This window comes from Ruminococcus sp. FMBCY1 (assembly GCF_023921805.1).
Taxonomy (GTDB): domain Bacteria; phylum Bacillota; class Clostridia; order Oscillospirales; family Acutalibacteraceae; genus Ruminococcoides; species Ruminococcoides intestinale_A.
In genome coordinates, this window is record NZ_CP074197.1 from 864,903 (window position 1) to 922,573 (window position 57,671).

Genomic DNA, 57,671 nt, shown 5'->3' on the forward strand with positions numbered 1-57,671 from the left:
TGGCAACAGAGTCGATAATTGTATCAATAACTGCTGTAACTGCCTTTTCCGCATCTTTCTTAGTAAGACCGCTCTGCTCAGCAACAGCTGAAATAAGTTCTGTTTTGTTCATATCAATGGACCTCCAAATTATTCTTTTATTTTTACTTCATCCCAAAGGGAATCAAGCTCTGACAAAGTTGCGCTTTTCATATCAATTCCACGCTCTTTTGCAAGCGCTTCAACTTTTGAAAAACGACCTATAAACTTGTCGCACGCATCGTAAAGAGCGTGTTCACTGTCAATCTTTAACAGTCTTGCAACATTTACCGCAGAGAAAAGAACATCTCCGAGCTCTTCATACTGATTATCGGTATCACCCTTTGAGACAGCCTCTTTAAGTTCATCGCATTCTTCATAAAGTTTAGCGAGTGCATCTTCCGCATTGCTCCAGTCAAAACCGACCTTTGCGGCTTTCTGCTGAACCTTTGAACTTCTCATAAGTGAAGGCAAAGCCTTAGAAACGCTTTCCATTGCCTGTGTTTGAGTTTTCTGCTCTTTGGTCTGCATCTTTATAGCGTCCCAATTTTTGAGCACCTGTTCGGTAGTATCGGCATTTACATTGCCAAACACATGCGGATGACGGATAATAAGTTTTTTGCAAACTCCGTCACATACATCGTCAATATTAAATGTACCTTTTTCGCTTTCAATTTCAGAATGAAGAGCGACCTGTAAGAGCACATCTCCGAGTTCTTCCTTTAACAGGTCATTATCCTCTGTATCAATAGCCTCAACAGCCTCATAGGTTTCTTCAATGAAGTTTGAACGGATAGATTTGTGAGTCTGTTCTCTGTCCCACGGACAACCGCCCGGAGCACGGAGAATTTTTACAATTTTAACTAAATCTTCAAATTTGTATTCCGACTTTTCTTTAAAATCCATTTCAATCTTCCTCTCAGGCAAAAGCTTTACTATGCAATATGTCGCAAGTAGTAAAAATTCGCAATCATACTTAATATTTTACCCAATAAGATGGAATTTTGCAAGTAGTTTTGCAATTTTTTCCCCTTTTGGCAAAAATTCTATTACTGTGGCAGTAAAAGTACGCAATATTAACAAAACAAAGATGTAAACGATGATTGCAGCAATAATTGCGCAGATTGTCGCAACTCTGTGCGGAGCAACCATAAGTACGCCTGCATTTACAAGATAAGCAGTCAATCCGCTTGCTACTGCGCCGATTAAAGGCTTGATTGTAGTAGTATAGAAGTTTATTCTTATTTTTGAATGTTTAATAAGCAGATAAATGCCTACAACACAAGACAAGAAATAACCGATAAGCGAGCCTGCCGTTGCGCCCTGAATATTGATGGAAGGAATACTTACAAACATCCATGTAATACCGATTTTTACAACCATACCGAACGCATACAACTTCATAGGAAGATCTGTTCTGCCTATGCCCTGCAGCATACTGCAAATAGGTGTTTCAATAGCCGCAAAAATAGTTGTAAGTCCCATAAGCATAAGTACATTACCGCCGATAGCGGCAATAGACTCACTTGTATAAATAAATGACATAATCGGATGTGCAAGAACACAAAGACCTATACCCATCGGAAGAGTAAATATCATTGTCATACCGAATACAGTTTCCATTGAAGTTTTAAGAACTTTCTTGTCGCCCTTTGTCCATGCACTTGTAACATTAGGCATGGCACTTGAACCGAATACCTGTGTAACCGCAGTTACAAGCTGCATAAGTTTAAGTGCTGCCGCATAACAACCCCAAAGTTTAGTGTGAATTGTAATAGGGTCGTTTACAATTGATTCGGTAAAACCGTATTTGCCGTACTGGTCAATAAGTGCCTGTGGATTAGTTACCGCAAGTTCTTTGAGTACACGCTGAATAATAATCTGGTCAATAAGCGAACCCATACTCATTATGAAAGCACCCATTGCTGTGGGCACGGCAGTTTTTACCATAAGTATAAAAGTTTCTCTCTTTGTGCGTGCATCAAGAGAATTTTTGTAATATTCTTCGGGTATTCCGTCACCGCCGATTTTAAAGCGGAGCAATAAGAATACAAAAGCCATAAAGCTGCCCGAAGAAATACCGCAGATAGCACCTGCTACGGAAAACGCAAGAATTGTATTCATTGCGTCATACTGCGATTCAAAAGTAAACCAAAGGAACGCTCCTGTAGCATTATATTGGTCCATACCGAATTTCATAACGAGGTATGCAAAAGTAAGACCAAGAATAAGTTTTACGCCTGACTCGATTATTTCAGAGATTGCAGTCGGGAACATATTTCTCTGTCCCTCAAAATAGCCTCTGTAAATAGAAACAAGACAGCCGAAAAGAATAGTCGGAGCAAGGCAAAGCATTGCATAAATCGAATACGGAGAATCAATTATTCTTACATAAATAAAACTGCCTGCAATCATTATCATAAATGACACAATGCCGACTATTGAAAAAAACGGAATTGATACCTTATGTATCAGCTTGACATCCTTGTATCTTTTTTGAGCTATACTCTCTGATACAAGTCTGGAAATTGCAATAGGAAGTCCTCCTGTAGCAACCGTAAATATAACAACAAAAATTTCGTATGCATTGCTGAAAAGACCCGAACCCATTGTAGCGTATTCTTCGCCAAACATAGAATAAATGTTTGTAAGAAGTACCTGGTCAAGAAGTCCGATGATTTTTACAACAACCATACTCAGCGTAAGTATTGCCGCACCTTTTAAAAAGGAATGAGAAATATTTTCCTCCGCATTACTTATCGCATTGTATTTTTTAGACAAATTAAATCACCCATTACCAAATTATCAAAATAAAATCAAATATTAAAGCTGTGCTTTATCTTCATCAAGCTTTGCGCCGCAGCTGTTGCAGAACTTTGAATTTTCAGGAACATCACTTCCGCATTCAGGGCAATAAGTAACACTTTTTGTTGCTGAAATGCTATCGTTGATAAGATCAAGATTTTCTTTAAGTTCTGTAATTTCAGCGGATTTTTCTTTGATTTTGTCTGACAAATCAGTACCGTGTACCACACTTTTGTAAGTGAGCGCACCAAGTTCTTTAAGTTTGGTGTTAATTTCCGCTCTGATTTCAGCCGCAACAATTTTTTGCTTTGAATTGTCATAAACATCAGACGCTTTTTTAGAAACAACAGACGCCGCTGCCTTTGCATTTACAATAACATCGTCTAAAATACCGTCGAATTTTCCCATATCAGTCATACCTTTCTATATAATATATCTGTGCTATTATAGCATTATTGCACGGGATTAGCAACAAATTTATTGTGTATAAAATGCCGAAATTGCATTTTTTCTTTTTATCATTTCCTCAAATCTGTCAATATATTCATACGGATACTTAAAGTTAAATATGCGTTCGAGATAGTCGGGATTATTTCTCTTGAGTTTGGTAACAGCACCCGAACCGCAGCCGAGAATTGTATGGGTTTCGTCCATAACATAAACATTGTAAAGACTTTCATAGCCTTTTTTAGACCAACCGACATTTTCAAGGTTGCCTGCCATTCTGCTCTGTCTGTACAGATAATACGGAATGTAATTCTTTTTCAAAAGTTCATTTTGATTATATTCGAGCATTTTTCTTGTGGTTTCTGCGCCCTCTCTGTCAATCGTAACACCTTTTTCGGTAAGTGTGGAACTGCGTTTCATACTAAGAGTGTGCACTGTAATACATTCGGCGTCAAGTGCAAGAATACCGTCAACCGAATTTTTAAAACTTTCGTATGTATCTGTCGGCAAACCTGCGATAAGGTCGGTATTTATATTTGTAAAACCGCATTTTCTAGCAAGAGCAAAAGCGTCAAAAAACTGCTGTACAGTATGTTTTCTGCCTATCTCACGCAGAACATCGTCATTTAATGTCTGTGGATTTATGCTTATTCTGTCAACATTATTTTCTTTTAAAGCCTTTAACTTTTCGGCAGTAATTGTATCGGGTCTGCCTGCCTCAACCGTAAATTCTCTGCAAGCTGACATATTGAAATTACCGTTTACAGTACCGATTACCTTTGAAAGCTGTTCTGCCGAAAGAGTAGTCGGTGTGCCACCGCCAAAATACACGGTTTCAAGTCTTAATCCGAGTTTATTGGCTATTTCGGCTGTAAGTTTAATCTCCTCACAAAGTAAATCGGCATACGGGTCTACAAGTTTTTTTGCTCTTTCTATAGATGACATTACAAACGAACAATAACTGCATCTTGACGGGCAAAAAGGAACACCCACATATAAACTGAAAGAATCGGGCTTGGAAAGCTCAATGATTTTTCTTTCGTTTTCCTCCGTCATTACGGCAAGGTTGAGTTTTTCGGGACTTACATAGTAGTCGTTTGCAAATATTTCTTTAGCTTTTTCAAAGCCCTGCTCATTTGAAACATTCCTAAAAAGTTTTATAGGACGAACACCCGTAAGCAAACCCCAAGGTTGATTTATGCCTGTAAATTCACACAAAAGTTTATAAAGCATCTGTGCAAGCGAAAGTTCCTTTTCATTATCTTCGCCTGTATTTTCAGTATTCAGAGATTTATTGAAATCTCCTGCCTTTACCTCAACTGTCAGTTTATCTGACATTTCGGTATATATATACGGCTCTTCCTTACGCTCGCATTCACGCACAACCGTTATTTTTTCATTAGGAAAAAACAATCTTGCCACATTTTCAAGTTCATAGTGAAAGCCATGATTAATTACATATAAATTCATATCAAACCCTGCTCATTAAAGGATTATATTTTTTCTCGTGATCGAGAGTAGATGTCGGGCCGTGACCCGGGATTACGATATAGTCACCCTCAAGCTGCTTTAGCTTTTTAATAGAGTTTACCATATCATTGTTATTGCCTGTCGGTAAATCGGTTCTGCCGTATGATTCGCAAAACAATGTATCACCGCAAATCAAAAGTTTATCTGTTATATAGCATCCGCAGCCCTTTGTATGCCCGGGTGTGCTGATATACTTCACCTTAGTTTCGCCAATCATAAAGGTATCGCCGTCCTCAAGATAAACGTCTGCTTTAAACGGCTCAAGGTTTATATTATGAAAAGCGGTAAGATTAAGTGTTGAATCGGAAAGAAACTCTGCATTTGCTTTACCCGTTATAATCATTGCACCAAACATATCCGCAAGCTGTTTTGCGAATGTTATGTGGTCATAATGACCGTGAGTAAGCAAAACGTAGGTGAGTTTTCCGCCGTCTGCGTTTATCTGTTCAATAAGTTTATCTGACTTTGCACCGGGGTCCACAACTGCGTTACAGCCTGTTTCCTTGTCAATAAGATATACGCAATTTGTAGCCAAATCGGTAACATTAAAAATTTTATAATCTATCATTTTCATTACCTGCTTGTATTGTTAATATTTTAAATCACGGGTGTCAATATCAATGGTAACAGGGCCGTCATTAAGCAAAGATACTTTCATATCGGCACCGAATATTCCCTTTTCTGCCTTACGAACACCGTTGTCGAGCATCTTTTTACAAAAATATTCATATAAAGGCTCTGCAATATCTGGCTTGGCGGCTTTCATAAAATTTGGTCGTCTGCCGTGCGAACAATCTGCATAAAGCGTAAAATTTGAAATAACAAGCACTTCACCGTCAATATCCGCAAGCGACAGATTCATTTTATCGTTTTCGTCGGTAAATACCCGCAAAGTTGCAATCTTTGACGAAAGTGCATCTGCCTCTTTTTCGGTATCACCCTCCGCAACACCGAGCAGAATTAAAAATCCGTTGTCAATCTTACCGACTGTATTGCCGTCAACCTTTACTTCCGCAAAAGTAACTCTTTGTAATATTGCTTTCATATTATAACCTCTTAATCTCAATAATTCCGCTGATGTCAGAAAGTTTTGAAATTACACCTTTAAGGTGATTTTTACCTGTAACATCAATAGTAGCGGTTACCATAGCTTTGCCGTCGCCGACTTCTCTTGAATTAAGAGAATGAATAAAGATGTGCATATTTGAAAGTTTGATTGTTACATCTGCAAGAAGTCCTGTTCTGTCGGTAGCAATAATCTGCAATGTACTGCGGAATGCCTCTCCTGCCTTGTCTTCCCAATAACAGCTTACCCATCTTTCAGGTTCTTCGCAGTCATTAAGATTCTTAGGAACATTTGTACATTCCCTCTTATGGATTGATACTCCGTAACCTCTCGTAATATAACCTATAATCTCATCGCCCGGCAAAGGATTACAACAATTTGAGAACTTAACCAGAACATCGTCTGTACCCTCAATTACAACACCCGAAGATGCCTTTGGCTTTTTACGGGGAGCTTGCGGAACTTCGATTTTTTCTATATCTGCGGCATAGGTTTTCTGGTATTCTTCCTTAATTCTCGGCATAACTTTCCAAAGCTGAATACCGCCGTAACCGATTGCGGCATAAACATCGTCGAGAGTTACATACTGCTTTTTCATAAGCATTTTTTCAATAAACTCAACAAACTCTTCATCGGAAAGATTAATGCCGTTGCGCTTAAATTCTTTTTCAAGCATCTGCTTACCTTCGGCAATGTTTTCGTCACGCTTTTCGTGCTTATACCACTGACGAATTTTTGACTTTGCAGAAGCAGTCTTACAAATATCTATCCACGCTTTATTAGGATGCTCTTCTTTTTGAGTAATAATCTCGCAGATTTCACCCGTTTTTAATTTATAGTCAATCGGCACGATTTTTCCGTTTACTTTAGCGCCGACCATTCGGTGTCCTACCTGTGTGTGAATAATATAGGCGAGGTCAATAGGGGTTGAACCGTTCGGTATAACCATTACATCGCCCTTTGGTGTAAATACATAAACATCGTTTTCTTCAAAGTCATTTCTGATATTCTTTGCAATATCCGTTACATCTTCGGCTTCAAGCTGATCGAGAATCATATTTTTGACTTTCTCGATGTTTTCGGCAAGGCGGGTACTTTCGCCTTTTCCGCCCGCACCCATACCGAGTTTATACTTCCAGTGCGCTGCGATACCGTATTCGGCGGTGTAGTGCATTTCCCATGTTCTTATCTGAACTTCAAAAGGAATGGCTCTCTTGTCAAGTACGGTTGTGTGCAATGACTGATACATATTCGGCTTAGGCATAGAAATATAATCTTTAAAACGGTTCGGAATAGGTTTAAAAATATCGTGAACTACGCCGAGTACATTATAACAATCCGATACGGTATCTACAATTACACGCACTGCAAAGACATCAAAAATTTGGTCAATCGTTTTGCCCTGCATAAATGTTTTGCGGTAAATACTGTAAACACTCTTTACTCTGCCGCTTATGTAAACATTTTTTATTATATTATTTGTTTTTTCAAGAATTTGATTTTTTATAGATTCAATAAACTTGTCACGGTCGTTTTCCGAAAGGCTGATAGCATCTTCAATCTCCTTGTAACCAATCGGGTCAAGGTACTGCAAAGACAAATCCTCAAGCTCGTCTTTTATGGTTTTGATACCGAGGCGGTGAGCAATAGGAGCATATACCTGCATATTTTCGTGAGCCTTATCTCTTCTGCTCTGCTCAGGCATACAGCTTATTGTACGCATATTATGCAAACGGTCGGCAAGTTTAATAATAATTACTCTGATGTCGTTAGCCATTGCAATAAGCATTTTTCTGATGTTTTCTGCCTGTCTTTGCTCTCTTGAAGAAAAAGCGATTTTTGAAATCTTGGTAACACCGTCAATCAGCCTTGCAACATCCGCACCGAAAAGTTTTTCAACTTCCTCAAGCGTTGTAGGAGTATCCTCAACAACATCGTGAAGAAGTGCGGCGCAGATTGCGTCTGTATCCATACCGAGTTCGGCAAGAATACAGGCAACGGAAGTCGGGTGCAGAATATAAGGAATGCCCGACACTCTTCTTTGGTCGCCATGAGCCTTTTCGGCAAACTTGTATGCTTTTGTAATTTTGTCAATATCATATGTACTGTTTGACTGGCCAAGCAACTTTACAAGCTCGTTGAAATCCTGATAATGTGCTATTCCTGAATATTTACTCATTACTGCATCCCCCTCAATTTTATAACCGTATCGGCTGAATTAAGATCAACCTTTTGCGACACTTCGGAAACTCTGATTTGTGCGCTGTTTATTCCTTCAATCACCTCAATAAGCGACAGTTCGCTCATTGCGTCAAGAATAATCCTGATTTTTCCGATAGACAATTTATAATCAAGTTTATGTACAAGCGTTTCGATAGGATAGGCATAGCCTCCCGATTTTCTTAAGAATACATATAGTATTGCAAAATCTTCACGAGTAGGCAAAAGATCGGTTATTTGCGCATTTGTAAGATTTAAACCGAGTTTAAAATCTTCGTAGTTCCTCTGACTTTGCAAGAAGTCTTTGGTATCAAGCACTGACGGTTTTATTTCCTTTAATATTATGGAAACATTGCGTTGACCGTTAAATTCGTTTATATCGAGCGTAACCGCAAGGTCAAGTACATCTCCTACTTTATAAGGAAATTCCTGTTGCGTGGTAAAGAAATTCATAACCGATACTGTCGAATTATTGCGTTTAAACTGCAGCCTTAAATGCTTATTTTGTGACAGCGGAGTAATCTGTGAAAGAGTCATTTTATACAACCCGACAAGCGGTGTAGGATTACCCGCACCGTAAGGAGCAAGATACGCAAGCGGTTCAACAAGCTGAACGCTTATTAAAGCAGGATTTAACCTGCAGTCAATATTACACGCATTAAACGGCATATTTTCCTGCTTAAGGGCATATTCGTTAATTCTTTGGCGGAACAATTCAATATTTTTGCTTTTTAGTGAAAGTCCTGCCGCCATAGGGTGACCGCCGCAATGTGTAAGTAAATCCGAGCAGGCAAAAACCGCATCACAAAGGGAAAATCCCTCAACACTTCTGCCCGAGCCCTTTGCCTCGTCTCCGTCACGGGAAATAATAACAGTAGGCTTACCGAAAAATTCTTTGACCTTTGCCGCCACGATTCCGATAACACCCTGATGCCAACCCTCGCCGTCGATAACAAGCACACGGTCATTTGTAATATGAGGATTTGCTTTGACCATTTCGTCAATCTTCATTAATATATTTTTTTCGATTTCCTTACGCTCGTTGTTATCTTCATTAAGCTGTTTTGCAATACTCATTGCCTCGTTTTCATCATCGGTCAGCAGCAGTGAAACCGATTTTCCCGAAAAGCCGAGCCTACCGACCGCATTTATTCTCGGAACAAGTGTAAATGATACATTGCCCGAAGTAATCTTTTTGCCGGCAATTCCTGCGGTTTCAATAAGAGCATTAATACCTGCTCTGTCGCTTTCCTGAATATTAACAAGTCCACGCTTGACAAACACTCTGTTTTCGCTTTTTAATTCCACAATATCTCCGACTGTTCCTATACAGAGCAGGTCAGAGTAATTGTCAAGCAGGGACGATACATCGCAGTTTTCGCCCTCAAGCGCCATAACCAATTTAAAGGCTACACCGACACCCGAAAGCATTTTGTACTTACTCGGACAGTCGGATTGATGCATATCGATTACCGCAACAGCATTGGGTATTTTTCCCGTCGGTTGGTGGTGATCAGTAATTACAGTGTCAATACCAAGAGAGTTTGCGTAATCAATTTCTTCCACAGCGGCTATTCCGTTATCGACGGTAACAATCAACTTTACTCCCTTTTCAGCGAGAATATCGATTGCGCCTTTATTCATTCCGTAACCTTCTGTTTCTCTTGACGGAATATAATACATAGCGTTTGCACCGACCGTTTCAAGATAAGAGTACAAAAGTGCCGTAGAAGTGACGCCGTCCGCATCGTAATCTCCGTAAACGCATATAAGCTCATCATTGTCAATTGCAGATAAAATTCTGTCAGCACCTTTTTTCATATCTTTAATTTCAAAAGGTGATGCAATAACGCTGTCGTTCTGCAAAAAATCCTCGATTTCCTCTCTTTTTGTAATGCCTCTGATCTGCAACAACATTGCAAGTATTGGAGGTAATCCGTATTCTGTTTGTATTCTTTTTGCTTCATCCTTGTTGATTTCGGATACTATCCAATTCTTCAAAATGCCATTCTCCTTAATTACCTTTTAACTGCCGCTTACAAAATTTCACTCTCTTTAAGCATTGATTCGGCATGTGCAAGCGCTGCGTCTGTAATATTTACGCCACCTATTATTCTTGCAAGCTCATGCTTTCTGCCGTCAAAGTCAAGCAGCTTTACCTGCGTAAATGTTCTGCCGTCCTCGACCTGTTTGCTTATAAGATAATGAGCGTCGGCAAGCGCCGCAAGCTGTGCCTGATGTGTTACGCAGAGCACCTGACTGCTTTTTGAAACTTCTTTGAGTTTTAATCCGACCTTTTGAGCGGCTGAACCCGAAATACCTGTATCGACCTCATCAAAAATCAAAGTATCTATATCTTCTGTGCTTGCAAGCACTGTTTTTATTGCAAGCATCATTCTTGAAAGCTCACCGCCCGAGGCAATCTTTGCAACCGGTCTTGGCGGTTCGCCGGGGTTTGCGGAAATAAGAAATTCTACCTTGTCTGTTCCTTTTTCGTAAAAGTCTGTATTTTCAAATTGAGTTACTATCTGAACATTCGGCATATTTAAAAAGCTCATTTCTTCACGCACTCGTTCAGAAAATACTTTTGCCGTCTTTTTTCGTATTGAACTTAATTTTTGTGCGGAAACCCTTGCATTGTATTCGGATTCTTTATAGTCAGCCTCAAGCTGATCTCTGTTCTTATCATAGCTTAAAAGCTCTTCAAGTCTTGTCTGCATTTTTTCGGCAAGTGCAGGTAATTCATTACATTCGCAGCCGTACTTTCTTGTAAGACGATTTAACAAATCTAGTCTTTCATCAATTTCTTCAAGCCTTTGCGGATCGCTTTCAACCGAATCGGCGGCATCGGAAATCGACTCTATACAATCTCTCAGATTATAATAAACATCCGTGATGCTCTCGGAAATACTTTCATAATCCGCATTGAGTGACGCCGCTCTCTGAATATAATTCATCGCACTTTCAACAGCCTCAATACCGCCTGCGGTTCTTTCATCTCCGTCAAGAAGTTCTCTCGAATCATTAAGCAGAGTAAAAATCTTTTCGGAATTCATCAGAATAATGCGTTCGTTTTCAAGCTGTTCTATCTCATCGGGCTGAACATCGGCATTGAAAAGCTCTGTTGTCTGATAGGTAAGCAAATCAATTTCGTGCAATCTTGCAGACTCATCTGAATTAGCCTCGTTAAGCTGCTTTTTCAACGCCTTATACTTTTTATATTTTTCTCGGTAATCTTCAAGCTCGTTTTTTAATTCGCCAAAGCTGTCGATATAATCTATATGTGTATCAGGCGAAAAAAGTTCGTAACTTTCGTGCTGACCGTGAATATTAATAAGATTTTTCGCAACCTCTTTTAATACAGTAACACTCGCAGGTCTTGCATTGATTTTACAACTGCTTTTTCCCGTTGCGGAAATCGTACGCTGCAATATTAAAGTATCGTCATCTTCATTGTTGTATCCAAGTTCCGCAAGCTTTGCTTTTACGGTATCGTTTACATCATCAAACTGTGCGGTTACAAGCGCTGTTTTTGCGCCGGTACGCACAAGTTCTTTTGAAGTACGCTGTCCCATAATAGCGTTGATTGAATCTATAATAATACTTTTACCTGCACCGGTTTCACCTGTAAGTACATTAAGTCCCTGCGAAAAGTCAATAGAAGTCTTTTCGATAACCGCTATATTTTCTATATATAAAGTTGTAAGCATATAACATCATCCCTGTTCAGAGCAGCTTTTTAAGCTCCTCGGTAAGATTTTCTGCGTCATTTACCGTACGGCAGGCAACAAAAATCGTATCGTCGCCTGCAATAGTTCCTACAATTTCCGAGTGGTCAAGTGAATCAAGCGAAGTACAAACCGCCTGTGCCATACCTACCATAGTTCTTATAACAACAATGTTTTGAGCCGCATCTATGGAATTTACGGCTGTGGAAAACATTGACTTAAGACTTGATTTTTTTTCATTTTGATTTTTTGCGGGTGACATATAACGGTATTTTCCGTCTGAATCAAGTGCCTTTACAAGGCGAAGGTCTTTTATGTCTCTTGAAATTGTCGCCTGCGTAGCCTTGTAACCGTCACGCTTAAGGCAATTAAGAAGATCGTCTTGAGTTTCTATAGACTGTTCTGAAATAAGCTCAAGTATTCTTGCGTGTCGTCCTGATTTCATTACATTTCCCTCTCTTTCAGCTTTTCGTTAAGCAGCTTAAAGAAATTACGCTTTCTCAACGAAATAAGCTCAAGACAAAGCTCTGATTTTTTGATTTTGACTGTGTCTTCCGAAAGAATATCAACATTTTTTTCGCCGTCAACAGTAAGTAAGCAGCAGCAATCGGCAGGAATTTGAACCGTAACCGCAAGACTTGCACTGCCGTCAAACAAAACCGAGCGTGAATGTAATGAATGAGGACAGACAGGAGTGGCGATAATGCAGTCCGTCTGCGGTGCAACTATAGGACCGCCTGCCGAAAGAGAATAAGCCGTTGAACCTGTAGGGGTAGCAAAAAGCAAACCGTCGGCTCTGTATTTTGCAATCCATTCATCATCCAGATACAAATTAATATCAATTATTTTTGAAAACTGACCTCTTGCAATTACAGCGTCATTTACCGCAAGATAATGCTTTGTTTCACCGTCTTTGTTTACCTCGACATCAAGAAGTATTCTTTTTTCTGTTGTATATTCTTTATTTACAAGTTTTTTTAATCTGCCGATATCATCGGGTTCAAGGTCTGCGGCAAAACCGAGCCTGCCTACATTTACGCCTATAAGCGGAACATTATTTACCGCAGCATATTTTGCGGCATGAATAATAGTACCGTCACCACCCGCCGTAACCGCCGCATCGCAACAGCCGAAAAGCTCGTCAATGGTATCGACATAACTTATATTTATTCCTTTATAAAAAGGTTTACATTCGCTGAGCATAACTACATCAGCGTTTTCTCCAAGAAAAAGTATTGCTATCTCTTTTGCACAGGAAATTGCTTTTTCCTTGCTGAGATTAACCACTACAGCTATTTTCATAACTGCCCTTCCTTTCTTGTACAGGCAATAATATCTTATTGCTTATTTATCAAGCTGACTATGAGAATTTTTGACAAGTTCTTCAGGAGTAATCTCTGTATATGACTTGGGGTCATCACTCTTTCTCAAGTGAATGAGATACTCTATATTGCCCTCCGGACCTTTGATCGGTGAATAATCAAGATTTAAAACATCAAAGCCGTTTTCAAGGCAGAAATTAAAAATATTCCGTACAACTTCAATATGCACGGCAGGATCACGCACAACGCCCTTTTTGCCTACCTTTTCTCTGCCTGCCTCAAACTGTGGCTTAATAAGGCAAACAGCCTGTGCGTTTTCAGCCATAAGTTGCCTTGCCACAGGTAAAATAAGTTTGAGAGAAATAAAAGAAACATCAACCGAGAAAAAGTCAATTTCATCAGGCACTTGCTCCCTTGTAACCTTTCTCATATTTGTGCGTTCAAGGTTTACAACCCTTTCATCGTTTCTGAGTTTCCAAGCAAGCTGACCGTAACCTACATCAATGGAATAAACTTTCTTTGCGCCGTTTTGCAGCATACAGTCGGTAAATCCGCCTGTCGAAGCACCTATATCCATAGTGATTTTTCCGTTTAAGTCAAAATCAAAATTATTTATAGCTTTTTCAAGTTTCAGTCCGCCACGGCTTACATATTTTTGAGTTGAGCCACGCACTTCAATTTTGCAGTTTTCGTCATAGCTCTGACCGCATTTGTCGGCTTTCTGGTTATCCACATATACCTGACCTGCCATAATTACAGCTTTTGCTTTTTCACGGCTGTCAGTAAATCCGTTTTCATATACGAGTATATCAAGTCTTTTTTTCATTATCTGTTTCCAATCCTGTCAAGGTCTTCCAAGACTACATCAGCCATACCCTCTGCATCGAGTTTGAGCATATGCAAAGCCTCGGATACCGACATCTGTTTTACAAATTTATCGCCAATGGTTTTTATATGATAACAGCCGTTAAACTGTCTTGCAAGCAAAGCATCACCGAAATTTCTGGCAACACTGCCTGTTTTTATTCCCTCTTCAAAAAACCACACCGTATTAAATTCGGTTGCAAAATCAAATGCCGACGGGTCAATCGGTTTGATTTTACAAAGTTTTAAAATACAAACTTCTATGCCTTTTTCCGCAAGCATTTCTTTTGCTTTGCAGGCATAAGAGAATAATTTGCCGTAAGTGATAATCAGCTTGCCGCAATCTTTGTTGCCGTAAACATCATAAGTAATGCTTTCTTCGCCAAAATCATCGGGCTTATAAAGTTCACCGCCACGAGGGTATCTTACGGCGGCAACATTGTTGCAAACATAAATTGCGGAATTAAGCGCACATTTCAGTCCGTCAAAATATGTCGGAGAAAAAATTGTGACATTCGGAATTGAATTAAGCATAGATACATCAAATACGCCCTGATGTGTTTCGCCGTCATCACCGACAATTCCCGCTCTGTCAATAGCAAGCACAATGTGCAGTCCGCTCATTGCCGCATCATGTATAATCTGGTCATATGACCTCTGTAAAAATGTCGAATAAACCGCAAATACAGGACGCATACCCTTTGAGGCAAGTCCGCACGCAAAAGTCACGGCGTGTTCTTCCGCAATTCCGACATCAAAAAATCTCTCTTTATGATAGATAGAAAATTTCTCAAGTCCTGTGCCCTTTGCCATTGCGGCGGTAATAGCACAGATTTTTTTATCTTTTTCCGCAAGTTCACAAAGTGTGTTACCAAATTCAGCAGAAAATCCTTTATGAGAAGATATAGGTTCGCCCGAATCAATATCGAATTTGCCGATTCCGTGGAAAGTGCCCGGATTTTCTTCTGCAGGTAAATATCCCTTGCCTTTCTTAGTAACAACATGCAAAAGTACGGGTGAATTGATTTTCTTTGCGGCTGAAAGTGCATTTTCAAGTTCCGGTATATCGTGACCGTCAATAGGACCGATATATGTAAAGCCAAAGCAATCAAACAAAGTATTTTTGTACACAAGATTTTTAATTTTTGACTTACTTCTTCTTAAAAATGCGCTTATCGGTCTGCCGAACAGAGGAATTTTAGAAAGCACCTTTTCCGTATTTTTCTTTACTCTTATATACCACGGTTGTATTCTTACCGTGGTAAGATATCTCGGAAAAGCACCGACATTTTTAGAAATTGACATTTTATTGTCATTAAGAATAACAATAAAATTCTTTTTGAATCGTCCGGCATTGTTCATTGCCTCAAAAGCAAGTCCGCCCGTAAATGAGCCGTCACCGATTACGGCAACCGTATGGCTCTGATCTCCGCTTAACATCTTTGCTCTTGCAATACCGTATGCCGCAGAAATAGATGTACTGCTGTGGCCTGTATTAAAATCATCATACTTGCTTTCACTGCGTTTAGGGAAACCCGAAATGCCGCCTTTTTGGCGCAATGTATAAAAATCGTCAAATCTTCCCGTAAGCAATTTATGAGTATAACTCTGATGTCCCACATCCCATACAATGCTGTCTTTGGGCAAATTAAAAGTTCTGTGGAGTGCCACGGTAAGTTCCACAACGCCTAAATTCGGAGAAAGGTGACCGCCGTTGAGCGATACGGTTTCAATCAATTTTTCTCGTATTTCACTGCATAATTTCGCCAAATCTTTTTCATCAAGCCTTTTTACATCGGCAGGCGATTTTATTTTTGACAGTAACTCATAGTCACCCATTTTCTCCCTCCTTATCCTTTTTCATATTCATAATAAATTATTTTTTACGGCTTGCAAGGTAATCCGCAAAATCGCACAAAGCCGTTGTATCACCGTCAAAAGCATTAAGAGCCGTTTTTGCCTTATCTGTAAGTTCAGCAACAAGTTCTCTGCACTTTTCTATACCGAGAAGCGACACATATGTTGACTTAGCGTTTTCGTTGTCACTGCCTACAGGTTTTCCGAGTTCTTCGTCAGTGGAAGTAACATCAAGAATATCGTCCTGGATCTGGAAAGCAATACCTATACACTCGCCGTATTTAGATGCTGATTTTATAAGTTTATCATCAGCATTCGCAGAAATACATCCAAGCTCACAAGCCGCCTTTATAAGACAAGCTGTTTTTTTATAATCCATTTCTCTCAACACTTCAATCGGTGCTGATTTATTTTCATTAATAAGGTCAATAACCTGACCGCCGACCATACCTCTTGCACCGCAATAAGCCGCAAGGGTATTTACAGCTTTACAACACGCAGCAGCCGAGCTTTGGCTGATTGCCTTGTCGCTTGTCATAATTTCAAAAGCGAGCGACTGCAATGCATCTCCCGCAAGCAAAGCAATATCTTCACCGTACACCTTATGATTTGACGGTTTGCCTCTGCGCATATCGTCATTATCCATACAAGGCAGATCATCGTGAATAAGCGAATATGTGTGTATCATCTCAACCGCACAAGCAAAAGGTACCGCAGCCTCGGTCTTGCCATTGCAAAGTTCGTTAAAACTGAATACAAGATTAGGTCTTACTCTTTTTCCGCCTGCCTCAAGGCTGTATTTCATAGACTCGATAAGTTCTTTTTCTCTGCAATTTAAGTCAGGCAAATAATCATAAAGAGCCTGTTCGGTTTGTTTTATATAATCAGTCATTATTCATCACCGTCTGTAGTACAAATATTATTTAACTTTGTATTAATATCTTCAATTTTGCCTTTGCTTTCCGAAAGTTCCTGCATACAAAAAGCAAGTAATTCGCAAGCCTCTGTGTAGCAATCAACACTTTCTTTGAGCGGAAGTTGTGAATTTTCAAGTTTAGCCACAACCTCGTCAAGTTTAGCGTCAGCTTGTTCAAAAGTTAATTTTTTATTCATTATTCAAGATCCTCTGCATATTCAAGTAATCTGTTCATTCTGTGGTTTGCGCCGCTGCGGCTTATCGGCACAGAAAGGTTTTGTCCCAAATCTCTCAGCGACATTTCGGGATTTTCAAGTCTTAACACGGCTATTTCTCTTAAATCGTCGGGCAAAGACTCTATTCCCTTTTTGTCTTTGATTTTTTGTATCGCCGCAAGCTGCTTTGCCGAAGCTGACGCAATTTTGGTTATATTGGCAACCTCACTGTTTATGCGCCTGTTAATGTTATTGCGCACCTGTTTTACAGCCTTTGTACCCATAATTTCCATAGCACAATTTGTTGCGCCTATGTATGTAAGCAAATCACAAATTTGCTCACTGCCTTTAAAATAGACAACATAACTGCCGTTGCGCACAACTGTTTTCGGCGTAAAATCACATTCGGGTATTTCTGAAAGAATTTTACACAAATCGACCGACAGATTTTTATGCGGCACACAAAACTCGGCGTGGTAACTTTTCATCGGGTCAGACACCGAACCGCAGCCCTCAAAAGCTCCTCGTAAAAAAGCCGCCACAAGTTCGTCACTGCTTATATTGGCTCTGTTTACTCTTAGCGATATATCATTGTCGTGATGACCGTAATCATCAAAAATTCTTAAACAGTCATCGGCATTTATAAGTGAAATTTTAGAAAGGTGATGCTCTGTGGTTCTGACACGCAAAGTGGTTTCTTTTTCGATAATCGGCATATAAAGTTCTTCAAGCAAATCCGTCACTTTTTTAGAAACATCACTGTTTTCGGTTGTAAGAACAATTTTATCTTTTTTAAATACCTTAGAGAAAATAAGTAGGCCGTAAAGCTCTGCCTTTTTTTGTTCGGTATCTACAGCATTAACAGAGCATAGCTCCTTTTTAACTTCGGAGGAAAACGACACTATTTACACCTCGTTATTTTTTTACATCTCTGTGCTGTACAATGCACTTGTAACCTTTTTCCATAAAATAGTTATCAAGCAATTCCGCAATTGTAACACTGCGGTGTTTGCCGCCTGTACAGCCTATGCCGACTACAAGCTCGCTTTTGCCTTCTTTAAGATACAAAGGCAATGAATAGTCAAGCCAGTCAATAAGTCTTTTTACAAATTCCTGTGTTTCTTCACTGTCAAGCACATAGTCCTGAATACATTTTTCAAGTCCCGTATGTTCCTTAAGTTCCGCAATATAAAACGGATTAGGCAAACAACGAACATCTATAATCAAATCAGATTCAAGCGGAATACCGTACTTAAACCCAAAAGACATAAAAGTAATCATAATACTGTTGGAGCTGTTCTCAAGAAACATCGAAATAATGCGTTCTCTAAGCTGTTTAATTGACATAAATGTCGTATCAATACTGTAATCGGCAAGTGTTTTTACGGGAACAAGCAATCTTTGCTCTTCCTTTACGGCGGCGGCAACAGAGCCGTCCTTAAGTCTTTCGGTAAGCGGATGTCTTCTTCTTGTTTCTTTATAGCGCACAATAAGGCTGTCGACTTTTGCGTCAATATAAAGAATACTTACGCCCTCGTTATTTTTCTTGAAGTTTTCAAGGTCGTCATACATAACCTCATAATCACCGTTGCCTCTGACATCAACCACAACCGCAACTCTTTTCATTGCTTTGTCCGAAGAATCTTTGCAAAGTTTGTATAATGTCTGCAAAAGTGAGGTGGGGATATTGTCAACGCAGTAGTATCCTATATCCTCCATAATGTGCAGCGCACTTGTTTTGCCTGCGCCCGACATACCAGAAATAATTACAAATTCCATAATATCAACTTCCTCTATTACGCCTTAATTATTGCATAAATAATTATTTTCAAAGCATTATCAATTCACATTCAAGATCATAACCTGTTTCTTTTTTAACAGTTGTCTGAATTTGAGAAATAAGCTCTTTTACATCTTTAGCAGTGGCATTGCTTTTATTAATAATAAAGCCTGCGTGTTTTTCCGATACTTCGGCACCGCCGACACCCTTACCTTTAAATCCGCACTGTTCTATCAAAGCACCTGCGTAATTTCCCTCGGGTCGCTTGAAAACACTGCCCGCACTTGGAAATTCAAGCGGCTGTTTATCAATTCGTCTGCTCATAAAATCGTCCATTCTGTGACGAATATCATCGGGATTATCACTCTTAAGTTTGAGTGTAATGCCTGTGATTATGCAGTTATTATTACGGTAAGCACTTGTGCGATAGCCGAATTCAAGATTTTCTTTATCAATTCTGCCGATAGCGCCGTCATCTGTAATATGATTTACCGACACGACAACATCTTTCATCTCTCCGCCGTAAGCGCCTGCATTCATAAATACTGCACCGCCGACTGTGCCGGGGATTCCCCAGGCAAACTCAAGGCCGGAAAGACTGTTGTTAAGCGCAAATTTACAAAGAGCAGCAAGTGTAGCGCCTGCGCCGCAATAAACGGTTTCGCTGTCTATCATTCTTATCTCTTTGAAATCGCCGTCAAGTTTAATAACAGCGCAATCCATGCCATTATCGTCTACAAGTATATTACTGCCGTTACCGAGCAAGAAATATTTTGTATCTGTAAGTTTACATTCTCTTACAAATTTGCAAAGCTTACTTAGACTGTCAACCTTTATGTAAACTGCCGCATTGCCGCCGATTTTAAAACTTGTGTGTTTTTTCATCGGCTCGTTAAGCTTTGTTTCACAAGCAAGACTGTCTGCAAATTTATATATATTTTCAATATTATTCATCGAATTACTCCAGTTAATAATAAATATTTTTCTCCTTAAAGTATGCTTTCAGGGTTTCTTCGTTCGCATTAACAATAAGCTCCTGCGGAAAATCTATATCTTCAAGCATTTTAAGAGTTTCGGTGCCTCTGCCAAGGGTATGGGTATAGTGCGAATCGGTATTCACGCAAATTCTTGCTTTGTATTTTTTACAAAGTTTTGCAATCTGCGTACAATTTGAGGCGCAACTCTTTTTATATCTGAATGCGGAATCGTTAATTTCAATAAGTTTGCCATCTTTTGCAAGCTGAGGGATAACTTTTTCGTAGTCATATTTAAAGTATTCACTGCCACTGTGACCAATGACATTTACATTAGGATTTTTTGCAAGACCGAGGTAAGCCTGTGTACATTTTTCAACAGTTGCCTCGCCCTCAATAGTTAAAGTGTGAAGTGAAGCTACCATCCATTCAAGATTATCCTGCAGCTGCGACTCAACGTCAAGATTACCGTTGTAATCGCATATATTAGCCTCTATTCCGTGCAGCACTCTTACGCCCTTTATGTATGCGGGTAAAATAGCAAGGGATTCAAAATAGAACGGACCCGGTGCTCCCGGCATAGTTCTTGCATGGTCAGTGATTGCAATGGCAAAAAGTCCGAGATCGTGAGCCTCCTGTGCCATTTCCGTTATAGTGGCATAAGCGTGTGTAGACGCTATTGAATGTGTATGCATATCGGCAACTAATTTCATTTGCTCATCCCGTTATTACTCCCATTTGTCAACGATGACTTTCTCTGTCTGCGACATATCAAAATCCATACCGAGTGCGCTCAAAAGCTCCTGTGCGGCATTATAACCGAGCTTTTTCTGACGGTTGTTCATGGCCGCAACCTCAATAATAACGGCAAGGTTTCTGCCCGGCTTTACAGGTATGGTCAAGGTCGGCACTTCAACGCCCAAAATATCCATATACTGATTATCAAGTCCCATTCTGTCGTAAACCTTGGTGTTGTCCCAAATTTCAAGATTGATAACAATATCTATTTTTTCCGTAAGTTTTACCGAACCCATACCGAAAAGCTGTCTTGCATTAATAATACCGATACCTCTAAGTTCAATAAAATGTCGGATATTTTCAGGTGACTGTCCCATAAGCGTGTGAGTGGAGGTTTTTCGGATTTCCACTGCGTCATCGGCAACAAGACGGTGTCCACGCTTAATAAGTTCAATAGCGGTTTCACTCTTACCTACACCGCTGTCACCGAGCAGCAGACAACCCTCACCGTAAACTTCCACAAGAACACCGTGTCTTGTAATTCGAGGCGCAAGTTCTTTGTTAAGATATTGGAAAAGTGCCGCTGTAACCTGTGATGTTGTTTCTGCCGAGCGCAAAATTGACACCTTATGTGTTTTTGCACTTTCCATCATAGCTATAGGTGGTTCAATATTTCTTGAAATGATAATCGCAGGCGGGCCAAAGCTCAATATTGAGTCAATAACCATTTTTTGAGCCTCCGAGCCGAAACGAGAAAGATACGAAAACTCTGTTGTACCAAAAAGGAGCAGTCGGCTGCTGTCGAAAAAGTCAAAATATCCTGTAAGCTCAAGTCCCGGACGATTTACTTCAAATGTTGAAACTTTGATTTCTTCAAAATTTTCAGCAATATAAACCTTTTGCAAATCTAAATCTTCAGTCATTTTTGATAATGCAACCGAAAAATCACTAGCCATAAATCCACCGCCGTTCAATAATTAAAATATATGCTCGTGAAAGGCTTTGTATCAGTAATAATGATATTGAACCGAGATTTTAAAAAATCCGCTTTAAAAATAATTTTTTGACTATGCTGTCCGCAACTTATGTTTACTCATTGCACAGGCTTATGTTTACAAAGTTATATTAAAGCATTTTATTCTCAATTTAATTACATTATCGCAAATTACTTTGGTAAATATATTCAAAAGTTTTGCCCAAAGTATATAGCCTTTCCATTCTATACATCAATTATTATACAACAAAACGCTTATAGTATAAAGTCTTTTTATGAATTATTTTTCATTTTTTTATCATAATTTCAACTTTTTCGCCTGTAACCCCGTTATTTTTACTAATATGAGGTAAATATAGCAATGATTTCTTAGATTTATTAAGGTTGTTGTTCATTTTTAATAGAGTTGATGAAATGTCGGTATCTTTTTTCTCTAAAATCATTATTTGTTCAGTACATTTTTCAAGCGTTTTCGGTTCATCAAGCAATTTTAAAATGTCGTTACTGCATACCGCTGTATATACCGACGGCGATACCGCATAATTATTCTTTATATACTGTAATGCAGAGTAATATTTTTCGCTGTCAACATTTTCCGCAAATGCTATAAGTTCAAGCTTAGAAAGTACAATTTCGGGTTTATGCTCGGTTTTTAAAGTTTTGAGCGCTTTTTCAAGGCTTTCTTCTTCGATTTTGACAGTTTCACTTTTTTCTTCATCAGAAATATAAATAAATTTGTAATCGCTTTTATCAACTATAATGCACTCAATAATAACAGCTTTATCTATCCTTTTACTGTTGTCGCAACCGCACAAAAATACACTGCTTAAAACAAGCATTAATGCCAAAACTTTTTTAATCACCCTGTTTGCCTCCTTTCAAGCTGAACAAAGCGTAAATCGGTAATACAACTGCGTATATGGCACACATAACTGCAAAAATAATATCATTCTGCACAAGCTCCTTTGCTTTAGGAAAAACCTCGGTACATATATACATTACAAAAATCAACGATGTAAATATAAAGGTATTTTTTCCTCTTTTCTTTACACCTGTACTCTCATTTATACAGCATAAAAGCAGTGAAACAATTATAAAAGAGCAAAAAGAAATACAAATCATATAAAGAAAATCAAAACTCGTCATTTGTCCGAAGGAGGCATTTTGGGCAAGTATAAAATACGGAAACTCCCTGCCGTCTGCATAATCAGCAAGAACTGTATTCATAAAAAACACAAGCACAGCACTGCTTACAAAGGCAATTACAAGAAACCATATAAAAGCGGATTTACTTTGACTGAAACTTCCCGATATTACAGAAAAAATTACAGGCAACACACAAACAGGCAGCAAAGAAAAAAGTGCGGCAAAAAAATCATCTGTACTGTTACTGCGATAAAGATTGCTTAATTCTACATCAGAAATATTGCCAAGCAGAAATATTATTATAAAAATTGCCGTAACAACCGAACCGATAAGAGCACATCTTGATGCGGTAAACACACCTTTGTACGCACTGTATGCGCATACAAAAAGTATTCCGACAGCAAGTACAAACCTATTTGCATTCGAGTTCAGCGCAGTAATAAGAATATCAACATACAGTGAAAGAAATCGCACGCTTGCAAATACAAACAATATGCAATAAAGAGAAGAAAATGTAATTTTTGTCAATGAGCTTTTATTTAAAAACACATTAAACACATCACAGCCTGTTGACTTATGGAGAATGTAAGACGGCAGCATAAACACTGCGAGTACAACCGCCATAAATAAAATTTCAAGAACAACCGCCCACAAAGGAAGTGTGCCGAGATAATTATATTTTACTCCCAAAAATATAAAAACAAAAACGGCAAACAGCCCTGCATATACCTGGGTTATCTTACCCTTCATCAGAGTCACTCTCCTTTGTTTGTGCAAACTTTTGAACTCTTATTGTATGTCGGGATAATCTTTTCCAATCCGCACGCACAAAAACATCTCTCATTCTTCTTACAGAAAAAGGAGCAAGCGAAGACATATACGGAACACCGACAGAAGTTTTTGCACATATATTTGCAAGCACAAAGCAACTCATAAGAACAATCCCCCACATTCCGAAAATCCCTCCGACTGCCACAAAAGCAAATCTAAGCACTGTAATAGGTGCATAAAGCGACGAAGTAACATAACTGCTGATTGCCGCAACTGCAACTATCATAAGGGTAGATGAGGCAATAAACCCTGCATTTACCGCACTTTCACCAATTACAAGCGCACCCACAATGCTGACGGCGTGACCGAGCGGTTTTGGAATCCGCAATCCCGCCTCTCTCATAATTTCATAAACAAACATAATTATCAGCACTTCAAGCGCAACAGGCAAAGGAGTATCCGCAAGTGCCGTTGACGCTTTTAAAAGCAAGCCTTTCGGAAAATACTCGGGATGAAATTGAGCAAACGCAGTATAAATACCGGGTACAAATATTGCCGTGAAAAACGAAATATACTTTAATATTCTGATAAAGGTTGCATAATACGGGCGGTTTGAATAATCGTCCACACTCTGAAATTCCTCCACAAAAATATGCGGAATAATAATTGCGGTCGGAGTACCGTCAACCAAAATCGCTACTCTTCCCTCCATAAGTTTTCCGCATACAGTATCGGGGCGCTCGGAAATTCCCACTCCCGAAAATATAGACTTTGTGCCCTTATCCTCAAGATATTCAGATAAATAACCCGATGCAAGCACCATTTCAAGGTCACTTGACTGCAGTCTTTTTCTTATTTTATCAAGGATAATTTTAGACACCGAATTTTGCAGATAGCAAATACAGAGTTGAGTTTTTGAAGTTGTACCGACTGTTGCGGTTTCAAATACAAGGTCAGGACTTTTTATTCTTCGTCTGATAAGCGTCATATTAATTCTCAAAGGTTCGGTAAAGCCTTCCTTTGAACCACGCTGTACCACTTCGCTCTCGGGTTCGGTAACTCCTCTGAAAGAAAAGCCCTGCACACCGATTGCAAGCATTTTACTGCATCCGTCAACAGCAATTACAGCAAAACCTGAAGTTAAAAACATTATTGCCTCATCAAAGCTCTCAAATTCCACAATTTCACTTGCAGAGAGAACCGAAAGTCGAATTTCATCAAGAATTTGTGTGCCGTCTGAATTTTTAAAATCAAAATCAAAAATCGGATTAATTATAGAAAGTGCGATTACTTCTTTGCTGCACATTCCCTCTATTGTAATTACTGCGGATGTGGTTTTATTATCTGAATTTAATATCATATCTCTCACCGTAAAATCGGCGGAATTTGCGAAAGCCGATTTAAGGGAAGATAAATTTTCTTTTAATGAATTATACATTCTATCACCAATATTAGGCTTTACAAAGTTATCTCAATTATTCCGAAATTTGTATATAATTACATTTATTGCAAACATTAGTAATGGTGATAAAATGATTATTTCAATTATAAGAACTCTGCTTTTGTATGCATTTGTTATTCTTGCAATTAGGCTTATGGGCAAAAGGCAAATAAGCGATATGCAGCCGAGCGAACTTGTAGTAACTCTGATTGTATCCGATATTGCGGCAATTCCTATGTCAAATACTTCACAACCGTTGCTTTCGGGCATAATTCCCGTACTCGTTCTTATTGCCTGTGAAATAATAGCAAGTATAATAATGCTGAAAAACAGAAAATTCCGAGGTCTTATCTGCGGTTCGCCCATAACCGTAATAGAGGACGGAAAACTGATGCAAAACGAAATGAAACGGCTTAGAATGTCAACCGAAGATTTATGTATTCAGCTAAGGCAACAGGATATTTTTTCACTCGACGAGGTACAATATTGTATCGTAGAAACCAACGGAAAAATAAGCGTTTTGCAAAAGCCCGAAAAGCGCACGGTAACACTTGAAAACCTCGATATTAAAATTCCCGACACAAAACTTGAAACCGTGGTAATCAGCGACGGACAGCTTTTACAAAATTCACTCAGACTTTGCAAAAACAGCAAAGAAACCGTAGATAAAATTCTTTACAAAGAAAATGTCGCCATAGACGATATATTTATTATGACGCTTGACGGAGCAGGAAATTATAAAATAATTACAAAGGAAATTTAATATGAAAAGAATATATATATCATTGGCTTTTTTTATTTTATCAATAGCAACAGGCATTTTTGAAATGTTCTATGTAACAAATAGAATTGACGAACTTAACGAAGAAATTGTATCTGCCGACAACCTTGTTAAAAGTGAGAATTATGACGGTGCAAAAGATGTGCTTGCAGCTGCAGAATCAAAATGGCAAAAGAATCTAAGCATTTTTGATATTCTTCTTATTCACGATTATGTTGATGAAATCAGTGTAAACCTATCTGCAATGCGGTCATATGTCGCTACACAGAGCAACGACAATTACCTTGCCGAAAGTGCGGGCATAAAAAAACAGCTCACCTCCGTAAAGGACAGTGAGCTTGTTAAAATTGAAAATATTTTATAATTAATTGTGTTTTCTTACTCTTGTATTAATAACTTCAATAAGCCAGAAAATTACAAATACAAAGGCATTTACAATTACTACACTTGCTCCCGTCGGAGTATCCATTGTGTAAGATGCATACATTCCAACGAAGAAACAAATAAGCGAAAGTACACCCGAACAAATAATTACCGCTTTAAATTTTTTGCACACTCTCATTGAAGAAAGTGCAGGGAAAATGATAAGAGCCGAAATTAAAAGTGTACCCATAATTCTCATACCGATTACGATTGTAAGTGCTGTGAGCAAGGCAATTACAGTATTATAAACACCTGTTTTAAGTCCTGTAGCCTTTGAAAATGTTTCATCGAATGTAACCGCAAAAATCTTATTGTAAAACAAAACAAAAATCACAATTACTATCAAAGCAAGAACGGCACACATTACAGCATCAGCGTTGGTTGTGGCAAGAATACTGCCGAACAAATAAGAATTAAGGTCGGTATTTACTCCCGAAATACTTACACAGACAACACCGATTGCAAGCGCTGTACTTGAAATAATGGCGATAGCCGCATCTCCACGGATTTTACTTTTTTCCGAAAGTCTTAAAAGTAAAAATGCGGCAATGATTATAACCGGAACCGCAACCTGTAACGGTGCAAGATTTAACGATGCGGCAATTGCGAGCGCACCAAAGCCTACATGGGAAAGGCCGTCACCGATCATAGAATATCGTTTCAGCACAAGAGTTACTCCAAGCAAAGCGGCGCAAAGAGAAACAAGAGTACCGACAATAAAAGCTCTTACAATAAAACCGTACGAAAACATTTCAGCAATAGTTTCAAACATCTTACCGCCTCCTTTACGCTAAATTATGAATATGGTGATGCCTGCAATCATCGCAAGGGCAATCGGTAATCAAAAACTTCTTGCCTACATCGGAATGAAGATACTGATGCGTACTGCCGAAAAAGTAATTATCTTTAGAAAGATGAAGAATTTTTGTTGCGTTGTTTACTGCGGCGGTAATATCGTGTGATACCATAATTACCGTTATTCCCTCTTTATACAGATTCTTTACAAGGTTATACATATCCGCACTTGCAACAGGGTCAAGTCCCGTAACAGGTTCATCAAGAATCAAAAGTTTTGTTGTTGCACACAATGCTCTTGCAAGCAATGCCCTTTGTTGCTGACCACCCGAAAGTTCACGAAAACAGTTTTTACGAATATCGGTAATTCCTGTAAGTTCCATATTTTTTTCAGCGGTTTTTTTCTGTTCTTTTGAATAAAACAAGGTATGTTTTTTATTCAGACAGCCGGATAACACAACTTCTTCAACCGAAGCAGGAAAATCCTTTTGCAAAACAGTCTTTTGCGGAAGATAACCGATTTCATTTTGAGTTAATCCGTCACCGAATGTAATCTTACCCGATAAAGGCGGAATAAGTCCAAGTAAGCATTTCATAAGTGTTGTCTTACCTGAACCGTTTTCGCCAACTATGCAAACATATTCATTCGGCTTTATCTGAAAAGTAAGATCCGAAATTACACTTTTGCCGTCATAACCAATAGTTACCTTATTAAAATCAATTAATGACATTAAGATAAAGCCTCCTTTAATGCACTGCAATTTTGTTTCATAACAGAAATATAATCTTCTCCGTTATTAAATTCATCTTTTGTAATATTATGGCACGACGAAAACTGCAAAATTTCAGCTCCGGTATCATCACCGATCAGCTGTGCAATTTTTCCATTTGACATTTCAAGGTGAAACACAACAGGTATATTATTATCTCTTACATAATCAATAAGTCTTGTCACTACTTCAAGACTCGGTTCGGTTTCACTACTGCAGCCCGGAAACGCACATTCGTAGTTAAGTCCGTAATCGGTCATAAAATACAAAAACGGAAATCTGTCGCCGAATACAACAGTGTCACGCTTTTTATTATTAACAACATCGGTAAATTCTTTGTCAAGTTCATCAAGACTTAAAAGATACTGATTTGTATTGTTTTCATATTCAGATTTATTTTTATTATCCTTTTCCGTAACAACATCCGATATTTTCTTTGCAAGCTGCTCGGCATTTCTGACAGAAGTCCATATATGTTCATCTGCCTCATCACCGTCAGTATGGTCAGGATTTTTTTCATTAAGAAGTGACACATAATCGGTCATCTTCAGAACAGTAATATTTTTATTTTCAAGCGAGTCAAGCACATTTTCAACCCACTCGTCACTTTCACCGCCGTTATAGATAAATATATCACATTCTTCTATGGCAACAATGTCGGACGGTGACGGTTCGTAATGATGCGGTTCGTTACCGGGTGAAAGCAATAACTTTACATCTGCTTTATCGCCGACAATATTTCTTGCAAAATCGTAATACGGAAAAATAGAAGTTACTATACTTAATTTTTCGGATTGTCTGCTGTTTTGCTCATTGCTTGAACAACCGTAAAGTAATAAAGAACATATTGATATGATTACCAATAAAAACGAAAAGATTTTTTTCATATAACACCCCTGATTACAGTAAAGATTACCCCATAATAGTTTTACCATAAAATATACAATAATATGCTTTCACATATAAATTCAGGGCTGCGAAATTTATTAATATCGCAGCCCATAATTATTAAATAAAATTTAAAGCAAACGCATTATTTCTTTTTGCTGTTCTTTTTCTTTCTCTGCCAAAGTACCCAAAGAGGACCTGCAATACAGATAGAAGAATAACAACCTGAAATGATACCGATAATCATCGGAAGTGCGAAAGCCTGTACCGAAGAGATATTATATACTAAGGCAACAATATATACAATCAAGATTGCTGAAAGAGTTGTTACAGAAGTAATAATTGTTCTCTTAAGCGACTTTGTAGCACTGAGATTAAATACCATACCTGCATCTGTTTTTCTGCCAAGTGCTTTTCGTTCTTCACGAACACGGTCGTAAATAACGATTGTATCGTTAAGTGAGTAACCGAGAATCATAAGAACTACGGCAATGAAGTTGGAATCAATCGGCATACGGAAGATTACATACATAAAGTAAATCATAATAACATCGTGGAAAAGTGCTATAAGAGCTGTAACACCGGCTGAAAGACCGCCGATTTTCTTAAATCTGAGTGTTACATAAATAACCATAAGTATACTTGCGATTGCAACAGCTGTAAGACACTTTAAGAGGAAGTTAAAGCCCATTGAAGCGTCAATAGAACCCGACTCAAGAATTTTAAAGCCTGCATCAGGATACTGTTTATTGAGATCTTCAAGAAGTGTCGACTGAATGTTAGTATCAATAGCCTTGTTTCCGGAGAACTGAACAGCAACATTATGACCGGAATTACCAACCATATCTGTTGAATAAGAAGTAGTAATTCTTGCCTCTGTATGTGACTGAATAAAATCAGTAAGTTCGGATTCGGAAATATCTGTGGAATAACTGTATTTTACTGACGCACCGCCCGAAAACTGTATGTCAAGTGTAGTACCGAAAATGAAGTTACAAATGATACCGATTACAATAATTGCGATGGAAATGCCAAAGAAAATTTTGCTGTGACCTGTAAAGTCAATAATCTTTCTGCCGCCGTTGAATTTTTCACTTACTTCTTCAACAGAAAGCTGACCATTAACCTTAGCGGATTTTGTGCTTTCATTAGCCATTCTTAACACCTCCGTACAAGCCTTTTTTGCGGAATACCTTAAAGCCTGAAATACTTCTGAGCATTACACGGGTAAGGAATACGCCCATAATAAAGTTAGCAATTACACCAACAAGGAGTGTGTAACCGAATGAGTAGATTGTACCGGTTGTTGATTCACCAAAGATGATTGAGAGAATATTTGAAGGACCGAATACAAGCATAAGAATAACAGATACAATAATAACTGTCATATTACCGTCGATAATAGCAGAAAGTGAATTCTTTGTACCACGCTCGAGAGCACCGTCAAGAGTTCTGCCCTGCTTTAATTCTTCCTTAATACGCTCTGCTGTAATTACGTTACAGTCAACGCCCATACCGATTGAAAGAATAAGACCTGCAATACCAGGAAGTGTCATTGTGAATGACGAAATAGTTGTAAAGTAACCTGATACAGCCGCAATTGCAAGACCCATCTGACCTGCAAGAGAAATAACTGCGATAACACCTGTAAGTCTGTACATTGCAATCATAATAACAGCAATAACCACAAATGCAATAACACCTGCATAAGCCATAGCTGTAAGTGAATTCTCACCGAGTGTCGGGCTGATGTTGCTTGAACTTACAGTTTCAAGTTTAAACGGAAGAGCACCTGCGTTAATCTTGTTTGCAAGAGCAGTTGCAGATTCAGCGTCAAAGTCACCTGTAATCTGCGCTTTGCCGTCTGTGATTGCCGCATTTACAGTAGGTGCGGAAATCATAACATCATCCATCCAAATTGAGATTGTCTTATTAAGATACTTAGTTGTAATATCGCCAAAAAGCTGTTTACCTTCATCGTTAAACTCAATGCTTACAGCGTATGAGTTATCTTCCTGATTTACAACTGCCTGCGCCGACTTTATGTAAGAGCCGTTCATAAGAATTTCAGTTGTATCGTCTTTAGGAGTTTTGTAAACAGGGTTGCCGTCCGAACCTACTTCGGTAGTTTCATAGCTTTTACCCGGTCTGAAAGTAAGCTCTGCTGTTGATGATATTTCTTCAATAGCAGTTGCAGGGTCGAAATCTTTTTCGTCAGATTTCCACGGGAAACGAACAATAATTCTGTCGTTTGAAGAGTCAGCGTAAAGTTCATAGTCGGTAATACCGTCAGATACCATACGAAGCTCAATGATTGCTTTAGCAGATTCTAACTGCTCATCAGTAGCGTCAACATCGCCGGCAGGCTTAAATGTTGCTTCAACACCGCCCCTGATGTCTATTCCCCATCGTATATCGCTAATGCCTTTAACGACAGTGTTTTTGTTGTCACCTGTATAGTAGGATACTCCGAAAACTGCTGTAAATGTAAAAGCAAGCACCAGCAAGGCTACAATGAAGAATACAGGCTTTGGTATTCTTTTCATGCCTTAGGAACCTCCATTTTTTAATTGACTGTAGTTGCTTTCATAAAAATAACTCTGTTACGAAAGACACACATACAGACATAACAGAGTTATTATATAATTTTTTTGATAAAAAGTCAACGGATAAGGGAATTTTTGATAAAAAAATTCTTTTTAGTTGGAAATTTTACATTGCATTTAGATAAATAAGCAAATTAATGTTTAATATATTGCTTATTTGTTAAGAATTTTTGCACAAGCTGCAAGTTTAGCGCAAATGCAGAATACATCCATTGCTTCCTTAAGTTCATCGTTTGGCGGGAACGAAGGGGCAATTCTGATGTTGCTGTCCTTAGGGTCGTTGCCGTAAGGATAAGTAGCACCTGCACCTGTAAGTACAACGCCTGCTTCTTTACAAAGACGAACAACCTCTTTTGCTGTACCCTCAAGTACATCTACACTTACAAAATAACCGCCGTTTGGATTTGTCCAATCAGCTGTACCTGTTTCCTTAAGCTGTGACTCAAGAGCATTTAAAACAATTTCAAATTTTGGCTTAAGAACAGCTTTATGCAGTTTCATATGCTCTTTAACACCGTTAAGGTCACCAAAGAAACGAGCGTGACGGAGCATATTCATCTTATCATAACTGATAACCTGATACTGGTATCTGTTCTTAATTACTTTCATATTGTTATCGGAAGCAGCCATTGCAGCTACACCTGAACCCGGGAAAGTAATCTTTGATGTTGATGTAAACATGATAGGAAGATCAACATTACCTGTTTTTCTGCATTCAGCCATAAGACTCAAAAGTTCATCGGGAGTATCTGTTACATCGTGAACACAGTAAGCGTTATCCCACATAATTCTGAAATCCTTTGCGGCAGGCTTTAAAGCGGCAAAACGCTTAACTGTTTCATCGCTGAAAGTAATGCCGAGCGGATTTGAATACTTAGGAACACACCAAATACCCTTGATTGAATCGTCATTCTCAACAAGTTTTTCAACAACATCCATATCAGGGCCATTCTCTGTCATCGGAACAGGAATCAGATCAAAATCAAAATATTCGGTAATAGCAAAGTGACGGTCATAACCCGGTGACGGGCAAAGGAATTTTCTGTTCTTTACCTCATACCAAGGCTTGCAGCCCTCAACAACAGGCTTTGTCATAAAGCCTGCAATTGTATCAAACATCATATTAAGGCTTGAGTTACCGCCAACCATTACATCTGACGGATCTACATCAAAAATCTCCGCAAAAAAGTTTTTGCACTCGTCAATGCCTGCAAGCTCACCGTAGTTACGACAATCTGCACCGTGTGCTGTAATACAGTCAGTACTGCTGTTGATTACATCAAGCAACGGTCTTGAAAGGTTAAGCTGATCTTCACCCGGCTTACCTCTTGCCATATTAAGTTTTAAACCCTTACCTTTTACCTCTTCATATTCAGCAACAAGTGCCGCATATTCTTTTTCGAGGTCTTTTTTGTTACAATTCACATAATTCATTTTGCTTTCTCCTTAAATTCAAATTGCAAAAAATACAAAATATTACTGTTATATTGTAATCCAAAAGGAAGAAAAATGCAAGTGTTTTTTAAAAATCTTGCATTTTATTTTAAAAATCTAAATTTTATACCATAAAACAGCAGCTTACGAAAAACAATTGATATGTTTTCGTAAGCTGTAAAATAATTAATAATAATTGTAATAGTATTTGTAGTAATACTTGCCTTTTCTTCTCTCGTTCTGCGAACAGCCTACCTTGACTATACCAAGGACTCTTGAATCGGCAAGCTTAATGCTTTCCGTAAGATTTCGTAAATCGCCATGAGTTGTGGCTCTTTCTCTTACTACAACAATAAAGCCTGCAATTAATTCTTTTAGAAGAAGTGCATCGGCAACCACTCCGATAGGCGGAGTATCGAATATGATATAATCATACTCTTCCTTTAACTGCTCAACCAAAGAAATAAATGTTGAGGAACACATAAGTTCCGACGGGTTTGGCGGAATAGTACCCGAAACGAGAATATCAAGTCCGGGAAGAACATTTTTCTGAACCGCCTGATCAAAATTAATCATCTTACCGATTACATCCGCAAGACCTTTGGTATTATCAATTTTAAAAATATTATGAACATTAGGTCGGCGAAGGTCACAGTCAACAAGCAATACTTTACTTTCCATTTTTGAAAAAGAAATTGCAAGGTTAGACGCAACTGTACTTTTACCCTCACCCTTTGAATAACTTGTTACCGCAAAGGCTTTCTTTTCAGACGCAGAAAGAGAAAACATAATATTGGTTCTTGCAATTTTGTAAGACTCAACAATTGCAAATTTATTTTTATTGTTGACAGTTACTTGTGACTTGCTTTTTTTACTTAAATCCTTTTTAAAAGGTAATCTTAACTTCATACGCTATCCCTCCTTAATTACCAAAATCAGGTATTTCCGCAAATATAGGAATATCGTACATTTCCTGTAAATCGTCATCAGGCTTAACAGTAAGGTCAATAAGTTCAAGTAAAATTGAAATAAGCACAGATGCAACAAGACCGATTACCAAACCAATCAATGCGTTTTTAAGATTGTTTGGTTCATACGGTGCACTGGGAAGTTTCGCAGATCTTACAATACCAATCTGTCCGTATGCAAAGCGATCGGCAAAAACATCGCCTGCAGTCTCGCAAATCTGATTTGCTACATTCGCACATGTTTGCGGGTCTGAACCCGAAACCGTAACCGTAATAAAGAAAGAATCGTTTGTTATTGAAACATCGCAGTCGTTAAAAAGCGAAGTAATGCTGTCCGAATTATTAAGAAAAACTATGTATGCCTCGGCAAGAGAAGCAGAACCTGAAATATCGGAGCTAAAGATTTTTCCGTTTTCCTGATTGCTCTGGCTTTTAGCATTATAGTTCTGCACATAAAGCATAGCAGATGTACTGTACATAGGAGTTATAAAAAACTTAGAATAAAGAAAAAACGAAAGCATACATACAAGTGTCAAAAGAATAATAAATTTTATTCTCTGTAAGACAATGACTAAAATTCTCTGAATTGTTATATTAGTTGGCATTACTCGACCTCCCAAAATCAGCATAAAAATACAATAAAAAATACAATAATATATATTATAATTCATTAAATGCACTAATTAATTCTAATAATGAATTATTAACAATAAAATTAAAGGAAGTCATAACGACTTCCTTTATTGAAATTATATATATTTGTTTTTAGCCAACAACATTGAGCAATACACCTGCTGCAACTGCTGAACCGATAACACCGGCAACATTAGGACCCATAGCGTGCATAAGGAGGAAGTTACCTGGATTCTCCTGCTGACCAACCTTCTGTGATACACGAGCAGCCATTGGAACGGCAGATACACCTGCTGAACCGATAAGTGGGTTTACCTTGCCGCCTGTTGCAACATACATAATCTTACCAAAGAGTACACCGAATGCAGTACCCATACAGAATGCGATAAGACCAAGAACAATAATCTTGATTGTATCAAATGTAAGGAATGTTTGTCCCGATGCAGTTGCACCGACAGTAGTACCAAGGAAGATTGTAATAATGTTCATAAGTTCATTCTGAGCTGTCTTGTTAATTCTTTCAACAACGCCTGATTCCTTAAAGAGGTTACCAAGCATAAGCATACCAACAAGCGGAGCAGCGTCAGGAAGGAAGATTGCAATGATAATTACAACAATTACAGGGAACATAATCTTCTCAAGTTTAGATACAGGACGAAGCTGTTCCATAACTACAGAACGCTCTTTCTTTGTTGTAAGAGCTTTCATAATAGGCGGCTGAATAATAGGAACGAGCGCCATATATGAATATGCGGCAATCGCAATTGAACCTAAAAGGTGAGGTGCGAGCTTTGTTGTAACGAAAATAGCGGTAGGACCGTCTGCACCACCGATAATACCGATAGCGCCAGCCTCTTTAGCTGTAAAGCCGAGGAAGATAGCACCTGTAAATGTTACGAAAATACCAATCTGAGCGGCAGCACCGAGGATAAGGCTCTTTGGGTTTGAAATAAGCGGACCAAAGTCTGTCATACAACCAATACCAAGGAAGATAAGCGGTGGGTAAATACCAAGCTTAACGCCCTGATATAAATAATAAAGCAATCCGCCGTATGTTGGGTTTTCATAATAAGTTACGCCGTCAATAACCTGTGTGGCGTGACCCGATGTTGCAATATCTCGTGCCGCACACTGTGCCTCGGTAAGAAGTTCAGTTGACTGAGGAGCCATAATGCTCGGATAAAGGTTTACAAGAAGCATACCAAAAGCGATAGGAAGAAGCAAGAGCGGCTCATATTGCTTTTTGATAGCAAGATAAAGCAAAACGATTGAAACACCAATCATAACATAGTTCTGCCAGTTAAGAGTTGTAAGGCCTGAACTGTTAAAGATACCTACAACGGCATCTACAAAGCCTTGTAAAATTTCCATTAGATAACATCCTTTCCCTTAAAATATGCCTTAAAATGGGCGGGTATTATCAAGTACACCGGCTTTTGCCCAAGCTGAACGACCACCGTCAGATGACTTTTTAATACTTTTGATTCGTGCTTTTTCAGATGAACCGTACATTGTTGCCACGGCAGCTGAAATAACAGCTACAACTTCGTCTGAAATTCCGTCTGTTGCTGCGCTTGCGGTAACAACAGAAGCAGGTGCCGCAGCCGGCTTTTCAGCAGGTTTTTCATCTTTATTTTTCTTGCCTTTTTTGCTGTTGCTGCCGGCACTTTGAGCCTTCTGAACAATAGCGCTGAAGATTTTAATAATAAAAATCAACAGAATAAGCATGACAAATACAACAACAAAGCCTGTGAGAACAACCTTTGCGGATGTTATGCCTTTTTCAGCAAGCGTAAGACTTTCTTTCTGGGCTGTCTGAGCTGCTAAAGCTACATCGGAAAGATTCATAAAATAACCCCCATATTTATTATTTTCATACAGGATTATTATACTTTATTCCTGTAAAATTTTCAATAATAAATATGGGGGGGAATAATTTTTGGCGGTTTACCTAATCATATTAAATATTTTAAAATATAATTTGTTTAATTTTAAAGCATTATATTTCAATTACAGAATTATACATATAAGACCGTTGCAGCCGTCATTTATAATTTTTTCAATGGTTTCACCTATTTTTGCTCTTGCGTCGGACGGCATTCTGTACAATTTATTGTGCAGTCCCTCGTTGACAAGTTCATGCACGGATTTGCCGAAGATATTGCTTTCCCAAATTTTTTCCGGATTTTCCTCAAATTCTTTCAAAAGATAAGATACAAGCTCCTCGGACTGCTGTTCCGAGCCTACAATCGGAGTTACCTCTGTCTTTGTATAAATCTTCATCATATGAATACTCGGTGCGCTTGCTTTGAGCCTTATGCCGTACTTTCCGCTCTGTTTAATAATTTCAGGTTCTTCAAGCGATAACTCTTCAATAGTCGGCATAACAATTCCGTAACCGTTTTCCTGCACCTGTTCATAAGCCTGCGCAAGTTTATCAAAGTCTTTCTGCTTTTTGGAAAGTTCTTTTACACAACTGAACAGCGCACATTCGTCGGTAATGTCAATACCAGATTCTTCGGAAAGTACCTTATAAAACAATTTACTGTCAATATTAATTCCGATAGTCGCAAAGCCTCTGCCCAGATCAAGACTTTTTATTTCGGTAGAATTAATATATTCGCAGTTGTCAAGTTCCTGCATTATATCCTGAACCTGACGGATTTTTTCGATTTTTCCCGCACTCTTTTTGATTGCGTCAAAGATATTGGTTTTGAGCCAGTGATCTTTATCAAGCATTACGAGCCATTTAGGAATATCTACTTTGATTTCTTTTATGTGAAACTCAAACAAAAGCTGGGCAAGAATACGCTTAATTTCAAATTCGTCAAGTTCCATACAGCTTACGGGAATTACAGGCACATTGTAAATTGACGCCATTTGAGCAGCGAGATTTTTTGCTCTTTCGCTTTCGGGTTCGGTTGAGTTGAGCAAAACAATAAAAGGTTTGTTAATCTCTTTCAGTTCGTTAATAACCCGCTGTTCGCTCTCAATGTAGTCTTCCCTGTCAATATCACTGATTGTACCGTCAGTTGTTATTACCAAGCCGATTGTCGAATGATCTGTAATAACCTTTTTGGTGCCGATTTCGGCAGCGTCATCAAAAGGAATTTCCTTATCGAACCAAGGCGTTTTAACCATTCTCGGCTGTTCGTCTTCACTGTAGCCGATTGCACTGTCAACTATATAACCTACGCAATCAATCATTCTTACCCTGAAAGAAGTGTTGTTTCCCAGATCAACTTCAACTGATTCTTCCGGTATGAATTTAGGTTCGGTTGTCATTATGGTTCTTCCCGATGCCGACTGCGGAAGTTCATCGAGAGTTCTGCGATATACCGCCTCATCCGTTATATTCGGCAATACCAGAGAGTCCATAAATTTTTTTATAAAAGTTGACTTACCTGTTCGCACAGGACCTACAACACCGATATACACATCTCCGTCTGTTCGGCGTGAAATGTCACGATACACATTTCTTTCTTCCATTTTTGTACCTCCTAAACTCTCGGAATAAGCAGCATTCGAGGAATATCCTCATTTTGTGCCGCTGCCGAATTTTCTTCAATCAGTTTATCAAGTGCCGTATTATGCGATTTGGCAATACTCCACAGACTCTCCCCCGCTTGCGCAAAGTACAAAGTCAGAGCACACTCTTCGGGCTTTACGGGTTTATCTTCAAATATCTCTACATCGGAAACCGCCCTTATATTTTCTTTTGCGGCAGCCGAAACGGCAAATTTAATTTCACACCTGATTTCAACTGTGCTGTCATCGGCAAGTCGATAGCTTATACTTGCTACACGAGGTTCAACATACAATGCACAGTTATACTCACTGCTTGATGTCATAAGATGAGAATAGTCTATATTGCGTTCAATAAACACAGGTATTTTATCTTCGTTTTCGGCAAGAATACAAATATTTACCTTACCCGAAACAGTTATACCCTTATCGTCGCAAGAATAATCAGCAGTAATTTGGTTTGATGATATGTTTATTACTTTGCTGATTTTTCCGTTATCGACAGCAACCGAAGATTTTTCAATATGAGAATCATTAAGTTTTGCAAGATCACTTACTATATTCAATTGCGTAAAAGCGGGTTGAGTTGCACATTTAACAGAATATGCGTCTGTAACTACATTTTCGTCAGCTATTACATAGCCTTCTTCTGTAAGACAAAGTTTTAAATCAAGCAGTAAAAGAGGTTTATCTGACATAACATCATTCTTAAGTCTGATGTCATAAGACATAATATCGCAGGAAACACAGTTAATTGTATTTTCGTCGATACCCTCGCAATCTATAATTTGATTAAAGGGCAATAAGTAATCAAGTTTTCCTGTTTCGCCGCTCTCAACATCAGTTATATATAATAGTTTTAAGTTGATTTCGCCGTTCGCCATAAGTTTACCTGTAACAGCTTTGGTATCGGTAATATTCACACTTATATCGGTACTCAAGATTGATTCAATTACAGGCTTATCTCCCACAGAAACTTCTTCTACCACGCTGAACTGTTCTTGGCAAAGAGAAGTCAGGCTTGCACATTTTATATTCATCAGCTGTGCTTCAAGACAATTTTCGGCAGGCGGTGAGTAGATACTTGTTTTTGCCGAGGAAAGCACCTTTGCATATAACGAAAATGCACCGTGCATTACAAGTCTGCGAGGGCTTAATGCCCTACAGTTTATGTACTCGGGCTTTGTTCTTGTTAATATAACAGGATTATCAGGCGCTTCTTTAACAGAAAAGCTTTGAGAAAAATTAACCGACTGCTCACAGCAACGAATACTTTTTTTGATACTGTCAACATACAGCACATTAACAACACAGTTACCGTCAATTTGCAGTTGTCCGCCCGATAAGGTTCTTGTCTGAATTTTAGGGATAAGAGTACATTTCAAAATTTTTTCGATATCCGGACAATAATCGGGTAAAGTTAAATCGACATCAGCAAGCTGTTCGGCAACCGTGTCAAGCACCGCAACAGTTGTGCAAAACGATCGGTTATCCTGATTAAACTCCATATTTTATCTCTCCTTTTATATTTATACTCAAAATATATTAGAAAGGTAATGAAAATATTACAATAAAAAGCATCGGACTGAAATTAATCAATCCGATGCTGTAAAAGCTGTTAAATTATATCAGGTATCAACCGAGGTTTGGAATATTACCCGCAACATAAAGCTGAATTTCTGTACAATCGAGAATGTCAATAATGCCATCTCTGTTTACATCAGCTTTGAGTTGAGCGTTAGCGTCAAGTGACTTGTCACCGGCAACGTAAAGCTGGAGTAATGTTACGTCGTCTACAGTAACATTACCGTCATTGTTTACATCACCGTATAAAATATCGCTCACATAAAGGTCAGTTGTAAACTTTGGCTTTGCGTTTGAAAAACCTGTCTGTGAAGTAACATCCCGGTAAATGCCGTTCTTAACAACATTAGCGTACTTTGTAACACCGTTTTGGCTGTAACCTACAGAAAGTTCCTGAAGTTCAAGATTAACATTAACTGTCTTGTCAAACTTCTTCTTAACATCAAATGTTACCGATACCATTGCCTTTTTGCTTGTAAAGTTATACAAATTGTTAACATTTGAGAAAGCACCGTAAACTGCACCTTCTTCAGCATTAATCATAGCGCCGCTTGAAATGTACGGCATAAGACCGTCAACATTTCTAATGCTTAAGTAATTTGAATCATATGTAAGTTTCCACTGACCGTTTACAATCTTCATTGCAGACTCAAGGTCAAAATCAACGGTAAATGTATTGCTTTCGTTATATGTCTGTGTACCTGTAAAGAGATTTGATGTAACTTCAACCTTACCCTCACTTACAGGATATGTAGCTGCGGTTGGCTGTGTTGTAGGACTTACAGTTGTTGGCTGAGCTGTAGTTGGCTGTGTTGTAGGACTTACAGTTGTTGGCTTAGCTGTAGTCGGCTGTGTAGGATTTACTCCGCTCTTACCGATACGGGCAAATTCAGAAGTAATTACATCAATATCGTCTTTTTCAGCCGATGTACTTGCGTCACTTGAATATTCACCTGTAGTATTATCAAGCATTGTATCGTCATACGGAATACAGTCAATACCCGACTCGCCTCTTGTTGCAACAAGCATTGCACCGATACCGTTTGTTTCAAGATAATTCTTGTCAATACCGAGAGCAGAGAAAGGAATCTTCATCTCATAGAATGAATCGTATTTTGTATCGTGAGTTCCCTGTGAACCCTTAAATGTCTTATAATCTACCCAATCTGCATCATTGAAGAAAGAAGGATGCTTACGCTTTTCTTGATTAGTTTCATGTGTTAATTCAAAACCTCCATAATAAAATTTCAGTCCTATTGTAATATTTTTTCCAAAAGAACTCAATAATAAATTAAGATGTGCATATCTTTTTGTCGATATGCACATCTTTTGTTTAATTATGTTATTAATGATTACCAATAAAATTTCATTTTATTTTACATATAAGAAAGTTTTATTGCGGATTTATTACCTTTTTAATTCCGTAAATCTTCCGTAAAATTGCCGATAAGAATTTTGGTCGTTCAATAAGTACAACTTTCATTGCAAATCTCCTCTCATATTATCTTCGTATGCAAGTCAGACTGACCACGATAAGTGCTGCAGCTGCAACCACAAGCACACATTCTGAAGGCAGTAAACTTGCAGTCAGAAGTCCAAGCCCGAAAAATACAGCCGACCTTAGCCTGTGTGAGTAGCAATTCACTTTATCACCCTGTATCAGTTTACACAGCTTTTTAAAAAGTGTGAAAAATCGGTTGAAAAAAATTTTATAATAATATAAAATTAAATTGATTAAGGTTAAGGAGAAAGCAATGAGAACTATTGATATAAAGAAAAACGATGCAAACCAAAGACTTGACAAGTTCCTTTCAAAAAGATTCAAAACTATGCCAAAGTCGCTTATGTATAAATATATCCGTACAAAGTACATTAAACTAAACGGCAAAAAGTGCGATATAAAAGATATGCTCAAAGAGGGCGATGTGCTTACTCTGTACATAAAAGATGAATTTTTTGAGGAAAGCGAGCAGGAAAACTACGAATTTTTAAAAGCGCCCGACAAACTTGATATAGTATATGAGGACGGGAACATAATTCTGATTGACAAAAAGCCCGGTATTATCGTACATCAGGACAAGAGTTACCATTTTGATTCGCTTGTGGCAAGAGTTCAGCACTATCTTTACAATAAGGGCGAATACAACCCAAAAGAAGAAAAAGCATTCGCTCCCGCTCTTGCAAACAGAATTGACAGAAACACGGGCGGTATAGTAATTGCGGCAAAAAATGCCGAAAGTTTGCGGGTTCTCAATGCCAAAATCAAAACAAGAGAACTTGAAAAATACTATCTTTGCCTGCTGCACGGCAAACCTAAAAAAGATTGCGATATTCTTCACGATTATCTTATTAAAAACGAAGCGCAAAATAAAGTTAAAGTTTTCAGTAAACAGGTTGACGGCTCAAAAGAAATTATAACAAAATATGAAATTCTTGATTTCAACGGCAAATACAGTCTTGCGGAAGTTGAACTTCTGACAGGCAGAACGCATCAGATAAGAGCGCATATGGCATATATCGGTCATCCGCTTGTAGGCGATACTAAATACGGAAAAAACAGAAAAGCACCTGATAACATTAAGTATCAGGCACTTTACAGCTATAAACTTAAATTTTCATTTGACACCGACGCAGGTATTCTTAATTATCTTAACGGCAAAGAATTTTCTGTAAAAGAAGTATGGTTTGCAAAGAATAAGCATATTTCGATTTAAGAATTATTTTATACACATAAACGCACACATTGTGCCTCTATGCCCTTTGGTTGCCCTGTGACTCCACAACAAATCGCTGTTACAGTTTGTACATACATCAGAAACCGTGATATTCTCCGACTTTACACCTGCTGCCGTAAGAATTTGTCTGTTGGTTTCAAGCAAGTCAACCATATACTTGCCGTTTTCTTTAGGATGAACAAAATCTGACGGATTTACATTTTTAAGTGCAAGAAAATGGTCGGCACAAGGTTTGTCAACCTCATAACAGCACACGGAAATAGCAGGGCCAATCGCACATTTTAAATCAGACGGGTTTGTTCCGTAAAGCTCGGTCATTTTTTGCACAACCTTTTCGCCTATTCTGCCGACAGTACCTCTCCAGCCTGCGTGAGCAAGTCCTATTGCTTTTTTGTTTGTGTCAACAAAGAAAAGCGGTGTACAATCGGCATAATAAGTGACCAAAGTTACACCTTTCTGATTTGTTATCAAAGCGTCAACGCTTTCAATATCTCTCGGCTTATAAATACCTGTTCCAATATTTTCTGTTGTAACCGCACGAACATAAGTATTATGGTCTTGAGCAGAAGCCGTAAGCGTATTATAATCAAATCCCGCACTTTTGCAAAAGCGTTTATAGTTTTCAGTAACACTGTCGGGATTATCTCCCCTGTTAAACGCAAAGTTCATTGATGTAAACTCACCCGTCGACGCACCGCCGAGTTTTGTGGAAAAAGCATGATTTATAAAATCAATTTCCGATAAAGAATTATATGTTAAATACGGCACACTGTCCGCATTATGGATAGTCATAGTTTTTGAATTAAATTTCATTATACTTCTCCTTATGCGTAGTTTCGCTTGAAAATGACAACTGTTAATGTTATAATGATTAAAGAATGAGGTGATATTATGTTGAAGAAAAAGCTTTTCGGCAAAAACATAAAACCAAGCTGTACATACTGCTTAAATTCGGTTTATGAAAACGATACCTGTCATTGCATAAAAAACAAAACAATTATTGATGACAAATGCAAAAGCTTTAAATATGACCCGCTTATGCGTGTTCCGCAGTCAGCGCCGACTCTTCACGAGTACACCTTAGATGACTTCAAACTATAATTATTTTAATATTTTTATAAAAAAATATCAAGGCTTTCTTAAAAACTCAAGAAAGCCTTTTGTTATGCATTAATATTTTTAGATATTCGGATCGTCTAAATCAAGCTTGTCAGCCTCGGTAATTTTTCTGATAGGTTTGCAAGGATTGCCGACCGCTACAACGCCTGACGGAATGTCTTTTACAACAACCGAGCCTGCACCGATTACAACATTATTTCCGATAGTAACACCGGGAAGTACGGTTACGCCGCCGCCAAACCAAACATCACTGCCGACTTTTATCGGTTTTGCAAGTTCAATTCCTGTATTTCTCTGATGAGCATCAATAGGATGAATTGCAGTATAAAATCCGCAGTTAGGGCCGACAAAAACATTGTCGCCAAAAGTAACCTCTGCACAATCAAGTATAACAAGGTTATGGTTTGAATAGAAATTCTTACCCACTTTTACATTAAATCCGTAGTCACACCAAAACGGAGGAGTAAAAACACAATATCCATCGTTATGCTCTTCTTGTAAAAGTTCATCAATAATAGCCTTACGAGCGGCAACATTTGAAAAATCAAGATTATTGTATTGACGGCAAAGCGACTTAGATTTATTCAAAGCAGCAACAAGCTCGCTGTCTTGAGAATTATATACCTTGCCGGCAATCATTTTTTCTTTTTCTGTCACTTAATACCTCTGTTTATGCCATCTGGAAATCTTTAATATAGCTGTCGATTGACTTTTTAATAATATCCTTAGCCATCTCAACACCGTTGGTTTCAGTTACAGATGTAACCTTACCGCTTTCAAGGCTCTTGTAAACCTGGAAAAAGTGCTGAATTTCGTCAAAATAGTGACGAGGAAGGTCAGCAATGTCATTGTAACCGCAATAGTTAGGGTCATTAACAGGCACAGCAATGATTTTTTCGTCACAGCTGTCATTATCAATCATATTGAGTACACCGATAGGCTTGCACTCAACAAGGGTCATTGGCTGTATTGTTTCGGAACAAAGAACAAGCACATCAAGCGGATCTCCGTCATCTGCATAAGTTCTCGGAATAAAACCGTAGTTTGCGGGATAATGAGTTGAAGTAAAAAGCACACGGTCAAGTTTTAACATACCTGTTTCTTTATCAAGCTCATATTTATTTTTACCGCCCTTTGAAATCTCAATAACAGCGTAAAATTTTTCTGATGTAATCCTTTTTGGTGATATATCGTGCCAAATATTCATAATAAAGCCACCTCACAAATTTATTTAACTTAATTATAAATAAACCGCAGTTAGTTGTCAAGAATTTTAATAATATTTTAACAACAATACTGCGGCTTATAAAATTTATTTTATTAAAAGAGATATATCTTTGCTTGAGTTTGGCTGATTTTGCTCTTATTTACTCTTTTTAATGTTTTCAGCAATTACCTTAGCAATCTGAATAATTACAGTCGGAATAAAAGCAAGCAGAGCAATAAATCCGATTTGTGCGCCTGTAAGTTCCGCAATCTTAAACAGCGGATGCATAAACGGTACAAAAATTACAAAAGCAAGAAGTCCTACACCTGCCGCAAAAGCAAGCAGGCTATATACATTTGAGGCAAGACCGATTTTAAAAATCGAATGCTTACTGCGACAGTTAAAGCCGTGGAACAAACGAGCAAGGGTAAGTGTTGCAAAAGCCATTGTACTTGCAGTTGCGGCATTAACCTGCAAACCTATATAGAAAGCAGTCATTACAACAACGGCAATCAGTGCACCCTGCAAAAGCATTAGTGCGGAAAATTCTTTAGTCAAAATACCCTGTTTAGGATCTCTCGGTTTTTGCGAGAGTAAATCTTTTTCGGGCTTCTCCATACCGATAGCAATAGCCGGAAGCGAGTCGGTTAAAAGATTTATAAAGAGAAGATGAACTGCCTCAAAAGGCACAGGCAAAGCAAGAAGCGATGCGTAAACTACCGCAAATATAGCTGCCATATTGCCCGAAAGCAGGAACAGAATTGCATTTTTAATATTCCTGTAAACATTTCTGCCGTTTGCAACAGCTTTAATAATTGTTGCAAAGTTGTCATCCTGGAGTACCATAGACGCTGCATCCTTAGATACCTCTGTACCTGTAATGCCCATTGCAACACCGATGTCGGCTTTTTTGAGTGCAGGTGCGTCATTTACGCCGTCACCTGTCATAGAAACGATGTTGCCCTTTCTCTGCCAAGCCTCAACAATTCTGATTTTATTTTCGGGCGAAACACGAGCATAGACAGATATTTTTTCAATCTTTTGGTCAAGTTCACTGTCGCTCATTGCGTCAAGCTCCATACCTGTTACGGCAATATCTCCCTCTCTGAAAATACCAATCTGTCTTGCAATGGCAGTGGCGGTAATCTTATGGTCACCTGTTATCATAACAGGCTTAATACCTGCTCTGACAGCATCTGCAACCGCTGCTTTTGACTCCTCACGAGGCGGGTCAATCATAGAAACAAGTCCTAAGAAAGTATATCCGTACTCCGTATTTACATTGAGTTCTTCATCAGACTCCTTGTAAGCAAAAGTAAGCACACGCAAGCCGTTTTCGGAATACTCTGTATTCTGCTTGAGTATATCTGCCTTGTCGGCTTGAGTAATCGGGCGAACACCGTCCTTTGTCGCAATACTGTCACATCTGTCAAGAATAGCGTCAATAGCACCTTTAGTCAATATATGATTCACACCGTGAAGTTTATACTTTGTGCTCATCATCTTACGGTCGGAATCAAACGGCACTTCCTCAAGTCTTTTAAGTCCCGAACGCAAATCATCTTCGTTGTATCCGAGTTTTCTCAGAGTTTCAAGCAACGCATACTCTGTAGGGTCGCCTATTCCCTTTCCGTCAACAATGCTTGAATCGTTATTAAGCACCATATCGTAAAGTAAATAGCGGTGGCTTTGATTATTAAGGTCAAGTTCTTCTTCAAAAATACTTTCACCGTTGATATATATTTTCTGAACAGTCATTTTATTTTGAGTAAGCGTACCTGTTTTGTCGGAACAAATTACAGATACACAACCGAGGCTTTCAACCGCTTTCAAATCTTTGATAACTGCATTTTCCTTAGCCATTTTTTGAGTACCAATTGCCTGTACAATAGTAACAATTGAACCCAAAGCCTCAGGAATAGCGGCAACGGCAAGGGCAACAGCAAACATAAGCGCATCAAGAATTGCCATATGATTTAAAAGGCTTAAACCGAATACGAGCGCAGAAATAATAAGAATAATAATCGCTAGTTTGCTTGAGAATTTATCAAGACTCTCCTGCAAAGGAGTTTTCTTTTCTTTTGCCGCATTCATAAGGCTTGCAATCTTGCCTATTTCGGTATTCATACCTGTGCCTGTAACAGCTACAATAGCTCTGCCGTAGGTTACCAAACTGCCCGAATATACCATATTTGTTCTGTCTGCGAGCGGGACTTCCGCAGTAATGTTATCATCGTTTTTATCAACATTAGTTGATTCGCCCGTAAGTGAGCTTTCATTTACCTGTAAAGAATAATTATTCATAATTCTGCCGTCAGCTACTACAAGGTCACCCGCCTCAAGCACAACCATATCACCCTCAACCACTTCTTTTGACGGAATTTCAATTTTCTGTCCGTCACGAATTACTTTTGCATTCGGAGATGAAAGTGACTTTAAACTGTCAAGTGATTTTTCCGCATTGATATGCTGGACTGTACCGAGAATGGCATTAAGAATAATTACCGCAAAAATTACTATAGTGCTTTCAATATTACCCGAAAACATTGAAATAATTGCAGCAATAATAAGAATAATTACAAGCAAATCCGCAAACTGACTGAGAAACACTTGCAAAGCGGTTTTTCGCTTTCCCTCCTGCAAAACATTTTCGCCGTTTTTTTGCAATAATTCTTCGGCTTTTTTTGAGCTAAGTCCGTCCTTTGTAACACCGAGCTTTTCAAGCACTTGTTCTTTGGTCAACTGATACCAGTTCATCATAATTCCTCCATATTTTTTCTTAATAAAAGAAAGTAAGCAAACAAAAAAGACTTTTATTGTAAAATATTGCAAACGCAATTATCATACAATAAAAGTCTCGTTTTTTAAGATACAACCGATACCATAAGGTATGAGATTGACGAATTGTACCACAGATTATCTGCAAACTACTCCCCTTTACAGTGGTTTTATTCTATCAGATTATTCGGTTTTTGTCAACTGTTTTTCTTTATTTTCATCTTTTAACTTTACTTTCTTTGGTTTGCTTAACATTCCGAGAATTATTCCTACGGTTGCAAGCAAAACTCCGCTTGCGGAAGTGATTGCCGACCATTTTTCACTGTCAAAAGCATAGGCAATAATAATTGATGCTAATATAAGCAATACGCATATTATAAGTAAAATAAACGCAATTTTAAAAAGAACATTCATTTTTTGCTTTTTCATTACATCATCTCCTGCAAATTGTTTGTAATATTCGCAAAGTCATCAAGAGTCAGCTTTTCCGCTCTTGCGTTTGTTTCTACTCCCGAATTAATCAAAAGCTCATTTATCTTGCCTTTTTCAACAGAAAGTCCCGAACTAAGCGAATTTGCAAGAGTTTTTCTTCTCTGTGAAAAAGCCGCTTTTATTACATTGAATAACAGTTTTTCACTCTCAACCTTTACAGGCGGCTCTTTTCTTACATTAAGTCTTATTACTGCCGAATCGACTTTCGGGGCAGGCATAAAAGAACCTGCGCTTACGCCAAACAGCATTTCAGGCTCGGCATAATAATTTACAGACACAGTGACCGCACCGCTCTGTCTTGTACCGACTTCCGCACAAATCCTCTGTGCCGCCTCTTTCTGAACCATTACGGTTATTGCCTCTATCGGCAGTCTGTCCTCAAGCAGTTTCATAATAACGGGAGATGTTATGTAATAGGGCAAATTTGCGCAAACAACAACCTTCATTCCTGCAAACTCCTCGTCAATCAGCTTGTGCAAATCAAGTTTAAGCACATCTTCGTTTACTACCTTTAAGTTATCGTATTCGCCAAGCGTTTCATCAAGAACAGGCAGAAGTCTTTTATCAAGTTCTACTGCCACTACCTTATCGGCAAGCTGACAAAGCTCATTTGTAAGTACACCGATACCCGGACCGACTTCAATTACACCTACACCCTCGCCTGCACCGCTGTACTCTGCCATTCTCGGGCATACAGACGGATTAATCAGAAAATTCTGACCAAGTGATTTTGAAAATGTAAAGCCGTGTTTTGAAAGTATCTCTTTAATTTTTCCTATATCAGATAAGTTATTCATTATAAAAGTCTAAGTCCTTTCGGATATTTATTTTTTAGTCTGCCGTTTGAGCATTTGCCAAATCCCACAGTAATTCCGTTTACGCAGACAGCAGTGTATCCTTTAATATTATTGTCAACGGCAACTTCTTCGCCGTGAAGAAACGCTTTAATTTCCGCAGAATTTACATCAAAATCCACTTTTGAAACACACTCGTCTGCTTTTGCCGCCATAAATGCCGAATGATGCGGTTCGATTCTGTTTTTAACTATTTGTCCCAAAATTATTCCGCTGCGTAAAACGGGCAGCTTTTCACACGGTACATATTCCTGCGGCAAAACAATAATTTTATCGCCTATTACTTCAATATTTTCACCAAACGGTCTGCCTATAAAGAGGCTGTCGTAAAAATCAAAAATTTTACTGTCAATTTTCTTTTTACTGTTTTCCGTAAAAGAATTTTTATATAATTCACCCGATTTTTTCAATCTTGCGGCAAAATGTCCCTCGCCGCCGTCCATCGGAAAAATTCTTCGTGCATATTCAAGCGTCGGTCTGCCAAAATTTACATTTGCGTCTTCAAGTTTAAAATCAGGATTTTCCTCTAAGAACCTGCCGATAACGCCCTCATTTTCTTCAACTGAAAAGGTACAGGTGGAATACACCATAACTCCGCCGTCTTTAAGCGCATTCTTAGCACTGTTCAAAATTTTTAACTGTCTCTCCGCACAGCTTTTTACATGCTCGTCACTCCACTCGCTTTCGGCAGTTGAGTCTTTTCTGAACATTCCCTCACCGCTGCAAGGAGCGTCAACAAGCACTTTGTCAAAACAGCCGGCAAGCCTGTCACAAAGCACCTCGGGATACGCATTTGAAACCGTGGCATTTCTTATACCCATTCTTTCAATATTCGAGAGCAGAATATTAGCTCTGTTTTTGACAATTTCATTGCTCCATAAAAAGCCTTTTGAATTGAGCTTAGCGGCAATTTGCGTACTCTTGCCGCCCGGTGCTGCGCAAAGGTCAAGTACATAGTCGCCCTCCTGCACATCAAGCATTGTTACTGCCGAAGAAGCAGACGGCTCTTGTATATAAAAAGCGCCTGCATGATGCAAAGGGTTATTACCGAGCGAAGTAATTTCATTCGGAATATAAAAACTTTCACTGCAAAAAGGAGCGGATTTTAAATCAAAATCAAGTAATTTTTCAAGTTTTTCCACAGAACATTTCAGAGTATTTACTCTTAAGCCTCTGTAATGTTCTCCGCTTGAATTATAAAATTTTAAAAAATCGTCAAACTCGTCACCGAGCAGAGCTTTCATTTTATCTAAAAAAATATTCATTGTATAAATTCCTTAGAAACGATAATAATAAGCATATCGGAGGGAGGTGCTAATATGAACTTCAACCAGAATCAGAATAACAATCAGAACCAGAACAATAACCAGAATCAGAACAAAAATCAGAATAACAACCAGAATAAAAACCAGAAGAACAGCCAGAACAAGAATCAGAATAACAACTTTCACTAATCGGGTTCATAACTGTGCGGCAAGCCATATTTTTAGAAACAAAGGTATGGCTTGCCTTAAACAGTACATATTTTTTAAAATCAATAATTCACAAAAACAATTAGTGGAATAATTCTATTGTTATTTAATTAAATTTTAATATATCAATATCCGTATTTTTCACCTATAATTATTACCTTAATTCTGTCCTTATGTCTTTGTTGAGCGCAAACTACATAGTTACAGCAAATTCTTCTGTCACTTTTGCAGCCCGAACAAAGTTCTGCGCCCTCTTTGTCTGCTGTAATACATTTACCTGTTTTGCCGCATGGAGTTTCAATATTCAATCTTATTGTATTGCTCGGTGTGGCAATTCTCTTTACTCTGTCAATTGCCTCATCAATGTTTTTTACAATTTTATTATAACCGCAAACAAGTATAACACTCTTAGGACCATATAAAATTGCCGCAACACGGTTAGAATTGCCGTCAACATTATACAGTTCTCCGTTTTCTGTAATCGCATTACTGCTCGCAAAGTAAACATCGGAAGAAAAAGTCTTATGATAAACTTCTTCCACCTCTTCGGGAGTAATTCCCTCTGCCGCTCTGTCAAGATACTTATAATCGGAAGAAGTAATAATATCATACACTCCTGTTTCTTTAAGAGTAACAGAACCGCCGCTTGATATTACATCGCCCTTTTTAATCAGAGTTTTTACAAGATTGCAGGCGTCTTCTTTGTTATCACAATAATAAGCATCCATCTTGTTTGCTTTCAAATTTTTTATTGTTTTTTCAATTTTAAGTTTAGTTTCGTTGCTCAAAGCGTTCATACTTACACTTCCGTTAGCTTTTTGTTAAATTATACACTATATAGCCGTCTATTTCAAGCCTCTACAAACGGTACTCCAAAATACTCCGCAATCGACTGTGCAAGATTTCTTCCGATTGCTCCGACATTTTCTCTTATCCACTGTGCCTCTTCGGGATTATCGTGGTACGCTACTTCTATCAATGCCGACGGTGCTTTTGTTCTGCGGACTTCCGCAAGGCTTGTGGTCGGAATAATATCTACATCATCAGGATACGGATAGATGTTTTCATAATTTCGTTGTAAGATTTCAGCGAACCTTTTTCCGTTAAGGCTTGACGGATAATAATATATGTCAGCACCGGTATATCTGCCTGCCGAGCCCTCCGGTGCAGCATTACTGTGTACTGCAAGATGCAAATCATTTGCCGAATTATTAGAGTCCTTTATCGCCTGTGACAAAGTCATTTCGGGACTGTTTCTGTCAAATTCTATTCCGCTTGCAAACAAATACGGCTCAATAGCGTCGGCAACAAGATTCATATAATATTCTTCATTTCCGCCGTCAACATAAGGATTATACTCCTGAAGTGACGGACTTAAATATACCTTTGGCATAATAATTCTCCTTTTATTAAAATAATGCTCACGCACCATACAATATATTATTCCGCAATTTATTTTTTGCTTATTTTTTCCATAAGTTGTGCGGTTGATTCCGCATTATCTCGGCGAAATCTTCCGAGTTCATAAAGACTTTCGGGATTTTTAGTTACATAATTAAGTTTTTCGGTACAATTTAAAGTAGACAAAAAGCCTGCCTCTTTAAGAATTTCAAGACTTGAGCCGCTTTCTTCACCGAAGGGATAAATAAATGCGGTAGGTGCGTTGCCCGTAATAGATTTTATATATTCCTGAGCCTTATTTATATCATTTGTAATTGCAGTTTTATATTCATCATCACTTTCCTTATATTTTTTACCTATTCCCTTTCTTGGCGTCAAAGTGTGCATATTGTATGAATGATTCTGAAATTCCACAAGCCCGGAATCATACATTTCTTTAATATTCTTTTTCAAAAGATGACCGTAGTTTGCATTTTCTTCACCTGTTGCCGTAAAGTTCTCACTGAACTTTGCAACGGGTGAAATTACAGCTTTTGCGTTGTATTTTTTTAACAACGGAAAAACATATTTATAGTTATTGTAGTATCCGTCATCAAATGTCAGCATCACACATTTGTCAGGTAAGGCTTTATCGGAATAAACATAGTCAATTAAATCATTTACCGTTACGGTTGTATAACCGTTTTCCTGAAAATATTTTAAATCGCTTTCAAATAAATCAGGTGAAATCACATAATCATTTTGGCTTGATTTATCCTTTAATACCGAATGATACATTATAATCGGCATTTTTATAGCATTTTCCGAAATTTCGCTTGCACCGCTAAGAGATGCAAGTATAAAAATTGACAGAATTACTGTGGTAAGACACATTAAAAGCAGTTTTAATCTGTTTTTGTATATTTTACCCATAAATACCTCCAAAATTTTTTATAAAAATAATTCTTATTATTCTTTTATGTAAATATAATAATTTAAAGTTATGATAATATATTTGCAATCAGTAATCATTATCAATTTTTGGAGAAAATGTTGCAATGAAAAGAAATTTCAGCTCAAAAAGAAACGCTATATACAACACAATTCTCAGTACAACGACGCACCCAAGTGCCCGTTGGATATACGAACAGCTTAAGCCCGATTATCCGGACCTCAGCCTTGGCACAGTTTACCGTAACATTTCATTATTTAAAAATGAAGGCAAGGTAAGCGTTGTGTGTAATGTAAACGGTGAAGAACGCATTGACGGTAACACTTCCCCACATACACATTTTGTGTGCAATTGTTGCGGCAGGGTAATTGATGTAGCAGATGACGGCAGCAAATCGTCGGAAAGCCTTGCACTTTTAAATAAAGGCTTTACTATTGAGAGCAAACTTGTTATCTACTACGGCAAATGTTCAGATTGCTGTAATAACTAATACCGAACAGCGGTATTTAATTAACAATATATATTTATTATAAAGGAGAAAAAATTATGAAATGGTATTGTACAGTATGCGGATATGTTTATGAAGGACCTACAGCTCCGGAGTTTTGCCCACAGTGTAAAGCTCCTGCAAGCAAATTCAAAGAGGTTGTAGAGGGCGCGTCTTTTGCAACAGTTCACGAGGTTGGCGTAGCCCAGGGCGTTAGCGAAGATATTTTAAAGGATCTCAGAGCTAACTTTGAGGGTGAATGTTCAGAAGTAGGTATGTACCTTGCAATGGCAAGAGTTGCTGACAGAGAAGGTTATCCTGAAATTTCAGCCGCTTTTACTAAGTATGCTTTTGAAGAGGCAGAGCACGCTGCAAAGTTTGCAGAACTCCTCGGTGAAGTAATTACAGACAGCACAAAGAAGAACCTCCAAATGCGTGCAGAGGCAGAAGCAGGCGCTTGCGAAGGCAAATTTGATCTTGCTAAGAGAGCAAAGGCTCAAAATCTTGACGCTATCCACGATACAGTTCATGAGATGGCTAAAGACGAGGCAAGACACGGTGCAGGCTTTGCAGGTCTTTTAAAGAGATATTTTGCTGACTGATTTTAAATCTTAAAACTCAAAGGACATCGGCTGTTCATATACCGATGTCCTTTTTATTATTTTTCTATAAAAAATCAGCTGTAATTTGATTGTTTTATAATATTTTATTTACTTTTATTTATCATTATGATAACATTGTATTGAGGTGTTAAAAATGGATAATGAAAATATTAATTACAGTGATTATAAATACGATTTTGAATCAAAAATTGTAATGAACGAACAAGATTATTTAGACTTTAACAATGTAAGCTATAAAAGATTGGCAATAATATTTATAATTGAATTTATCATAACGGGTTTTATAACAACACGAATATTAATACTAAAATCTTTTAATTATTATTTTCAAAGTGAAACTACAGATGATATGCAATTATATCTGATATTATCCGCAGTAATAGTTTTGCTTATGGGAGTAATATATTTTAAAACACAGAGAAATATCAAAAACAGCTATAAAAGAGCTTTGTTTACTACCGGCGAAAAGTATATTACTCACACTACTTACTTTGGCGAAAAAATTATTACCGTAACAAAGAATATATCAAGAGAATTTGATTATTCGAGCATTACGGGCGTTTACGAAACCGAAAAATACATTCTTTTAAAATTACAGTTTAATTTGTTTTTGATTATAGGAAAAGATATTAAAAGCAACATCAATAATGTAGATTTTATTTCTTATATATTCAGTAAATCTTCTAATATTAAAAAGAAAGCTGTTATTAATGTTACTAATCAAAAAAAGGTCGCCTTTGTTTTTATGTGCCTTACAATCGCTCTCTTTGTAATTAATTTGATAATTGCTGTCTTATAGAAATCGCTTCTATTCTAAAAGTCGAGGTAACATTAATAAATTATAGTTTGGCTTAATACAACTGCAAAGCAATTATAAAAGTTTGGTCGACTTTTTCAAAGGTCGTGGGGTGTAGGCAAAGCCACAAACACTTTACTCTTACACAATTTCTTGATAGCCAAACAGCTCGCTGTTTGAGCCTGATACATCGTTATATTGGAATATATTAGGGGCACTGCCCAAAGCAAAACCAAATTTTTAATTATTTTGCTAAAGCTGTGCGATAATCCATAATTCACCCAACAAACATTTGATAAAGTACCTAAAAATACTTATACTGCTTTATTTCCAAATGCAAAAAATCCCACTCAAAAAATTTGAGTGGGATTAATTATGCAATATTAATAAATAATTAATTATTTAACCATACTTGCAACTTCAGCTGCAAAATCGTCCTGACGCTTTTCGATGCCTTCGCCCTTTTCAAAACGAACGAACTTAGCAATCTCAATGCTGCCGCCGAGAGCCTTAGCTGTGTTGTTAGTATACTGCTTAATTGTCTGCTTGTTGTCCTTAACGAACTCCTGATCTACAAGGCAGTTCTCCTTATAGAATTTGCCGATCTTACCCATAACGATCTTATCAGCAATTGCCTCAGGCTTACCCTCGTTAATAACCTGCTGACGCATAACTTCTTTCTCATGCTCAATAACATCAGTCGGAACATCAGCCTCTGTAAGGTATGGAGTGTTGAGAGCTGCAATCTGCATAGCTACATCCTTACCGTAAGCAATGAACTCATCGTTTACAGCAATGTCAGTTGTGAAGTTTACAAGAACGCCAATCTTACCGCCTGCATGAACATAAGCTACGCAAGCACCTTCCATACGCTCAAAACGACGGATCTTAATGTTCTCGCCGATTGTCTGAATCTTCTCCTGGAGAAGTTCAGCAACTGTCTGCTCAGAGCCTGCTGCCTTAAGTGTAAGAAGCTCATCAACATCAGCAGGATTCTGCTCGATAACTGTCTGAGCACAAGCCTTAACAAAATCCATAAATGAATCGTTCTTAGCAACGAAGTCTGTTTCAGCGTTTACTTCGATAACTACGCCAACAGAAGCGTCTGCATTAGTTGTTGCATAAGCAACACCTTCAGCAGCAATTCTGCTTGCTTTTTTAGCTGCCTTTGCAAGGCCCTGCTCTCTTAAGAAGTCAATAGCCTTGTCCATATCACCATCGGCATTTGTGAGAGCCTTTTTGCAATCCATCATGCCGCAACCTGTTTTTTCTCTTAATGTTTTAACATCCTGAGCTGTAAATGCTGCCATTTATATTACATCCTTTCGATTGATATAATTATAAGATAAATAAAATTATTCAGCTGCCTCTTCTGCTGTTTCTTCTTCAACAGCAGCTGCACCCATCTGACCTTCTTTACCCTCAATGATAGCGTCAGCCATAGCACCTGCAATAAGCTTTACTGCACGGATAGCGTCATCGTTACCTGGGATAACATAGTCGATTTCATCAGGGTCACAGTTTGTATCAACAATAGCAACAATCGGAATGTTGAGTTTCTTAGCTTCAGCAACGGCGATTCTCTCTTTTCTTGGGTCAACAATAAAGAGTGCGCCCGGCATTGAAGTCATATCCTTAATACCGCCCATAAACTTCTCAAGCTTTTCGATCTCAAGGTTAAGCTTGATAACTTCCTTCTTAGGAAGAAGATCAAATGTACCGTCCTCCTGCATTGTGCGGAGCTGCTTTAAACGAGCAATTCTTCTGCGGATTGTAGCAAAGTTTGTGAGCATACCGCCGAGCCATCTTGCGTTTACATAGTAAGCGCCTGCACGGAGAGCCTCTTCTTTAACTGAATCCTGAGCCTGCTTCTTTGTACCTACAAAGAGTACGCTCTTGCCTTCTGCTGAAAGCTCACGAACAAAGTTGTAAGCCTCTTCGAGCTTCTTAACGCTCTTCTGAAGGTCAATAATGTAAATACCGTTACGCTCTGTGAAGATGTATTCAGCCATCTTAGGGTTCCATCTTCTTGTCTGGTGACCAAAGTGTACACCTGCTTCTAAGAGCTGTTTCATTGAAACTACTGCCATTTTAAATATCCTCCTTAGGTTAAAACCTCCGCCGGACCTTGATTTTTATCGGGTTAAGAGCAATTTGCCACCGTTCCGACAAGCCCAACGTGCGAAATGCTATATTATTATACCATAAAATGCAAAAAAATCAAGTGTTTTTTTGAAATAACACTTGATTTTTTGCATATTGTATGTATCAGACTGCCAGATCAAAAAACCTTACATTACCGCAGCTGATAATGAAATTCTGTGTTTCGTGCCATTTACTTTCACCTGTGTAGAAACAGATGATTCTGTGCTGAACAGCCGAACCGTTGTTGTCAAAAATATAAGAAACCGCTGCTTTAACATCTGAGTTTGGCTCAATGTTTGTCGGGGCATAGTACTTATATTCATCTATAATGTAATCAATAGATGTATTACCGGAAAGGTTCATAGCATCTCTGATTGATTGGGCAACGAGAGCACATCCCTCATAACCCATAGTACCTGCCTCACCCATTACAAGGCGCTCGAGTTTTGCTCTGTCATAATCAGAAAGAGTTACCCTGCTCGGAGAATAAGATGTGTCAGGATTATCAATACTTACAAGATAAGTCTGTACACTCTCTGTAGGCTGTGTTTCTTCTTCTTTTTCTTCAACAGGCTTAGTAGTTGCCTTAGTTTCCGTTTTGTTCTCCTTTGCGGGAGCTGTTGTAGGCTTGGTAGCCTTTTCTGTCGGTTTGGTTGCCGCTGTGCTTTCCTCTGCTTTTTTGTCAGCAGTTTCCGTAGGTACTGTTTCCGCACAATTTTCAGCAATTGACTGTGAGAAAGTATCAATACCGCCAACGGAGTATGCAGCCGCTCTGCTGTCAGCATAAGCATCAACACTTGGCGCAAGTGTTGTGGTAGGAATAAGCAGGCAAGCAGATGCCAGTATTATAGCACTTATAAAAGAAATAGGTTTAAGTGCTCTGCTTGTCTTTTTTGCAGTAACCTGTTTTTTGCCATTTTCTGTATGTTTATTATTTGTTCTCAAAAATTTATCCTCCCTGTGATTAGCATAATTCAAAACCAATATTCGGCTGTGTTTTATGCGACTTCCTTTAGTCGTTAAAATTTTATCAAACACACAATTCGTTGTTATTAAACCACATTTTTTTGAAAAATGCAAATTTTCAGCCCTGTTATTTTTTGTTACTTTTGTTATATTGTTGTAACAATCAAATTTTAATTTTCTCATAAACACAAATAATTGTTTAATTTGCATAAATTAGCGAATACTTCTTAGTGGATTGTGCAAAATAGGTAGAAAATCAATTTTTTTAGAATTTCTCTTTAAATCTTGGCTTTTTGCACCTTTTTACGGGATTCGGCATGGAACAGGATATGATAATTGTATCTTCACCTATAAGTTCAATTTTCTCCCACGGAATTATATAATCCTCACATTTACCTATAAAGCCCAGAAAACTGCTCCTGCCGA

The 57,671-nt window shown here is 38.2% G+C and carries 60 protein-coding genes (2 of these 60 cut by a window edge); 8 read left to right on the forward strand and 52 right to left on the reverse strand.

Translation table 11 applies throughout. The annotated features are described in order from the left end of the window. The 24 genes from KGF34_RS04155 to KGF34_RS04270 form a co-directional block, all read right to left on the reverse strand. On the reverse strand, positions 1-112 hold the 5' portion of the coding sequence (locus KGF34_RS04155) for an HU family DNA-binding protein (protein ID WP_022235449.1). It extends 164 nt beyond the left edge of the window; only the first 112 of its 276 coding nucleotides appear in the window; it begins with the start codon at positions 110-112; the stop codon falls past the left edge of the window. 17 nt (positions 113-129) lie between these two features. Further along, positions 130-924: a nucleoside triphosphate pyrophosphohydrolase gene (gene mazG / locus KGF34_RS04160; protein ID WP_195410066.1), complete on the reverse strand. Its 795-nt coding sequence runs from the start codon at positions 922-924 to the stop codon at positions 130-132. Positions 925-1,002: 78 nt separating this feature from the next. Next, the gene (locus KGF34_RS04165) at positions 1,003-2,799 is read right to left on the reverse strand and encodes a polysaccharide biosynthesis protein (RefSeq protein WP_252559906.1); all 1,797 of its coding nucleotides are present in this window, start codon (positions 2,797-2,799) and stop codon (positions 1,003-1,005) included. A 42-nt stretch (positions 2,800-2,841) separates the two neighbouring features. Then, positions 2,842-3,231 carry a zinc ribbon domain-containing protein gene (locus KGF34_RS04170; RefSeq protein ID WP_178586454.1) on the reverse strand — a complete coding sequence of 130 codons (390 nt, stop codon included), beginning with the start codon at positions 3,229-3,231 and terminating at the stop codon, positions 2,842-2,844. A 69-nt stretch (positions 3,232-3,300) separates the two neighbouring features. Beyond that, positions 3,301-4,740 carry a coproporphyrinogen dehydrogenase HemZ gene (gene hemZ, locus KGF34_RS04175; RefSeq protein WP_252559907.1) on the reverse strand — a complete coding sequence of 480 codons (1,440 nt, stop codon included), beginning with the start codon at positions 4,738-4,740 and terminating at the stop codon, positions 3,301-3,303. Position 4,741: 1 nt separating this feature from the next. Further along, a complete protein-coding gene (locus tag KGF34_RS04180) occupies positions 4,742-5,368 on the reverse strand; it encodes an MBL fold metallo-hydrolase (RefSeq protein WP_022235444.1) in 627 nt (208 codons plus the stop codon). A gap of 21 nt (positions 5,369-5,389) precedes the next feature. Next, positions 5,390-5,845, reverse strand: a complete 456-nt coding sequence (gene dtd / locus KGF34_RS04185) for a D-aminoacyl-tRNA deacylase (protein WP_022235443.1) — start codon at positions 5,843-5,845, stop codon at positions 5,390-5,392. 1 nt (position 5,846) lies between these two features. Further along, positions 5,847-8,045 (reverse strand): bifunctional (p)ppGpp synthetase/guanosine-3',5'-bis(diphosphate) 3'-pyrophosphohydrolase, encoded by a 2,199-nt coding sequence (locus KGF34_RS04190; RefSeq protein ID WP_252559908.1) that lies wholly within the window; start codon positions 8,043-8,045, stop codon positions 5,847-5,849. Then, positions 8,045-10,087 (reverse strand): single-stranded-DNA-specific exonuclease RecJ, encoded by a 2,043-nt coding sequence (recJ, locus tag KGF34_RS04195; RefSeq protein WP_252559909.1) that lies wholly within the window; start codon positions 10,085-10,087, stop codon positions 8,045-8,047. The genes KGF34_RS04190 and recJ overlap by 1 nt, the downstream gene beginning before the upstream one ends. 35 nt (positions 10,088-10,122) lie before the next feature. Next, entirely contained in the window at positions 10,123-11,796 is a 1,674-nt protein-coding gene (gene recN, locus KGF34_RS04200; protein ID WP_252559910.1) for a DNA repair protein RecN, read from the reverse strand. 16 nt (positions 11,797-11,812) lie between these two features. Further along, positions 11,813-12,259, reverse strand: a complete 447-nt coding sequence (gene argR / locus KGF34_RS04205) for an arginine repressor (RefSeq protein ID WP_252559912.1) — start codon at positions 12,257-12,259, stop codon at positions 11,813-11,815. Continuing rightward, the gene (locus KGF34_RS04210; RefSeq protein ID WP_022235438.1) at positions 12,259-13,116 is read right to left on the reverse strand and encodes an NAD(+)/NADH kinase; all 858 of its coding nucleotides are present in this window, start codon (positions 13,114-13,116) and stop codon (positions 12,259-12,261) included. Before KGF34_RS04210 ends, argR begins: the two co-directional genes overlap by 1 nt. A 42-nt stretch (positions 13,117-13,158) precedes the next feature. Further along, a complete protein-coding gene (locus KGF34_RS04215) occupies positions 13,159-13,962 on the reverse strand; it encodes a TlyA family RNA methyltransferase (protein WP_022235437.1) in 804 nt (267 codons plus the stop codon). Next, positions 13,962-15,839: a 1-deoxy-D-xylulose-5-phosphate synthase gene (dxs, locus tag KGF34_RS04220; RefSeq protein ID WP_252559914.1), complete on the reverse strand. Its 1,878-nt coding sequence runs from the start codon at positions 15,837-15,839 to the stop codon at positions 13,962-13,964. Before dxs ends, KGF34_RS04215 begins: the two co-directional genes overlap by 1 nt. Positions 15,840-15,876: 37 nt before the next feature. Then, on the reverse strand, positions 15,877-16,749 hold the full coding sequence (locus tag KGF34_RS04225) for a polyprenyl synthetase family protein (RefSeq protein ID WP_252559916.1): 873 nt from the start codon (positions 16,747-16,749) through the stop codon (positions 15,877-15,879). Continuing rightward, positions 16,749-16,970, reverse strand: coding sequence for an exodeoxyribonuclease VII small subunit (gene xseB / locus KGF34_RS04230; RefSeq protein WP_186934612.1), 222 nt, complete (start codon positions 16,968-16,970; stop codon positions 16,749-16,751). The genes KGF34_RS04225 and xseB overlap by 1 nt, the downstream gene beginning before the upstream one ends. Beyond that, positions 16,970-17,890: a DNA-binding protein WhiA gene (gene whiA, locus KGF34_RS04235; protein WP_186934611.1), complete on the reverse strand. Its 921-nt coding sequence runs from the start codon at positions 17,888-17,890 to the stop codon at positions 16,970-16,972. The genes xseB and whiA overlap by 1 nt, the downstream gene beginning before the upstream one ends. A 13-nt stretch (positions 17,891-17,903) precedes the next feature. After that, positions 17,904-18,767 carry an RNase adapter RapZ gene (rapZ, locus tag KGF34_RS04240; protein ID WP_022235432.1) on the reverse strand — a complete coding sequence of 288 codons (864 nt, stop codon included), beginning with the start codon at positions 18,765-18,767 and terminating at the stop codon, positions 17,904-17,906. A gap of 49 nt (positions 18,768-18,816) precedes the next feature. Next, complete coding sequence (murB, locus tag KGF34_RS04245) at positions 18,817-19,722, reverse strand: UDP-N-acetylmuramate dehydrogenase (RefSeq protein ID WP_252559918.1); 906 nt, start codon at positions 19,720-19,722, stop codon at positions 18,817-18,819. Between the two features lie 13 nt (positions 19,723-19,735). After that, positions 19,736-20,455: a phosphatase gene (locus tag KGF34_RS04250; protein ID WP_252559920.1), complete on the reverse strand. Its 720-nt coding sequence runs from the start codon at positions 20,453-20,455 to the stop codon at positions 19,736-19,738. A 15-nt stretch (positions 20,456-20,470) separates the two neighbouring features. Then, positions 20,471-21,436: an HPr(Ser) kinase/phosphatase gene (gene hprK, locus KGF34_RS04255; RefSeq protein WP_252559927.1), complete on the reverse strand. Its 966-nt coding sequence runs from the start codon at positions 21,434-21,436 to the stop codon at positions 20,471-20,473. A gap of 325 nt (positions 21,437-21,761) precedes the next feature. Further along, positions 21,762-22,337 (reverse strand): hypothetical protein, encoded by a 576-nt coding sequence (locus KGF34_RS04260; RefSeq protein ID WP_195410073.1) that lies wholly within the window; start codon positions 22,335-22,337, stop codon positions 21,762-21,764. Next, a complete protein-coding gene (locus KGF34_RS04265; protein ID WP_252559929.1) occupies positions 22,330-23,370 on the reverse strand; it encodes a GerAB/ArcD/ProY family transporter in 1,041 nt (346 codons plus the stop codon). The genes KGF34_RS04260 and KGF34_RS04265 overlap by 8 nt, the downstream gene beginning before the upstream one ends. Beyond that, the gene (locus KGF34_RS04270; protein WP_252559930.1) at positions 23,360-24,829 is read right to left on the reverse strand and encodes a spore germination protein; all 1,470 of its coding nucleotides are present in this window, start codon (positions 24,827-24,829) and stop codon (positions 23,360-23,362) included. Before KGF34_RS04270 ends, KGF34_RS04265 begins: the two co-directional genes overlap by 11 nt. Before the next feature lie 94 nt (positions 24,830-24,923). Between KGF34_RS04270 and KGF34_RS04275 the strand changes: the two genes are divergently transcribed. Both KGF34_RS04275 and KGF34_RS04280 read left to right on the forward strand, forming a co-directional pair. After that, positions 24,924-25,595, forward strand: a complete 672-nt coding sequence (locus tag KGF34_RS04275; RefSeq protein ID WP_252559932.1) for a DUF421 domain-containing protein — start codon at positions 24,924-24,926, stop codon at positions 25,593-25,595. Position 25,596: 1 nt separating this feature from the next. Beyond that, the gene (locus KGF34_RS04280; RefSeq protein ID WP_022235424.1) at positions 25,597-25,977 is read left to right on the forward strand and encodes a DUF4363 family protein; all 381 of its coding nucleotides are present in this window, start codon (positions 25,597-25,599) and stop codon (positions 25,975-25,977) included. Here the strand turns inward: KGF34_RS04280 and KGF34_RS04285 are convergent, their stop codons facing one another. The 14 genes from KGF34_RS04285 to spoVM all read right to left on the reverse strand — a co-directional run bounded on the left by KGF34_RS04285 (position 25,978) and on the right by spoVM (position 40,722). Next, positions 25,978-26,808, reverse strand: coding sequence for a metal ABC transporter permease (locus tag KGF34_RS04285; RefSeq protein ID WP_022235423.1), 831 nt, complete (start codon positions 26,806-26,808; stop codon positions 25,978-25,980). 13 nt (positions 26,809-26,821) lie between these two features. Then, positions 26,822-27,562 (reverse strand): ABC transporter ATP-binding protein, encoded by a 741-nt coding sequence (locus KGF34_RS04290; protein ID WP_178586994.1) that lies wholly within the window; start codon positions 27,560-27,562, stop codon positions 26,822-26,824. Next, on the reverse strand, positions 27,562-28,488 hold the full coding sequence (locus tag KGF34_RS04295) for a metal ABC transporter substrate-binding protein (protein ID WP_022235421.1): 927 nt from the start codon (positions 28,486-28,488) through the stop codon (positions 27,562-27,564). Before KGF34_RS04295 ends, KGF34_RS04290 begins: the two co-directional genes overlap by 1 nt. Before the next feature lie 146 nt (positions 28,489-28,634). Next, positions 28,635-29,645, reverse strand: a complete 1,011-nt coding sequence (secF, locus tag KGF34_RS04300) for a protein translocase subunit SecF (RefSeq protein ID WP_022235420.1) — start codon at positions 29,643-29,645, stop codon at positions 28,635-28,637. Next, on the reverse strand, positions 29,638-31,035 hold the full coding sequence (secD, locus tag KGF34_RS04305; RefSeq protein ID WP_252559933.1) for a protein translocase subunit SecD: 1,398 nt from the start codon (positions 31,033-31,035) through the stop codon (positions 29,638-29,640). Before secD ends, secF begins: the two co-directional genes overlap by 8 nt. A gap of 213 nt (positions 31,036-31,248) precedes the next feature. Continuing rightward, positions 31,249-32,529: an aminotransferase class I/II-fold pyridoxal phosphate-dependent enzyme gene (locus tag KGF34_RS04310; protein ID WP_252559934.1), complete on the reverse strand. Its 1,281-nt coding sequence runs from the start codon at positions 32,527-32,529 to the stop codon at positions 31,249-31,251. Between the two features lie 186 nt (positions 32,530-32,715). Continuing rightward, on the reverse strand, positions 32,716-33,438 hold the full coding sequence (locus KGF34_RS04315) for a CpsD/CapB family tyrosine-protein kinase (protein WP_022235417.1): 723 nt from the start codon (positions 33,436-33,438) through the stop codon (positions 32,716-32,718). A gap of 13 nt (positions 33,439-33,451) precedes the next feature. Then, positions 33,452-34,102 (reverse strand): Wzz/FepE/Etk N-terminal domain-containing protein, encoded by a 651-nt coding sequence (locus tag KGF34_RS04320; RefSeq protein WP_022235416.1) that lies wholly within the window; start codon positions 34,100-34,102, stop codon positions 33,452-33,454. A gap of 160 nt (positions 34,103-34,262) precedes the next feature. After that, positions 34,263-35,501: a sodium ion-translocating decarboxylase subunit beta gene (locus KGF34_RS04325; RefSeq protein ID WP_252559935.1), complete on the reverse strand. Its 1,239-nt coding sequence runs from the start codon at positions 35,499-35,501 to the stop codon at positions 34,263-34,265. Positions 35,502-35,531: 30 nt separating this feature from the next. Continuing rightward, complete coding sequence (locus tag KGF34_RS04330) at positions 35,532-35,978, reverse strand: OadG family transporter subunit (RefSeq protein WP_195410084.1); 447 nt, start codon at positions 35,976-35,978, stop codon at positions 35,532-35,534. 162 nt (positions 35,979-36,140) lie between these two features. Next, the gene (spoIVA, locus tag KGF34_RS04335) at positions 36,141-37,619 is read right to left on the reverse strand and encodes a stage IV sporulation protein A (protein WP_186934598.1); all 1,479 of its coding nucleotides are present in this window, start codon (positions 37,617-37,619) and stop codon (positions 36,141-36,143) included. 11 nt (positions 37,620-37,630) lie between these two features. Further along, positions 37,631-39,163, reverse strand: coding sequence for an SPOCS domain-containing protein (locus KGF34_RS04340; RefSeq protein ID WP_252559936.1), 1,533 nt, complete (start codon positions 39,161-39,163; stop codon positions 37,631-37,633). Positions 39,164-39,290: 127 nt separating this feature from the next. Continuing rightward, on the reverse strand, positions 39,291-40,523 hold the full coding sequence (locus KGF34_RS04345) for a dockerin type I repeat-containing protein (protein ID WP_252559937.1): 1,233 nt from the start codon (positions 40,521-40,523) through the stop codon (positions 39,291-39,293). A 109-nt stretch (positions 40,524-40,632) separates the two neighbouring features. Continuing rightward, complete coding sequence (gene spoVM / locus KGF34_RS04350; RefSeq protein WP_186934596.1) at positions 40,633-40,722, reverse strand: stage V sporulation protein SpoVM; 90 nt, start codon at positions 40,720-40,722, stop codon at positions 40,633-40,635. A 271-nt stretch (positions 40,723-40,993) separates the two neighbouring features. Between spoVM and KGF34_RS04355 the strand changes: the two genes are divergently transcribed. Next, a complete protein-coding gene (locus KGF34_RS04355) occupies positions 40,994-41,953 on the forward strand; it encodes an RluA family pseudouridine synthase (RefSeq protein WP_252559939.1) in 960 nt (319 codons plus the stop codon). A 3-nt stretch (positions 41,954-41,956) separates the two neighbouring features. On the opposite strand, the gene pgeF is transcribed toward KGF34_RS04355, so the two are convergent. Continuing rightward, positions 41,957-42,787 carry a peptidoglycan editing factor PgeF gene (gene pgeF, locus KGF34_RS04360; RefSeq protein ID WP_252559940.1) on the reverse strand — a complete coding sequence of 277 codons (831 nt, stop codon included), beginning with the start codon at positions 42,785-42,787 and terminating at the stop codon, positions 41,957-41,959. Between the two features lie 78 nt (positions 42,788-42,865). Here pgeF and KGF34_RS04365 point away from each other — a divergent pair, with 78 nt between their 5' ends. Further along, complete coding sequence (locus KGF34_RS04365) at positions 42,866-43,075, forward strand: hypothetical protein (protein ID WP_243237668.1); 210 nt, start codon at positions 42,866-42,868, stop codon at positions 43,073-43,075. Between the two features lie 78 nt (positions 43,076-43,153). Here KGF34_RS04365 and KGF34_RS04370 read toward each other — a convergent pair whose 3' ends face one another. The 6 genes from KGF34_RS04370 to KGF34_RS04395 form a co-directional block, all read right to left on the reverse strand. After that, positions 43,154-43,750 carry a sugar O-acetyltransferase gene (locus KGF34_RS04370; protein WP_252559943.1) on the reverse strand — a complete coding sequence of 199 codons (597 nt, stop codon included), beginning with the start codon at positions 43,748-43,750 and terminating at the stop codon, positions 43,154-43,156. A gap of 13 nt (positions 43,751-43,763) precedes the next feature. Then, positions 43,764-44,300 carry an inorganic diphosphatase gene (locus KGF34_RS04375; RefSeq protein WP_022235406.1) on the reverse strand — a complete coding sequence of 179 codons (537 nt, stop codon included), beginning with the start codon at positions 44,298-44,300 and terminating at the stop codon, positions 43,764-43,766. A 156-nt stretch (positions 44,301-44,456) separates the two neighbouring features. Then, positions 44,457-47,060 carry a cation-translocating P-type ATPase gene (locus tag KGF34_RS04380; protein WP_252559945.1) on the reverse strand — a complete coding sequence of 868 codons (2,604 nt, stop codon included), beginning with the start codon at positions 47,058-47,060 and terminating at the stop codon, positions 44,457-44,459. Between the two features lie 201 nt (positions 47,061-47,261). After that, positions 47,262-47,507, reverse strand: a complete 246-nt coding sequence (locus tag KGF34_RS04385) for a hypothetical protein (RefSeq protein WP_022235404.1) — start codon at positions 47,505-47,507, stop codon at positions 47,262-47,264. Next, the gene (gene rsmA / locus KGF34_RS04390; protein WP_252559946.1) at positions 47,507-48,367 is read right to left on the reverse strand and encodes a 16S rRNA (adenine(1518)-N(6)/adenine(1519)-N(6))-dimethyltransferase RsmA; all 861 of its coding nucleotides are present in this window, start codon (positions 48,365-48,367) and stop codon (positions 47,507-47,509) included. The genes KGF34_RS04385 and rsmA overlap by 1 nt, the downstream gene beginning before the upstream one ends. Beyond that, positions 48,367-49,689, reverse strand: coding sequence for an RsmF rRNA methyltransferase first C-terminal domain-containing protein (locus KGF34_RS04395; RefSeq protein WP_252559948.1), 1,323 nt, complete (start codon positions 49,687-49,689; stop codon positions 48,367-48,369). Before KGF34_RS04395 ends, rsmA begins: the two co-directional genes overlap by 1 nt. A 54-nt stretch (positions 49,690-49,743) precedes the next feature. Between KGF34_RS04395 and KGF34_RS11735 the strand changes: the two genes are divergently transcribed. Next, on the forward strand, positions 49,744-49,878 hold the full coding sequence (locus KGF34_RS11735; protein WP_022235401.1) for a hypothetical protein: 135 nt from the start codon (positions 49,744-49,746) through the stop codon (positions 49,876-49,878). A gap of 143 nt (positions 49,879-50,021) precedes the next feature. Here the strand turns inward: KGF34_RS11735 and KGF34_RS04400 are convergent, their stop codons facing one another. From KGF34_RS04400 to KGF34_RS04410, 3 genes are read right to left on the reverse strand one after another with little or no spacing between them, the layout of a single operon-like run. Then, positions 50,022-50,693, reverse strand: a complete 672-nt coding sequence (locus KGF34_RS04400) for a lactate utilization protein (protein WP_252559950.1) — start codon at positions 50,691-50,693, stop codon at positions 50,022-50,024. Between the two features lie 53 nt (positions 50,694-50,746). Continuing rightward, positions 50,747-51,289: an N-acetylmuramoyl-L-alanine amidase gene (locus KGF34_RS04405; RefSeq protein ID WP_252559955.1), complete on the reverse strand. Its 543-nt coding sequence runs from the start codon at positions 51,287-51,289 to the stop codon at positions 50,747-50,749. Positions 51,290-51,348: 59 nt separating this feature from the next. Next, the gene (locus KGF34_RS04410; protein ID WP_022235398.1) at positions 51,349-52,209 is read right to left on the reverse strand and encodes a polysaccharide deacetylase family protein; all 861 of its coding nucleotides are present in this window, start codon (positions 52,207-52,209) and stop codon (positions 51,349-51,351) included. A gap of 125 nt (positions 52,210-52,334) precedes the next feature. Between KGF34_RS04410 and KGF34_RS04415 the strand changes: the two genes are divergently transcribed. From KGF34_RS04415 to KGF34_RS04425, 3 genes are all read left to right on the forward strand, one after another. Next, positions 52,335-52,718: a transcriptional repressor gene (locus tag KGF34_RS04415; protein WP_249376151.1), complete on the forward strand. Its 384-nt coding sequence runs from the start codon at positions 52,335-52,337 to the stop codon at positions 52,716-52,718. Between the two features lie 53 nt (positions 52,719-52,771). Then, complete coding sequence (locus KGF34_RS04420; protein WP_186934991.1) at positions 52,772-53,317, forward strand: NADH peroxidase; 546 nt, start codon at positions 52,772-52,774, stop codon at positions 53,315-53,317. Between the two features lie 154 nt (positions 53,318-53,471). Next, the gene (locus KGF34_RS04425) at positions 53,472-54,137 is read left to right on the forward strand and encodes a YcxB family protein (RefSeq protein WP_252559956.1); all 666 of its coding nucleotides are present in this window, start codon (positions 53,472-53,474) and stop codon (positions 54,135-54,137) included. Positions 54,138-54,532: 395 nt separating this feature from the next. Here the strand turns inward: KGF34_RS04425 and tsf are convergent, their stop codons facing one another. The 4 genes from tsf to KGF34_RS04445 form a co-directional block, all read right to left on the reverse strand. Beyond that, positions 54,533-55,444, reverse strand: a complete 912-nt coding sequence (gene tsf, locus KGF34_RS04430; RefSeq protein ID WP_252559957.1) for a translation elongation factor Ts — start codon at positions 55,442-55,444, stop codon at positions 54,533-54,535. 45 nt (positions 55,445-55,489) lie between these two features. After that, positions 55,490-56,224 carry a 30S ribosomal protein S2 gene (gene rpsB / locus KGF34_RS04435; protein ID WP_022235393.1) on the reverse strand — a complete coding sequence of 245 codons (735 nt, stop codon included), beginning with the start codon at positions 56,222-56,224 and terminating at the stop codon, positions 55,490-55,492. A gap of 178 nt (positions 56,225-56,402) precedes the next feature. Continuing rightward, positions 56,403-57,224 carry a hypothetical protein gene (locus KGF34_RS04440; RefSeq protein WP_252559958.1) on the reverse strand — a complete coding sequence of 274 codons (822 nt, stop codon included), beginning with the start codon at positions 57,222-57,224 and terminating at the stop codon, positions 56,403-56,405. A gap of 286 nt (positions 57,225-57,510) precedes the next feature. Beyond that, positions 57,511-57,671, reverse strand: partial view of a YlmC/YmxH family sporulation protein gene (locus KGF34_RS04445; protein ID WP_022235391.1) — the 3' portion only. It continues 127 nt past the right edge of the window; the window shows 161 of its 288 coding nt (coding positions 128-288); the start codon falls outside the window, past its right edge; it ends in the stop codon at positions 57,511-57,513.

Bases quoted from the DNA above. Each gene is read 5' to 3' on its own strand.
- KGF34_RS04270 (WP_252559930.1), bottom strand. From the start codon at position 24,829: ATGTATAATTCATTAAAAGAAAATTTATCTTCCCTTAAATCGGCTTTC.
- KGF34_RS04325 (WP_252559935.1), bottom strand. From the start codon at position 35,501: ATGGAAATTTTACAAGGCTTTGTAGATGCCGTTGTAGGTATCTTTAAC.
- KGF34_RS04265 (WP_252559929.1), bottom strand. From the start codon at position 23,370: ATGAAGGGTAAGATAACCCAGGTATATGCAGGGCTGTTTGCCGTTTTT.
- KGF34_RS04280 (WP_022235424.1), top strand. From the start codon at position 25,597: ATGAAAAGAATATATATATCATTGGCTTTTTTTATTTTATCAATAGCA.
- KGF34_RS04290 (WP_178586994.1), bottom strand. From the start codon at position 27,562: ATGTCATTAATTGATTTTAATAAGGTAACTATTGGTTATGACGGCAAA.
- KGF34_RS04375 (WP_022235406.1), bottom strand. From the start codon at position 44,300: ATGAATATTTGGCACGATATATCACCAAAAAGGATTACATCAGAAAAA.
- dtd (WP_022235443.1), bottom strand. From the start codon at position 5,845: ATGAAAGCAATATTACAAAGAGTTACTTTTGCGGAAGTAAAGGTTGAC.
- KGF34_RS04285 (WP_022235423.1), bottom strand. From the start codon at position 26,808: ATGTTTGAAACTATTGCTGAAATGTTTTCGTACGGTTTTATTGTAAGA.
- KGF34_RS04425 (WP_252559956.1), top strand. From the start codon at position 53,472: ATGGATAATGAAAATATTAATTACAGTGATTATAAATACGATTTTGAA.
- KGF34_RS04225 (WP_252559916.1), bottom strand. From the start codon at position 16,749: ATGACTGATTATATAAAACAAACCGAACAGGCTCTTTATGATTATTTG.
- secD (WP_252559933.1), bottom strand. From the start codon at position 31,035: ATGAAAAGAATACCAAAGCCTGTATTCTTCATTGTAGCCTTGCTGGTG.
- hemZ (WP_252559907.1), bottom strand. From the start codon at position 4,740: ATGAATTTATATGTAATTAATCATGGCTTTCACTATGAACTTGAAAAT.
- KGF34_RS04330 (WP_195410084.1), bottom strand. From the start codon at position 35,978: ATGAATCTTTCCGATGTAGCTTTAGCAGCTCAGACAGCCCAGAAAGAA.
- rapZ (WP_022235432.1), bottom strand. From the start codon at position 18,767: ATGGAATTTGTAATTATTTCTGGTATGTCGGGCGCAGGCAAAACAAGT.
- KGF34_RS04180 (WP_022235444.1), bottom strand. From the start codon at position 5,368: ATGATAGATTATAAAATTTTTAATGTTACCGATTTGGCTACAAATTGC.
- rpsB (WP_022235393.1), bottom strand. From the start codon at position 56,224: ATGGCAGTAGTTTCAATGAAACAGCTCTTAGAAGCAGGTGTACACTTT.
- KGF34_RS04295 (WP_022235421.1), bottom strand. From the start codon at position 28,488: ATGAAAAAAATCTTTTCGTTTTTATTGGTAATCATATCAATATGTTCT.
- KGF34_RS04315 (WP_022235417.1), bottom strand. From the start codon at position 33,438: ATGAAGTTAAGATTACCTTTTAAAAAGGATTTAAGTAAAAAAAGCAAG.
- dxs (WP_252559914.1), bottom strand. From the start codon at position 15,839: ATGGGTGACTATGAGTTACTGTCAAAAATAAAATCGCCTGCCGATGTA.
- pgeF (WP_252559940.1), bottom strand. From the start codon at position 42,787: ATGAAATTTAATTCAAAAACTATGACTATCCATAATGCGGACAGTGTG.
- KGF34_RS04170 (WP_178586454.1), bottom strand. From the start codon at position 3,231: ATGGGAAAATTCGACGGTATTTTAGACGATGTTATTGTAAATGCAAAG.
- secF (WP_022235420.1), bottom strand. From the start codon at position 29,645: ATGGCTAATGAAAGCACAAAATCCGCTAAGGTTAATGGTCAGCTTTCT.
- rsmA (WP_252559946.1), bottom strand. From the start codon at position 48,367: ATGAATAACTTATCTGATATAGGAAAAATTAAAGAGATACTTTCAAAA.
- KGF34_RS04400 (WP_252559950.1), bottom strand. From the start codon at position 50,693: ATGAACGCTTTGAGCAACGAAACTAAACTTAAAATTGAAAAAACAATA.
- spoVM (WP_186934596.1), bottom strand. From the start codon at position 40,722: ATGAAAGTTGTACTTATTGAACGACCAAAATTCTTATCGGCAATTTTA.
- KGF34_RS04310 (WP_252559934.1), bottom strand. From the start codon at position 32,529: ATGAATTATGTGAATTGTAACAAAAAAGACCTCGAAAAAGAATATGCG.
- KGF34_RS04275 (WP_252559932.1), top strand. From the start codon at position 24,924: ATGATTATTTCAATTATAAGAACTCTGCTTTTGTATGCATTTGTTATT.
- recN (WP_252559910.1), bottom strand. From the start codon at position 11,796: ATGCTTACAACTTTATATATAGAAAATATAGCGGTTATCGAAAAGACT.
- murB (WP_252559918.1), bottom strand. From the start codon at position 19,722: ATGAATAATATTGAAAATATATATAAATTTGCAGACAGTCTTGCTTGT.
- KGF34_RS04355 (WP_252559939.1), top strand. From the start codon at position 40,994: ATGAGAACTATTGATATAAAGAAAAACGATGCAAACCAAAGACTTGAC.
- xseB (WP_186934612.1), bottom strand. From the start codon at position 16,970: ATGAATAAAAAATTAACTTTTGAACAAGCTGACGCTAAACTTGACGAG.
- tsf (WP_252559957.1), bottom strand. From the start codon at position 55,444: ATGGCAGCATTTACAGCTCAGGATGTTAAAACATTAAGAGAAAAAACA.
- KGF34_RS11735 (WP_022235401.1), top strand. From the start codon at position 49,744: ATGAACTTCAACCAGAATCAGAATAACAATCAGAACCAGAACAATAAC.
- KGF34_RS04190 (WP_252559908.1), bottom strand. From the start codon at position 8,045: ATGAGTAAATATTCAGGAATAGCACATTATCAGGATTTCAACGAGCTT.
- argR (WP_252559912.1), bottom strand. From the start codon at position 12,259: ATGAAATCAGGACGACACGCAAGAATACTTGAGCTTATTTCAGAACAG.
- KGF34_RS04410 (WP_022235398.1), bottom strand. From the start codon at position 52,209: ATGGGTAAAATATACAAAAACAGATTAAAACTGCTTTTAATGTGTCTT.
- KGF34_RS04215 (WP_022235437.1), bottom strand. From the start codon at position 13,962: ATGAAAAAAAGACTTGATATACTCGTATATGAAAACGGATTTACTGAC.
- KGF34_RS04320 (WP_022235416.1), bottom strand. From the start codon at position 34,102: ATGCCAACTAATATAACAATTCAGAGAATTTTAGTCATTGTCTTACAG.
- KGF34_RS04405 (WP_252559955.1), bottom strand. From the start codon at position 51,289: ATGCCAAAGGTATATTTAAGTCCGTCACTTCAGGAGTATAATCCTTAT.
- mazG (WP_195410066.1), bottom strand. From the start codon at position 924: ATGGATTTTAAAGAAAAGTCGGAATACAAATTTGAAGATTTAGTTAAA.
- KGF34_RS04395 (WP_252559948.1), bottom strand. From the start codon at position 49,689: ATGAATATTTTTTTAGATAAAATGAAAGCTCTGCTCGGTGACGAGTTT.
- KGF34_RS04385 (WP_022235404.1), bottom strand. From the start codon at position 47,507: ATGAAAAAGCAAAAAATGAATGTTCTTTTTAAAATTGCGTTTATTTTA.
- KGF34_RS04415 (WP_249376151.1), top strand. From the start codon at position 52,335: ATGAAAAGAAATTTCAGCTCAAAAAGAAACGCTATATACAACACAATT.
- KGF34_RS04340 (WP_252559936.1), bottom strand. From the start codon at position 39,163: ATGGAGTTTAATCAGGATAACCGATCGTTTTGCACAACTGTTGCGGTG.
- KGF34_RS04250 (WP_252559920.1), bottom strand. From the start codon at position 20,455: ATGAAATTAGTTGCCGATATGCATACACATTCAATAGCGTCTACACAC.
- KGF34_RS04365 (WP_243237668.1), top strand. From the start codon at position 42,866: ATGTTGAAGAAAAAGCTTTTCGGCAAAAACATAAAACCAAGCTGTACA.
- KGF34_RS04380 (WP_252559945.1), bottom strand. From the start codon at position 47,060: ATGATGAACTGGTATCAGTTGACCAAAGAACAAGTGCTTGAAAAGCTC.
- hprK (WP_252559927.1), bottom strand. From the start codon at position 21,436: ATGGCTAGTGATTTTTCGGTTGCATTATCAAAAATGACTGAAGATTTA.
- spoIVA (WP_186934598.1), bottom strand. From the start codon at position 37,619: ATGGAAGAAAGAAATGTGTATCGTGACATTTCACGCCGAACAGACGGA.
- KGF34_RS04210 (WP_022235438.1), bottom strand. From the start codon at position 13,116: ATGAAAATAGCTGTAGTGGTTAATCTCAGCAAGGAAAAAGCAATTTCC.